The organism is Paraburkholderia caledonica NBRC 102488 (assembly GCF_000685095.1).
Taxonomy (GTDB): Bacteria; Pseudomonadota; Gammaproteobacteria; order Burkholderiales; family Burkholderiaceae; genus Paraburkholderia; species Paraburkholderia caledonica.
Genome location: NZ_BAYE01000004.1, coordinates 172,075 through 229,561 on the forward strand (window position 1 = coordinate 172,075; position 57,487 = coordinate 229,561).

At 59.7% G+C, this 57,487-nt stretch carries 50 protein-coding genes, 1 tRNA gene and 1 pseudogene (1 of these 52 cut by a window edge); 23 read left to right on the forward strand and 29 right to left on the reverse strand.

Annotation, left to right across the window (positions count from 1 at the left end):
• From dprA to BCA01S_RS10305, 3 genes are all read left to right on the forward strand, one after another.
• Window positions 1–945, forward strand: partial view of a DNA-processing protein DprA gene (gene dprA, locus BCA01S_RS10295; RefSeq protein WP_042318445.1) — the 3' portion only. The gene continues 318 nt to the left of window position 1, outside the view; 945 of the gene's 1,263 nt are visible here — the last part of the coding sequence; the start codon falls outside the window, past its left edge; the stop codon is at window positions 943–945.
• 67 nt (window positions 946–1,012) lie between these two features.
• Window positions 1,013–1,390, forward strand: a complete 378-nt coding sequence (locus BCA01S_RS10300) for a thioredoxin family protein (RefSeq protein ID WP_020067279.1) — start codon at window positions 1,013–1,015, stop codon at window positions 1,388–1,390.
• Between the two features lie 248 nt (window positions 1,391–1,638).
• Window positions 1,639–4,308 carry a DNA topoisomerase III gene (locus tag BCA01S_RS10305; RefSeq protein ID WP_027776822.1) on the forward strand — a complete coding sequence of 890 codons (2,670 nt, stop codon included), beginning with the start codon at window positions 1,639–1,641 and terminating at the stop codon, window positions 4,306–4,308.
• 154 nt (window positions 4,309–4,462) lie between these two features.
• Here BCA01S_RS10305 and BCA01S_RS10310 read toward each other — a convergent pair whose 3' ends face one another.
• Together BCA01S_RS10310 and BCA01S_RS10315 are read right to left on the reverse strand one after the other, a co-directional pair.
• A complete protein-coding gene (locus BCA01S_RS10310; RefSeq protein ID WP_027776823.1) occupies window positions 4,463–5,566 on the reverse strand; it encodes a LysR family transcriptional regulator in 1,104 nt (367 codons plus the stop codon).
• A 344-nt stretch (window positions 5,567–5,910) separates the two neighbouring features.
• A complete protein-coding gene (locus BCA01S_RS10315) occupies window positions 5,911–7,779 on the reverse strand; it encodes a phosphoenolpyruvate carboxykinase (GTP) (protein ID WP_027776824.1) in 1,869 nt (622 codons plus the stop codon).
• Window positions 7,780–8,152: 373 nt separating this feature from the next.
• On the opposite strand from BCA01S_RS10315, the gene BCA01S_RS10320 reads away from it, so the two are divergent.
• Window positions 8,153–9,166, forward strand: coding sequence for a D-2-hydroxyacid dehydrogenase family protein (locus BCA01S_RS10320; protein WP_027776825.1), 1,014 nt, complete (start codon window positions 8,153–8,155; stop codon window positions 9,164–9,166).
• Here BCA01S_RS10320 and BCA01S_RS10325 read toward each other — a convergent pair.
• Both BCA01S_RS10325 and BCA01S_RS10330 read right to left on the reverse strand, forming a co-directional pair.
• The gene (locus BCA01S_RS10325) at window positions 9,163–10,026 is read right to left on the reverse strand and encodes a patatin-like phospholipase family protein (RefSeq protein ID WP_027776826.1); all 864 of its coding nucleotides are present in this window, start codon (window positions 10,024–10,026) and stop codon (window positions 9,163–9,165) included. The two genes, BCA01S_RS10320 and BCA01S_RS10325, sit on opposite strands and share 4 nt — an antisense overlap.
• A 33-nt stretch (window positions 10,027–10,059) precedes the next feature.
• Window positions 10,060–10,464, reverse strand: a complete 405-nt coding sequence (locus BCA01S_RS10330; RefSeq protein ID WP_020067285.1) for a PaaI family thioesterase — start codon at window positions 10,462–10,464, stop codon at window positions 10,060–10,062.
• Between the two features lie 200 nt (window positions 10,465–10,664).
• Here BCA01S_RS10330 and BCA01S_RS10335 point away from each other — a divergent pair.
• The 6 genes from BCA01S_RS10335 (at window position 10,665) to BCA01S_RS10360 (ending at window position 16,899) form a co-directional block, all read left to right on the forward strand.
• Window positions 10,665–10,740, forward strand: a tRNA-Lys gene (locus tag BCA01S_RS10335).
• A gap of 362 nt (window positions 10,741–11,102) precedes the next feature.
• Entirely contained in the window at window positions 11,103–13,316 is a 2,214-nt protein-coding gene (locus BCA01S_RS10340) for a TonB-dependent receptor (protein WP_027776827.1), read from the forward strand.
• Window positions 13,317–13,410: 94 nt separating this feature from the next.
• The gene (locus tag BCA01S_RS10345; RefSeq protein ID WP_027776828.1) at window positions 13,411–14,097 is read left to right on the forward strand and encodes a Fe2+-dependent dioxygenase; all 687 of its coding nucleotides are present in this window, start codon (window positions 13,411–13,413) and stop codon (window positions 14,095–14,097) included.
• Between the two features lie 286 nt (window positions 14,098–14,383).
• Window positions 14,384–15,037 carry a peroxiredoxin gene (locus tag BCA01S_RS10350; protein ID WP_027776829.1) on the forward strand — a complete coding sequence of 218 codons (654 nt, stop codon included), beginning with the start codon at window positions 14,384–14,386 and terminating at the stop codon, window positions 15,035–15,037.
• A gap of 77 nt (window positions 15,038–15,114) precedes the next feature.
• Window positions 15,115–16,185, forward strand: coding sequence for an MBL fold metallo-hydrolase (locus tag BCA01S_RS10355; RefSeq protein ID WP_027776830.1), 1,071 nt, complete (start codon window positions 15,115–15,117; stop codon window positions 16,183–16,185).
• Window positions 16,186–16,311: 126 nt separating this feature from the next.
• On the forward strand, window positions 16,312–16,899 hold the full coding sequence (locus BCA01S_RS10360; protein ID WP_027776831.1) for a LysE family translocator: 588 nt from the start codon (window positions 16,312–16,314) through the stop codon (window positions 16,897–16,899).
• 20 nt (window positions 16,900–16,919) lie between these two features.
• Here BCA01S_RS10360 and BCA01S_RS10365 read toward each other — a convergent pair whose 3' ends face one another.
• From BCA01S_RS10365 to cadR, 6 genes are all read right to left on the reverse strand, one after another.
• Window positions 16,920–17,765, reverse strand: a complete 846-nt coding sequence (locus BCA01S_RS10365) for an AraC family transcriptional regulator (RefSeq protein ID WP_042318395.1) — start codon at window positions 17,763–17,765, stop codon at window positions 16,920–16,922.
• A gap of 158 nt (window positions 17,766–17,923) precedes the next feature.
• Entirely contained in the window at window positions 17,924–18,718 is a 795-nt protein-coding gene (locus BCA01S_RS10370; protein WP_027776833.1) for an ABC transporter substrate-binding protein, read from the reverse strand.
• Window positions 18,719–18,838: 120 nt separating this feature from the next.
• On the reverse strand, window positions 18,839–19,993 hold the full coding sequence (locus BCA01S_RS10375; RefSeq protein ID WP_027776834.1) for a pyridoxal phosphate-dependent aminotransferase: 1,155 nt from the start codon (window positions 19,991–19,993) through the stop codon (window positions 18,839–18,841).
• A gap of 400 nt (window positions 19,994–20,393) precedes the next feature.
• Complete coding sequence (dbpA, locus tag BCA01S_RS10380) at window positions 20,394–21,797, reverse strand: ATP-dependent RNA helicase DbpA (RefSeq protein ID WP_027776835.1); 1,404 nt, start codon at window positions 21,795–21,797, stop codon at window positions 20,394–20,396.
• 35 nt (window positions 21,798–21,832) lie between these two features.
• Complete coding sequence (locus BCA01S_RS10385; protein WP_020067328.1) at window positions 21,833–22,033, reverse strand: hypothetical protein; 201 nt, start codon at window positions 22,031–22,033, stop codon at window positions 21,833–21,835.
• A 44-nt stretch (window positions 22,034–22,077) separates the two neighbouring features.
• Entirely contained in the window at window positions 22,078–22,509 is a 432-nt protein-coding gene (gene cadR / locus BCA01S_RS10390) for a Cd(II)/Pb(II)-responsive transcriptional regulator (RefSeq protein WP_027776836.1), read from the reverse strand.
• Here cadR and BCA01S_RS10395 point away from each other — a divergent pair.
• Complete coding sequence (locus BCA01S_RS10395) at window positions 22,508–24,889, forward strand: heavy metal translocating P-type ATPase (protein ID WP_408257460.1); 2,382 nt, start codon at window positions 22,508–22,510, stop codon at window positions 24,887–24,889. The genes cadR and BCA01S_RS10395 overlap by 2 nt on opposite strands.
• A gap of 30 nt (window positions 24,890–24,919) precedes the next feature.
• Here the strand turns inward: BCA01S_RS10395 and BCA01S_RS10400 are convergent, their stop codons facing one another.
• A complete protein-coding gene (locus BCA01S_RS10400; RefSeq protein WP_042318449.1) occupies window positions 24,920–25,981 on the reverse strand; it encodes a helix-turn-helix domain-containing protein in 1,062 nt (353 codons plus the stop codon).
• Between the two features lie 344 nt (window positions 25,982–26,325).
• Here BCA01S_RS10400 and adh point away from each other — a divergent pair, with 344 nt between their 5' ends.
• A complete protein-coding gene (gene adh / locus BCA01S_RS10405) occupies window positions 26,326–27,846 on the forward strand; it encodes an aldehyde dehydrogenase (protein WP_027776839.1) in 1,521 nt (506 codons plus the stop codon).
• A gap of 71 nt (window positions 27,847–27,917) precedes the next feature.
• Complete coding sequence (locus tag BCA01S_RS10410; protein WP_027776840.1) at window positions 27,918–28,313, forward strand: DUF779 domain-containing protein; 396 nt, start codon at window positions 27,918–27,920, stop codon at window positions 28,311–28,313.
• 1 nt (window position 28,314) lies between these two features.
• Here the strand turns inward: BCA01S_RS10410 and eutC are convergent, their stop codons facing one another.
• From eutC to BCA01S_RS34760, 8 genes are all read right to left on the reverse strand, one after another.
• On the reverse strand, window positions 28,315–29,136 hold the full coding sequence (gene eutC, locus BCA01S_RS10415; RefSeq protein ID WP_027776841.1) for an ethanolamine ammonia-lyase subunit EutC: 822 nt from the start codon (window positions 29,134–29,136) through the stop codon (window positions 28,315–28,317).
• Window positions 29,133–30,527, reverse strand: coding sequence for an ethanolamine ammonia-lyase subunit EutB (locus BCA01S_RS10420; RefSeq protein WP_027776842.1), 1,395 nt, complete (start codon window positions 30,525–30,527; stop codon window positions 29,133–29,135). The genes eutC and BCA01S_RS10420 overlap by 4 nt, the downstream gene beginning before the upstream one ends.
• 43 nt (window positions 30,528–30,570) lie before the next feature.
• Window positions 30,571–31,974 (reverse strand): ethanolamine permease, encoded by a 1,404-nt coding sequence (gene eat, locus BCA01S_RS10425; RefSeq protein ID WP_027776843.1) that lies wholly within the window; start codon window positions 31,972–31,974, stop codon window positions 30,571–30,573.
• 369 nt (window positions 31,975–32,343) lie between these two features.
• Window positions 32,344–32,652, reverse strand: a complete 309-nt coding sequence (locus tag BCA01S_RS10430) for a hypothetical protein (protein ID WP_244145981.1) — start codon at window positions 32,650–32,652, stop codon at window positions 32,344–32,346.
• A 59-nt stretch (window positions 32,653–32,711) separates the two neighbouring features.
• The gene (locus tag BCA01S_RS34750) at window positions 32,712–33,500 is read right to left on the reverse strand and encodes a polymorphic toxin type 44 domain-containing protein (RefSeq protein ID WP_052369450.1); all 789 of its coding nucleotides are present in this window, start codon (window positions 33,498–33,500) and stop codon (window positions 32,712–32,714) included.
• Between the two features lie 124 nt (window positions 33,501–33,624).
• Window positions 33,625–34,008: a PAAR domain-containing protein gene (locus tag BCA01S_RS39500; protein WP_052369452.1), complete on the reverse strand. Its 384-nt coding sequence runs from the start codon at window positions 34,006–34,008 to the stop codon at window positions 33,625–33,627.
• 109 nt (window positions 34,009–34,117) lie between these two features.
• On the reverse strand, window positions 34,118–34,687 hold the full coding sequence (locus BCA01S_RS10450) for a hypothetical protein (protein ID WP_027776845.1): 570 nt from the start codon (window positions 34,685–34,687) through the stop codon (window positions 34,118–34,120).
• Complete coding sequence (locus tag BCA01S_RS34760; protein ID WP_042318402.1) at window positions 34,674–34,895, reverse strand: hypothetical protein; 222 nt, start codon at window positions 34,893–34,895, stop codon at window positions 34,674–34,676. Before BCA01S_RS34760 ends, BCA01S_RS10450 begins: the two co-directional genes overlap by 14 nt.
• Between BCA01S_RS34760 and BCA01S_RS34765 the strand changes: the two are divergent.
• A pseudogene (locus tag BCA01S_RS34765) lies at window positions 34,895–35,269 on the forward strand (plasmid partitioning protein RepB C-terminal domain-containing protein); the annotation flags it as partial. The gene BCA01S_RS34760 and the pseudogene BCA01S_RS34765 sit on opposite strands and share 1 nt — an antisense overlap.
• A 67-nt stretch (window positions 35,270–35,336) precedes the next feature.
• Here the strand turns inward: BCA01S_RS34765 and BCA01S_RS10465 are convergent.
• The 3 genes from BCA01S_RS10465 to BCA01S_RS10475 all read right to left on the reverse strand — a co-directional run bounded on the left by BCA01S_RS10465 (window position 35,337) and on the right by BCA01S_RS10475 (window position 40,051).
• Window positions 35,337–35,813: a hypothetical protein gene (locus BCA01S_RS10465; protein ID WP_027776846.1), complete on the reverse strand. Its 477-nt coding sequence runs from the start codon at window positions 35,811–35,813 to the stop codon at window positions 35,337–35,339.
• Window positions 35,814–35,822: 9 nt separating this feature from the next.
• Entirely contained in the window at window positions 35,823–37,172 is a 1,350-nt protein-coding gene (locus tag BCA01S_RS10470) for a peptidoglycan-binding protein (RefSeq protein WP_408257471.1), read from the reverse strand.
• An 89-nt stretch (window positions 37,173–37,261) separates the two neighbouring features.
• Complete coding sequence (locus BCA01S_RS10475) at window positions 37,262–40,051, reverse strand: type VI secretion system Vgr family protein (protein ID WP_027776848.1); 2,790 nt, start codon at window positions 40,049–40,051, stop codon at window positions 37,262–37,264.
• A gap of 490 nt (window positions 40,052–40,541) precedes the next feature.
• Here BCA01S_RS10475 and BCA01S_RS39740 point away from each other — a divergent pair, with 490 nt between their 5' ends.
• Both BCA01S_RS39740 and BCA01S_RS10485 read left to right on the forward strand, forming a co-directional pair.
• Entirely contained in the window at window positions 40,542–40,931 is a 390-nt protein-coding gene (locus BCA01S_RS39740; protein ID WP_244145982.1) for a hypothetical protein, read from the forward strand.
• Between the two features lie 2 nt (window positions 40,932–40,933).
• Entirely contained in the window at window positions 40,934–41,704 is a 771-nt protein-coding gene (locus BCA01S_RS10485) for a peptidoglycan recognition protein family protein (RefSeq protein ID WP_027776849.1), read from the forward strand.
• On the opposite strand, the gene BCA01S_RS10490 is transcribed toward BCA01S_RS10485, so the two are convergent.
• A complete protein-coding gene (locus BCA01S_RS10490; RefSeq protein ID WP_027776850.1) occupies window positions 41,696–42,019 on the reverse strand; it encodes a hypothetical protein in 324 nt (107 codons plus the stop codon). The genes BCA01S_RS10485 and BCA01S_RS10490 overlap by 9 nt on opposite strands.
• Before the next feature lie 6 nt (window positions 42,020–42,025).
• Between BCA01S_RS10490 and BCA01S_RS37045 the strand changes: the two genes are divergently transcribed.
• Window positions 42,026–42,613, forward strand: coding sequence for a YdcF family protein (locus BCA01S_RS37045; RefSeq protein ID WP_084166851.1), 588 nt, complete (start codon window positions 42,026–42,028; stop codon window positions 42,611–42,613).
• On the opposite strand, the gene BCA01S_RS39015 is transcribed toward BCA01S_RS37045, so the two are convergent.
• Window positions 42,526–42,726 (reverse strand): hypothetical protein, encoded by a 201-nt coding sequence (locus tag BCA01S_RS39015; protein ID WP_244145987.1) that lies wholly within the window; start codon window positions 42,724–42,726, stop codon window positions 42,526–42,528. The two genes, BCA01S_RS37045 and BCA01S_RS39015, sit on opposite strands and share 88 nt — an antisense overlap.
• A 17-nt stretch (window positions 42,727–42,743) precedes the next feature.
• On the opposite strand from BCA01S_RS39015, the gene BCA01S_RS39020 reads away from it, so the two are divergent.
• Window positions 42,744–42,893 carry a transposase gene (locus BCA01S_RS39020; RefSeq protein ID WP_244145986.1) on the forward strand — a complete coding sequence of 50 codons (150 nt, stop codon included), beginning with the start codon at window positions 42,744–42,746 and terminating at the stop codon, window positions 42,891–42,893.
• 514 nt (window positions 42,894–43,407) lie between these two features.
• Here the strand turns inward: BCA01S_RS39020 and BCA01S_RS10510 are convergent.
• The gene (locus BCA01S_RS10510; protein ID WP_042318405.1) at window positions 43,408–47,457 is read right to left on the reverse strand and encodes a helix-turn-helix domain-containing protein; all 4,050 of its coding nucleotides are present in this window, start codon (window positions 47,455–47,457) and stop codon (window positions 43,408–43,410) included.
• Between the two features lie 102 nt (window positions 47,458–47,559).
• Between BCA01S_RS10510 and BCA01S_RS10515 the strand changes: the two genes are divergently transcribed.
• Window positions 47,560–47,784: a hypothetical protein gene (locus BCA01S_RS10515; RefSeq protein ID WP_027776854.1), complete on the forward strand. Its 225-nt coding sequence runs from the start codon at window positions 47,560–47,562 to the stop codon at window positions 47,782–47,784.
• Between the two features lie 260 nt (window positions 47,785–48,044).
• On the opposite strand, the gene gyrB is transcribed toward BCA01S_RS10515, so the two are convergent.
• From gyrB to dnaA, 3 genes are all read right to left on the reverse strand, one after another.
• On the reverse strand, window positions 48,045–50,516 hold the full coding sequence (gene gyrB, locus BCA01S_RS10520; RefSeq protein ID WP_027776855.1) for a DNA topoisomerase (ATP-hydrolyzing) subunit B: 2,472 nt from the start codon (window positions 50,514–50,516) through the stop codon (window positions 48,045–48,047).
• 113 nt (window positions 50,517–50,629) lie between these two features.
• Window positions 50,630–51,733, reverse strand: coding sequence for a DNA polymerase III subunit beta (gene dnaN / locus BCA01S_RS10525; protein WP_020067348.1), 1,104 nt, complete (start codon window positions 51,731–51,733; stop codon window positions 50,630–50,632).
• A 227-nt stretch (window positions 51,734–51,960) separates the two neighbouring features.
• Window positions 51,961–53,589 carry a chromosomal replication initiator protein DnaA gene (gene dnaA / locus BCA01S_RS10530; protein ID WP_027776856.1) on the reverse strand — a complete coding sequence of 543 codons (1,629 nt, stop codon included), beginning with the start codon at window positions 53,587–53,589 and terminating at the stop codon, window positions 51,961–51,963.
• Window positions 53,590–53,972: 383 nt separating this feature from the next.
• On the opposite strand from dnaA, the gene rpmH reads away from it, so the two are divergent.
• The 4 genes from rpmH (at window position 53,973) to yidC (ending at window position 56,651) form a co-directional block, all read left to right on the forward strand.
• Window positions 53,973–54,107, forward strand: a complete 135-nt coding sequence (gene rpmH / locus BCA01S_RS10535) for a 50S ribosomal protein L34 (RefSeq protein WP_004198824.1) — start codon at window positions 53,973–53,975, stop codon at window positions 54,105–54,107.
• 14 nt (window positions 54,108–54,121) lie between these two features.
• Window positions 54,122–54,619: a ribonuclease P protein component gene (locus tag BCA01S_RS10540; RefSeq protein WP_027776857.1), complete on the forward strand. Its 498-nt coding sequence runs from the start codon at window positions 54,122–54,124 to the stop codon at window positions 54,617–54,619.
• A 112-nt stretch (window positions 54,620–54,731) separates the two neighbouring features.
• The gene (yidD, locus tag BCA01S_RS37055) at window positions 54,732–54,962 is read left to right on the forward strand and encodes a membrane protein insertion efficiency factor YidD (protein ID WP_006050604.1); all 231 of its coding nucleotides are present in this window, start codon (window positions 54,732–54,734) and stop codon (window positions 54,960–54,962) included.
• Window positions 54,963–54,992: 30 nt separating this feature from the next.
• Entirely contained in the window at window positions 54,993–56,651 is a 1,659-nt protein-coding gene (gene yidC / locus BCA01S_RS10545) for a membrane protein insertase YidC (protein WP_027776858.1), read from the forward strand.
• Between the two features lie 114 nt (window positions 56,652–56,765).
• Here the strand turns inward: yidC and BCA01S_RS10550 are convergent, their stop codons facing one another.
• Entirely contained in the window at window positions 56,766–57,173 is a 408-nt protein-coding gene (locus BCA01S_RS10550) for a transcriptional regulator (RefSeq protein ID WP_027776859.1), read from the reverse strand.
• Between the last annotated feature and the right edge of the window lie 314 nt (window positions 57,174–57,487).

Sequence of the window (57,487 nt, forward strand, 5' to 3'; positions counted from 1 at the left end):
CCGTTGCTATATATAAAGGGCCGGCTGGACCTGTTGCATACACGAGCCGTCGCGCTGGTGGGCAGCCGCAGCGCCACGCCGCAAGGCATGGTAGACGCCGAACGGTTCGCGCGGACGTTTGCGGCGGCGGGCGTCACTGTCGTGTCGGGCCTCGCCCAGGGCATCGACGGTGCGGCTCATCGGGGCGCGCTCGAAGGCGTCGGCAGCACGGTCGCCGTAATCGGCACCGGCGCCGATCTCGTCTATCCGGCTGCGCACCACGCTCTCGCCCGGCAAATCGCGATGCAAGGCGCCATTCTGTCGGAATGGCCGCTCGGCACGCCCGCACGCGCCGCCAACTTTCCGCAGCGCAACCGGCTGATCGCGGGGCTTGTCAGCGGAGTGCTGATCGTGGAGGCGGCCATGCGTTCAGGCTCGCTCATCACGGCGCGCCTCGCGAACGAAATGGGCCGCGATATCTTCGCGCTGCCGGGCTCGATCCACGCGCCGCTGTCGCGCGGATGCCATCGCATGATCAAGCAGGGGGCGAAGCTCGTGGAGACGCCAGACGAGGTTCTGGAGGAATTGGGCTTCGTGATAACCGCGCCAATTCGGGCAAGCGCCCGGCGGGAAAGGGCGGCGACGCAGGCGGCCTGCTCCGCTGCGGCCGACAGTGAGGCAACCGCCCGTGCGCTTAGTGAAGAGTCGACGCCGACGGTGGCACGAGCGCGGGCATCGGACATGACCGGCTGTCGGGACCCGGACGCACAGCGACTGCTCGCCGCCCTCGGCTACGCCCCAACGCCCCTTGAAATACTGGCCACGCGCACCGAAATGGATTACGCCCTTCTACAAACGACGCTGCTGCAGCTGGAACTGGCCGGCGAGGTCAGCGCGCTGCCCGGCGGGCGTTACACCCGCGCGAGCCAAGGCCGGGCCGCCGCGAGCTGCTTTGACCCAGCTTGACCACTCTCCGGGATCGGCCATGCTACATTCGCGCCAAAGCATCCGACAAAGCACCTGAGGAACCACCATGCCCGCGCTGAATCTCGACACCGACCAAGACCGGATCGCCGAGCGCGTCAACGAGCCCGACACGCTGTTCGTTGCCTGCCTGTGTGCGCAATGGTGCGGGACCTGTCGCGAGTATCAGGAGGCGTTCGACAAGCTGGCCGAGCGGCATCCGGAAATCTGTTTCGCATGGATCGACATCGAAACCCATGCTGATCGCTTCGACGATCTCGATGTCGAGAATTTTCCCACCATCCTGATCGAAGACTCAGTAACGACACGATTCTTCGGCACCGTTTTGCCGCAGGCAGCGATCGTGGAGCGGATGTTGTCGGACTTGACCGCTTTGCCGGGCGTGAGCGGCGCGCCGAAATTGCGGCCCGCGCTGACGGTCGCCTGAGAGCGATCGGCGGCCTGTACGCGCCGTTACGGCGTTGGCATTGCGGCCGGCGCGGTGCATGTTGACGCGGCCTGGTCAGTTGCCAGGCGCGCAATTTTGACGGCGCGCTTTTATGGCAGTTGACACGCCGCGTTCGCGCCGTGTGCTATAAAGCGGTCGTTAATGGGTCGCAAGGTCGCAAACGAGGGTCGCGCCAGAAGGGCGCGCTCAAGGCCACCAACCCGGATATACCAACCTCACATCGAGTCATGTCCAAAGCACTGATCATCGCCGAAAAGCCTTCCGTCGCGAACGACATCGCGCGCGCTTTGGGCGGTTTTACCAAGCATGACGAATACTACGAGAGCGACGAGTACGTGCTCTCTTCGGCAGTGGGTCACCTGCTGGAAATCGCCGCGCCTGACGAGTACGAAGTCAAACGCGGCAAGTGGAGCTTCGCCAACCTGCCCGTCATTCCGCCGCATTTCGATCTGAATCCGATCGCCAAGAGCGAGTCGCGCCTGAAGGTGCTGACCAAGCTGCTCAAGCGCAAGGATATCGACCGCCTCATCAACGCATGCGACGCGGGGCGCGAGGGCGAACTGATTTTCCGCCTCATCGCGCAACACGCGAAAGCGAAACAGCCGGTTCAGCGTCTGTGGCTGCAATCCATGACGCCGGCCGCCATCCGCGACGGCTTCGCACGTCTGCGCAGCGACGAAGAAATGCAACCGCTCGCCGACGCCGCACGCTGCCGCTCGGAAGCGGACTGGCTCGTCGGCATCAACGGCACCCGTGCGATGACCGCGTTCAACAGCAAGGGCGGCGGCTTCTTCCTGACCACGGTCGGACGTGTACAAACGCCAACGTTGTCTATCGTCGTCGAACGCGAAGAAAAAATTCGCCGCTTCGTGCCGCGAGACTACTGGGAAGTGAAAGCGGAGTTCGTCTGCGCGGCCGGTTTCTACGAGGGCCGCTGGTTCGACCCGAAGTTCAAGCGCGACGAGTTCGATCCGGAAAAGCGCGACTCGCGTCTGTGGGCGCTGCCCGCGGCCGAGACGATCGTCGCCGCATGTCGCGGCCAGGTCGGTACGGTGAGCGAGGAATCGAAGCCGTCCACGCAGCTGTCGCCGGCGCTCTTCGACCTGACCAGCTTGCAGCGCGAAGCGAACGGCCGCTTTGGCTTCTCGGCCAAGAACACGTTGGGCCTCGCGCAGGCGCTGTACGAAAAGCACAAGGTGCTGACCTATCCGCGAACCGACGCGCGCGCGCTGCCTGAAGACTATATGGATACGGTCAAGCAGACGCTCGGCATGCTCAAGGAGAGCAACAACTATCTGCCGTTTGCCAAGCAGGTGCTCGATAAGGGCTGGGTAAAGCCGAACAAGCGCATCTTCGATAACTCGAAGATCAGCGACCACTTCGCAATCATCCCCACGCTGCAGGCGCCGAAGAATCTGTCAGAGCCGGAACAGAAGCTCTACGATCTGGTGGTGAAGCGCTTCCTGTCGGTGTTCTTCCCGGCAGCGGAATTCAAGGTGACCACCCGCATTACCGAAGTGGTCGGTCATCACTTCAAGACCGAAGGCAAAGTGCTGGTCGAGCCGGGCTGGTTGCAGGTGTACGGTCGCGAAATCAGCGGTGAAGATGCCAACCTCGTGCCGGTGCAGAAGGACGAGAAGGTCAAGACCGACAAGATCGCCGCCCAGCAACTCGTGACGAAACCGCCTGCGCGCTACAACGAAGCCACGTTGCTGTCCGCAATGGAAGGCGCGGGCAAGCTTGTGGAAGACGACGAGTTGCGCGAGGCGATGGCCGCAAAGGGGCTCGGCACGCCGGCCACGCGCGCCGCCATCATTGAAGGTCTGCTTGGTGAGAAGTATCTGATTCGCGAAGGCCGCGATCTGATCCCGACCGCGAAGGCATTCCAGTTGATGACGCTGCTGCGCGGGCTCGGTGTGAAGGAATTGACCGCGCCGGAGCTCACTGGCGAGTGGGAATACAAGCTGTCGCAAATGGAACGCGGCAACCTGCCGCGCGACGCGTTCATGCAGGAAATTGCCCGCATGACGCAGACCATCGTCAAGCGCGCAAAAGAATACGATTCGGACACGATCCCCGGCGATTACGCGACGTTGCAAACGCCGTGTCCGCACTGCGGCGGCCAGGTGAAGGAGAATTACCGTCGCTTCGCGTGCTCGAAGTGCGAATTCTCAATTTCGAAAATCCCCGGCGGCCGCCAGTTCGAGATCGAGGAAGTCGAGGAACTGCTGAAGAACAAGACGATTGGTCCGCTGTCGGGTTTCCGCAGCAAGATGGGCCGTCCGTTCTCGGCGATTCTCAAACTCTCACTCGACGACGAAATCAAGAACTACAAGCTCGAGTTCGACTTTGGTCAGGACGCGGGCGGCGAAGACGGCGAACCGCCAGACTTCTCCGACCAGGAATCGGTAGGCGCATGTCCTAAGTGCAAGGGCCGCGTGTTCGAACACGGCATGAGCTACGTCTGCGAGAACTCGGTCGCGAGCCCGAAAACTTGCGACTTCCGCTCCGGCAAGGTGATCCTGCAGCAGGAGATCGCCCGTGAGCAGATGGCAAAGCTGCTCGAAGAAGGCCGCACCGACCTGCTGACCAACTTCAAGTCGTCGCGCACCGGCCGTAACTTCAAGGCGTTCCTCGTCAAGCAGAACGACGGCAAAATCGGTTTCGAATTCGAGAAGAAAGAGCCTTCGGCCAAGACGGCGGCGAAGACCGCCGCAGCAAAGTCAGCCGCAAAGGCTGGAACAGAGATCGAATCGGACGAAGGCGACGCGACGGTCGCGGTGAAGGCAGCGCCGGCGGCGAAAAAGGCCGCGGCAAAAAAAGCGCCGGCAACCAAAACCGCCGCCGCGAAGAAGGCGCCACCCAAAAAGACGGCGGCTCGAAAGACGGGCTCCTGATCGAGCGGAGCGGCGGGCGTGCACGGCCTCTGCGCCGCTGCCGCCCGATTCAAGTTGATGATAAAAAAAGCGCGATCACCACAGGTGACCGCGCTTTTTTTACGCCCTGCCCAACGCGCTTGTACTGCGCGGCCTGGACTCTCGAACGACACCTTTACAGGGGAGTCAACGCCGAGAGCCGCGTGCGGTTCGAAGTCGTCGCCAACGTCTTGGGCACCGGTGACAATTCGCTGTCCAGCAGCCGCGACAGCGGCTCGGCGCCGTCAAAAGCTTCAGGCGGCATGGACGAATCCGCCGCTTCGAATGACGCCTGCGACGCCGGCCGCCCGACGCCGTCTTTGATCCACTGTTCGCCGAGCAAGCTGTTCGGCGTCTGGCTGAAATGCTCGACCAGGTGATCGATGAACGTGCGCACCTTCGCGGGCAAGTGACGGCGGCTCGGATAGGCGATATTGATCTCGACTTGCGGCAGACGGTAATCGCCGAGCAAGCGCACCAGCCTGCCGCGCGTCATGTCGCGGCCGATCAGATAACTCGGCAGAATCGCGATGCCCATGCCGAGCAGCGCAAACTGACGCAGCATCTCCGTATTGTTTGCCACGATCACGTTCGACGGACGCACCCGTACTTCACCTTCCGGGCCCGTAAACACGCGCTCGTCGCCCCAATATTCTGACGGCAGGCTCAGGCACGGATGCTCCAGTAAGTGCTCGGGGCGCGTGGGCGTGCCGTGTTTTTCCAGATACGCAGGCGTTGCGCACACGGTCATGCAGCCCGTGGTCAGACGCCGCGTGACAATGCTCGCGCTGCGCATTTGCCGGGCAATGACGACACCTACGTCAAAGCCTTCTTCCACCAGATCGACCTGACGGTCCACCAGCGTCACGTCGGGAATGACCTTCGGATAGCGTTCCGCGTACGTCTGCAGCACTGGAGCCAGATTGTGCAAGCCGAACACGACCGGCGCGACGATCCTCAAGGTGCCGACGGGTTCGTGATTTCGCGCGACCACCATCTGCTCGACGTCTTCAAGTTCGTCGAGAATCTGGCGCGCGCGCTCGAGATAAACCTGACCGGACTCGGTCAGGGACAAGCTGCGAGTTGTTCTGTTGAGCAGCCGCGTGCCGAGACGCCCCTCCAGGTCGGCAACGTGACGGGTGGCAACTGCGTTGGAAATATCCATCGCGCTCGCGGCGCGGGCAAAACTGCCGAGATCCGCCACCTTGACGAAAACTCGCATCGACTGCAAATGGTCCATATGACAACTCCTGCCGTGTTACGGCTTCCTGACAATTGGTGATAACCAGTGGAAGCGAACTAGGGATTCTCCTACGACTCGCGCAATCGTGCAGAAGTTGCCCGCAAAAGCGGAAATTTTGTCGATTTTCGTGCGACTGTGCGCCCTAATGTGGGGCGTGGATGCCGATTGTTCCGCAAATAGAAACAAACGTGCTGCGGCGCAGCTTGGGACAGGCCGTTGTGCGAATAGACACGACTTGGCTGCGGTCGGGGTGTACGTACCGGCGATTCGCGCGCAACGCGGCCAAGAAACTAAAAAGCCGCCCGAAGGCGGCTTCTAATCGGTAGTGACCACTCACATGGCTAGGCGGCCAGCTTGCTTTCCAACTGGCTCTTAGCTTGCGTCAGCGCGGACGGCAAGCCTTGCTGCAACGTGTCGAAGAGTTCGGCATGGAGCGCGAGTTCAGCGCGCCAAGCTGCGTCGTCGACGGAGATCACCTGCTCGAACTGCTCGCGGCTAAAGTCCAGACCGCTCCAGTCGACGTCCTCGTACCGCGGCGACGTGCCAAACGCATGCTCTTCGCCCTGCGAGGTGCCCTCGATGCGGCCGACCATCCAGCCAAGCACGCGCATGTTTTCGCCGAAGCCCGGCCACACGAACTTGCCGTCGGCACCCTTGCGGAACCAGTTGACGCAGAAGATTTTCGGCAGCTTCGCGTTCATCTGCTGCAAGCGCTCGCCTGTCTTCAGCCAATGGCCGAAGTACTCGCTCATGTTATAGCCGCAGAACGGCAGCATCGCGAACGGATCGCGCCGCACGACGCCCTGCTGCCCGGCGGCTGCGGCGGTGGTCTCAGAGCCCATGGTCGCCGCCATGTAGACACCCTCGACCCAGTTGCGCGCCTCCGTGACGAGCGGCACTGTGGTCGACCGGCGGCCACCGAAGATGAACGCGTCGATCGGCACGCCCGCCGGGTTTTCCCAGTCCGCGTCGATCGAGGGACATTGCGAGGCCGGCGCTGTGAAACGCGCATTGGGATGCGCCGCCTTGCGCCCGCTCTCCTGCGCGCTCGCCGGCGTCCAGTCTTTGCCTTGCCAGTCGATCAGGTGCGCGGGCGGTTCGTCGGTCATGCCTTCCCACCAGACGTCGCCGTCGTCGGTGAGCGCCACGTTGGTGAAAATCACGTTTTCCTTCAACGTGGCCATTGCGTTGAAGTTGGTCTTCTCACTCGTGCCGGGGGCCACGCCGAAGTAGCCTGCCTCCGGATTGATTGCGTACAGGCGGCCGTCCTTGCCCGGCTTGATCCACGCGATATCGTCGCCGATGGTGGAAATCCTCCAGCCGTTCAGCCCTTCTGGCGGAATCAGCATCGCGAAGTTGGTCTTGCCGCACGCCGACGGAAACGCCGCCGCCACGTGATGTTTGCGTCCCTCGGGTGAAGTCACGCCGAGAATCAGCATATGCTCGGCAAGCCAGCCTTCGTCGCGGCCCATTGTCGATGCAATGCGCAGCGCAAAGCACTTCTTGCCCAGCAACGCGTTGCCGCCGTAGCCGGAGCCATAGCTCCAGATTTCGCGCGTCTCGGGAAAATGGACGATGTACTTGGTCGGGTTGCACGGCCAGGGCACGTCTTTCGCGCCTGCCTCGAGCGGCGCCCCCACCGAATGCACGCACGGCACGAACTCGCCGTCTTCGCCAAGCACGTCGTACACCTTGCGGCCCATGCGCGTCATGATGCGCATGTTGGTGACAACATACGGGCTGTCGCTCAATTCGACGCCGATATGCGCGATCGGCGAACCCAGCGGGCCCATGGAGAACGGAACCACGTACATGGTGCGGCCACGCATCGCGCCGTCGAACAGGCCGTCGAGCGTTTCGCGCATTTCTTGCGGCGCGACCCAGTTGTTAGTCGGTCCCGCGTCTTCCGGACGTTGCGCGCAAATAAACGTGCGATCTTCGACACGCGCGACGTCGGAGGGATCGGACCATGCGAGATATGAGTTGGGACGTTTGGCGGGATTGAGCTTTCTGAGCGTGCCGGCATCGACCATCTGTGCGCACAGCCGGTCATACTCTTCCTGCGATCCGTCGCACCAGACGATGTTGTCCGGCTTGGTCATAGCGGCAACGCGCTGGACCCAGTCGATCAGTTTTCGATGTTTGACCCACGCAGGCACTTCTACTGACGCTTTGACTGTGGGTTGTCCTTCGAATGATGGATGATTCATCGACTTGTCTCCGTTTGTAGTGAATAGGAAAACGGTACAAGCCCGACGATGCTGCATGCGAGAGGCATTTAATTGGTTGCGCCAGTTCTACGAACCGACGCGCAATTGCGCAGGTCATCACGGGCTTCAACACAGTCTGTTGCGCCGATACGCGCTGGACAGGCGTTGCAACCGTCTGTAAAGCGGCTTGCCTCAACACGCAACAAACTGTTAAAAACGATGTCAATCGGCCTTGCCGTCACGCTGTCGTTCTATGCGGCAGCTTCTACGGTAAGGCAATCAGCCAGACCGCCATGTGACCTGGGTCACATGATGGGACAGTCAGCATAACATTCCGTTCCGCACCAACCTGGTGCGACGCAAGACACATACCATGAAGATTGCCATCCTCGACGATTATCAGGACGCCGTTCGCAAGCTCGACTGCTTTCAATTGCTGGCCGACCATGAGGTCAAAGTTTTCAATAACACCGTCCGCGGACTCGGCCAACTGGCGAGCCGTCTCTCGGAGGTCGACGCGCTTGTCCTGATTCGGGAACGCACTCGCATCAGCTCACAACTCCTCGATAAATTGCCTCGTTTGCGCATGATCAGCCAGACGGGCAAGGTGTCCAATCACATCGATCTCGGCGCTTGTACGGAGCGCGGTATTGCCGTGCTGGAAGGCAGCGGCTCACCGATTGCGCCCGCGGAACTCACGTGGGCTCTCATCATGGCGGCGCAGCGGCGCATTCCGCAATACGTGGCAAACCTTAAGCAAGGAGCCTGGCAGCAGTCGGGGCTCAAGACCTCGGCACTGCCGCCGAATTTTGGATTGGGTCAGGTGTTGCGCGGTCAGACGCTCGGCATATGGGGCTACGGCAAGATCGGGCGGCTCGTTGCCGGCTACGGCAAGGCGTTCGGCATGAACGTGTTGATCTGGGGCCGCGAGCATTCGCGCGAAGCCGCTCGCGAGGATGGTTATGGCGTGGCCGAGAGCCGCGAAGCGCTGTTCGAGCAGAGCGACGTGCTGTCGCTGCATCTTCGTTTGCACGATGACACGCGCGGCATCGTCAAGCAGGAAGATCTGATGCGCATGAAGCCGACCGCGTTGCTCGTGAATACGAGCCGCGCCGAACTGCTCGACGAGAGCGCGCTGGTCAATGCGCTTTCGCACAACCGTCCGGGCATGGTCGCAATCGACGTGTATGAAAGCGAGCCGATTTTGCAAGGCTACAGCCTGCTGCGCATGGAGAACGTGATTTGCACGCCGCACATCGGCTATGTCGAGCGCGAGAGCTACGAGCTTTACTTCAGCGCGGCGTTCCGGAACATCCTGGCTTTCGACGCCGGCGACACCGCCAGCGTGGCAAATCCCGAAGCATTGCAGGGCGGACGCCGGCGTTAAGCGGCGATTTCCAGCAGATCGGGCATGCGCTGGAGAAACGTCTCGCCGTCAGCGCGGCCGAGGTTGTATGCATGCACCATCTGCGAAGGACTCGTGTAGTCCCAACTCGAAATGGGCACTTTGCGCGAGGGCTGCACGTAAAGCCGTTGTTGCGGGCCGTAAGGCACGACGAACATCTGCGGCCGCGGATAGAGACGCGTGACCATTACGAGTACGTTGCCGGGCGCGTCGGCGTCGAGCGCACCGACGGGCACGTTGTCGACCATTCCGCCGTCGAGCACCGGGCGGCCATTGCGCCGCAAGACCGGTGTGAAAGGCGGCGTGCTCGACGACTGGAGGATCAGGTCCGCAAGATCTTCGACGGTCGCGCAATCTTGCGCTCGCACGAATTCTGGATGAAAACCAAGCGTCTGACCCAGCGTAGGGTGCAGCGTCTTGCGCACGTATTTTTCGATGTTGTACGCGATCAGGCCGGCCGCCACCGCGCTGCGCGCACCCAACCAGCGCGGCAGATGCGAAACACCGATGCGAATTTCCGGCGCTTGCGCGAGTGATGAAAACTTCTCACCGTAAATGTCGAGCAGCGCCTGACGGTAGATGCGGTAATGCGGAAACACCGACTCGCCGCGCAGCAGGTTGCCCCAATAGGCATTGCGTGAATTGTGACGTAGCGCGTCTTCGTAGTAGCGCATGACCCACTGTGAGTCGCGCGTGTAGAGCATGCACGCGGTCGCGGCGCCAGCCGAAATGCCGGCGATCACGCGTGGACGGATGCGCAACTCCGGTTGCACGACGTCCCAGAAACCCGCCTGCCACCAGCAACGATTGCCGCCGCCCGCGAACACAACCTGGTCGAACATCCAGATTTCCTCTAATGCTGTCTGGCGCGCGGTTTATGCGAGCAACGCGTAAGTCGTGGTTGCGTGAACGGCCATGTTGCCGGTCTCGTCCAGCAGCTCGACTTCGCCGAACACGAGATTGCGGCCGAGACGCAGCACGCGGGCGGTGATCAGCACGTCCCCGTTGCGCACAGCACGCATGAAGCTGATGTTGAGCGACACGGTTGTCATCGGTTTGAAGCCGCCGAGCGCGGCCGAAATGGCGACGATCATCGCCGTGTCGGCCGCCGCCATGAACACCTGCCCGCAGATGACGCCACCTGAATGACGCAACTCGCCTGAAAAAGGCAGACGAAGTGTTGCGCTGTCCGCGTCGACCTTCACAGGAGTCAGCGTCAGCGAACGGACCCAGGGCGCGAGGACGCGGTCGAGCAATTCGGTGATCTCTTTGTCATCCATGGCAATTCCCCGTTGAAAGCCGCGCTGCGCAGAAGCGGCGAGCGTCCGCGACATGATACCGGGACGCCGGAGGTGGCGCGTTCTCGCGGGCGCCCGTTTTTGTGAGCGCCTACTCTACTGGAACGAAGCGGTATTTTTAAGAAATCTGCTAAAGGGGGCTTGGCAATGGATGGAACATGCTGCATAATTTCGCTTCTGTTGGGGCGTTAGCTCAGTTGGTAGAGCAGCGGACTCTTAATCCGTAGGTCGAGTGTTCGAGTCACTCACGCCCCACCAAAGAATTTGAAAGGCCGGTTTAGCGAAAGCTAAACCGGCCTTTTTCGTTTGCTGAAGCGCGCCGGAGAGATCGCGGTAGCACCTTGCACCTCTCTGTCCAAAGCTCGGAAAGCAGGACCTTTCCCGGCCAGCGCCGCCACCGCATCGTCGCTCCCAACGCCGCAACCCAATTGGCTCGCACAAAAATTCCACATGCATAACGAATTATTGCGAACAATTATCATCCGTGTAATGATACTGATTCTCATTTGAGAATAAGACGATGGGTCCATCACGTTCTGGGGCAGGCAGCCGCCTGGCGGTGCCGCACGGGCGCTGGCATCCGTCGAGTCAGAAAAATAGCGACAACGACAGGGTTATCGATGTTCCGAAACACGCCTCTCGCGGCGGCCGTTCTGGTCGCGTTCGCGACGCCGCTCTACGCTCAATCGACCGCAACGCCCGCGAGCGGCGCCCAACCCGGGTCGCCCGCCTCCGCGTCGAGCGCAAGCGCGGAAAGCGCCACATTGCCCACCGTCAAAGTAACGGGCCAAAACAATGGGTCCGCGGACTTCGCGGCTGACGTCTCCAGCGTCGGCGCAAAAGTGCCGACCGCGCTGCGCGACATTCCGCAAGCCGTGGTAGTGGTGCCGAAGGCCGTGCTGCAATCGCAGGCAGCTAGTTCGTTCACCGACGCGCTACGCAACGTGCCGGGCATCACGATCGGTGCCGCTGAAGGCGGGCAGATCGGCAACAACATCAACCTGCGCGGCTTTTCGGCTCGCACCGACATCTACCTCGACGGCTTCCGCGATCGTGGCCAGTACTATCGCGACACGTTCAACCTCGAATCGATCGACGTGCTGTACGGCCCGTCGTCCTTGTACTTCGGGCGAGGCTCCACGGGCGGCGTCATCAATCAGGTCAGCAAGCAACCGACGCTCAAACCCCGCGCCGATGTGTCCCTGCAGGCCGGCACACACGACCGCTACCGCACGACGGTCGACCTGGACACGCCGATCACCTCGACGTCCGCTTTCCGGATCAACGCGTTCGGCCAAAGCCTGGGCTCGTCGCGCGACGTGATGAAGAGCAAGGACTACGGCGTCGCACCCGAAGTGAAATTCGGCATCGGCACGCCGACGGAAATCACGCTGTCCGCGCTGATCCAGCACAACCGGGATCAGCCCGACTACGGCATCCCGGCGCTCAACGGTCATCCCGCGCCGGTGAATCGCGGCACCTTCTACGGCTTCACCGACGATCGCACGATCCAGGACGTGCAGACGCTGAACGCCCGCATCGAACACCGCTTCAACGACAACCTCAAGCTGCGCAACCAGACACAGTTCAGTCACTACAGCACGGAAGCGCGCGCGACGAACGCGGCGTCGGTGCTGACAGGTCCGCTGCCCACCTCGACGGCGTTGACCAACGGCAACTACACGACGATCGATCCGTCGCGGCTGTTCGTGAAGCTGCAGGGCAAGGACCGCAACATCAACGACCACTCGGTCTACAACTCGACCGACGTCGAGGCCAAGTTCAACACCGGCTTCATCAAGCACGATGTCGTCGCGGGCGTCGATCTGAGCCACGAGACGTACAGTAACCAGAGTTTCGCCACCACCGCGCCGGGCCTGCCGTCGAACACGATCGCTATCGTGCCGCTCGTCGATCCGACTTATACGACGCGCCCGTCGAACGCAAAAACCGTCGCGACAAACCTCGCGGAGTCGAGCGCGAACAGCGTCGGCATCTACGCGAACGACACGGTGTCCATCGGCGAACATTGGAAGATCGTGGGCGGCCTTCGCTGGGACCGCTACGAAGCGTCGATTCACAACTCGATCAATGCGCCTTCGTACGCCACGCAAACAAACTACTTCACGAGCGTTCGCGGCGGCGTGATCTGGCAGCCGGCCGACTGGCAGTCCTACTACGTGTCGTACGGTACGTCGTTTAATCCGTCGCTCGAAGCGCTCACACTCACGAACAACACGCAGAGCCTGCCGCCCGAGCACAACAAGTCGTATGAGGTCGGCGCGAAGTGGGATCTGCTGGGCGGCGGCCTGTCCGTCACCCAATCGCTCTTCAACATCGAGAAGACGAACGCGCGCACGCTGAATGCCGACGGCAGTTACACGCTCGACGGCGACGTCCGAGTGCGTGGCTATCAGCTTGGCCTCGCGGGCCACATCACCGACAAGTGGCAAGTGTTCGGCGGTTACACGTACATGGACGCGACGATCCTGAAGGCGCTAGACGGCACGACCGGCAACACGCCAGCGAACACGCCGCGCAACATGCTGACGTTGTGGACGACGTATGCATTCACTCCGCATTGGGAAATCGGCGGCGGCCCGATCTACACATCGTCGCGTTATGCCGCGAACAACAACTTCGTGAAGGTCGGCGGCTACACGCGTTGGGATGCAATGGCCGCGTATCACGCGAAAAAGTACGACGTCCAGTTCAACGTGCTGAATCTCACGGACAAGAACTACTACGACGCGCTGATTCCGTCGGACGGCGGACGCGCGGTGCCAGGCAACGGCCGCACGTTCCTCGCGACGTTAAACTACCGGTTCTTCTGATCGCCGGAACGAGCGACCAACGTCACTCACGCCGCGCGCTGTCCCGCTCCGTCAGGCAGCGGGACAGCGCGCGGTTTCGCAGGAAAGTCCAACCATGATTGTCTCGATACCTGACGTATTCAGCCCCGCCGACGCCGCCGCGATGCGCGCGCATCTCGAAGCGTCGACGGACGCGTGGGTGGACGGCCGCGCGACGGCCGGCTATCAGGGCGCGCCAGTCAAGCGTAACCAGCAGATCGCGGAATGCTCGCCGATTGCGCTGGAAATGGGCGACCGGATCATCGCGGCGCTCGAGCGGCATCCGCTCTTCATCAGCGCGGTGCTGCCGAACAAGGTCTATCCGCCGCTGTTCAACCGCTATGAAGGCGGTATGCATTTCGGCAGCCATGTGGACGGCGCCATTCGTCTCGTGCCCGGCAGCGGCGCGCGCGTACGCACGGACGTCTCGGTCACGCTCTTCCTCACGCCTCCGGACGAATACGACGGCGGCGAACTGCTGATCGAAGACACCTTTGGCGTACAGGAAGTGAAGTTGCCCGCCGGTCATGCGATCGTCTATCCCGGCACCAGTCTGCACCAGGTGCGGCCCGTCACGCGCGGCGCGCGCGTGTCGAGCTTCTTCTGGGCGCAAAGCCTCGTGCGCGACGATACGCAGCGCGCGATGCTGTTCGACATGGACGGCGCGATCCAGCGTCTGAACGCGTCGAACGCGGATGATGCCGCGCGTCGCACGCTAGTCGGGTGTTATCACAACCTGCTGCGCATGTGGAGCGATACGTAAATTCGGGTTAAACGGCGTATTTGCCCTGCAAGCTGGCTAGAGCGGCGCGCATTTTTGTCCTACGCTTTAAGCGCGACGCGTAGCGCATCGGTTATTTCGGCTTCGCAGCATCCAGCGAAAAATTCTGCATTCGCTGCGCTCGCATGGTCCTCCCGCGCAAATAGAGTCCAACCGGCAGGAGGCAGATGTGAGACAAGCAATTGCCTGATGGAACGGTCAGGCAGCCCGGGGACCGCCTCCTCGACGAGCGGCATCGGTGCCCGGCGCACCCTCATGGAGGATGACGATGTCGATTCGACTTGGAGAAGAAGCCCCCGATTTCACTGCCGAAACCACCGAAGGCACGATTCATTTCCACGAATGGATCGGCGACCATTGGGTGATTCTGTTTTCGCATCCCAAGGATTTCACGCCGGTATGCACCACTGAGCTTGGCTATATGGCCGGCCTCAAACCCGAATTCGACAAGCGCAATACGAAGATCATCGGTCTGAGCGTCGACCCGGTCAGCGATCACCAGAACTGGGTGAAGGACATCGAAGAGACGCAGGGCCACGCGGTCAACTACCCGCTGATCGGCGATGCGGACCTGAACGTCGCGAAGCTCTACGACATGATCCACCCGAACGCGAGCGGCGGCACGCGCACCGCAGCCGACAACGCAACGGTACGCTCGGTGTTCATCATCGGACCGGACAAGAAGGTCAAGGCGATGCTGGTGTATCCAATGAGCGCAGGGCGCAACTTCGACGAAGTGCTGCGTCTGCTCGATTCGCTGCAGCTGAACGCAAAGCATACGGTGGCGACGCCCGTGAACTGGAAACCCGGAGACGATGTGATCATTCCGACATCCGTCTCGAACGATGACGCAATGAAGAAGTACCCCGAAGGATTCAAGACCGTGAAGCCTTATCTGCGGTTCGTCACACAGCCGCAGTAATTTTGCCGTGCAATGAACCGGGCGCATTGCATGCGCCCGGTCTTTTTCGAAGATGCGGGCCACGGAGCAAAATCGTGTTGATCTTCCGGCAGCTATTCGACCAGCAATCGTCGACGTACACCTATCTTCTTGCCGACAGCGCAACGCGCGAGGCCATCCTCATCGATCCGGTTTTCGAGCAGGTGCGCCGCGATGCCGCGCTTATCGAGGAACTCGGGTTGCGTCTGCTGTACACGATCGACACGCACGTGCATGCCGATCACGTGACGGGCGCGTGGCTGCTCAAACGGCGCGCAGGTAGCCAGATTGCGATATCGGCTGCGAGCGGCGCGCAAGGCGCCGACCGCTATCTGAACCATGGCGAGCAATGCATGTTCGGCTCGCGCCATCTGGAAGTTCGCGCAACGCCCGGTCACACAAATGGCTGCATCAGCCTCGCGCTCGACGACGGCAGCATGATGTTCACTGGCGATTGCCTTTTGATAAGGGGCACGGGCCGCACCGATTTCCAGCACGGCGACGCACACTCAATGTTCCGCTCAGTCCAGAACCAGATATTCATTCAGCCGGACACGTGCCTGCTTTACCCTGCCCACGACTATCGCGGCTTAACGGTCACGAGTGTCGGCGAAGAGCGGCGATTCAATCCGCGCCTCGGCGGTGAGCTATGCGAAGACGATTTTGTCGGGTACGTGACGAACCTGCGTCTGCCGCATCCGAAGCAGATCGACATCGCGGTACCCGCAAACCTCAAATGCGGCGTCGCTACGAACGACCCGACGCAGACCGCCGAACCGGAGTGGGCGCCGCTCGCCTACACCTTTGCGGGCATCTGGGAAATCAGTCCGCAATGGCTCGAGGACAACCTCCGCTCTGTGCAGATCGTCGACGTGCGCGAGCCGGATGAATTCAACGGGCCACTCGGCCGCATTCCCGCGGCCCAGCTCATTTCCCTTGGCGACCTGGCCGCGCGTGCGAGTGAGCTCAAGAAAGAGCGTCCGATCGTTGCGGTCTGCCGTGCCGGCGGCCGTTCTGCGCAAGCCACGGTGATACTGCGGCAAGCAGGATTCAACGACGTTGCCAATCTCGCCGGCGGCATGCTGCGTTGGCGCGCGGAAGGCCGCGTCGTCGAAAACGCCGCGATGTAGCGTTAGAAAGGCCACGAACCAGCGCACCGAGCGCCGCGCGAAAGCAATTTCCTTCAATACACCTTGCCTCGCCGCCGATACCGTGAAGCCGCGTCAATCCCGCGCATTCACGTATCGAGGCACCCAATGTCCGCTTTGCTGTCCATGGCCGCGTTCGCGCTGGCTTCGTCCATTTCGCCTGGGCCCGTCAATGTCGTCGCGCTGAGCGCCGGCGCACAGCACGGATTCGCCGCGAGCCTGCGCCACGTCAGCGGCGCGACCGTCGGCTTCACGTTGCTGCTTCTGCTCATCGGCTTGGGACTGCATGAACTGCTCGTGCATTTCCCCGATCTCATCAGCATCGTCAAATGGGCCGGGGTCGCGTTTCTGCTCTACATGGCCTGCAAACTGGCACTCGACGACGGCCAGCTCGGCGCCGACAAGCTCTCACGCGGCCCCTCGTTCGCGTATGGCGCGGCGCTGCAATGGCTCAATCCAAAAGCATGGCTCGCTTCGCTGGCCGGCATGGGCGCGTATGCAGCCCAAGGCGACGGTGCACTCGTCTGGCAATTCACCGCGATCTATTTCGTGATCTGCTATGTATCCATAGCAAGCTGGGCTTATGCGGGTACTTGCTTGCGCAGATACTTGCAGGCACCGAAGCGTGTCAGGCTATTCAACCGGATCCTCGCCGCGTTGCTCGCCGCGAGCGCGCTTTACCTGCTTACGACATAACGCGCCTGGCACCGGCGGCCTTAGCTGCGATATTGCCCCGGCGTCGCCGCGACCAGCCGCTTGAAGGTGCGCTGCAAATGCGCCTGATCGGCGAAGCCCGCATCGAGCGCGACGTCTGCGATCAGACGGCCACGCCTCAGTTGCGAGCGGCTGTATTGAATCCGGCGATTGATCAGATATGCGTGCGGCGTCATGCCGTAGCGCTGTTTGAATGCGCGAATCAGATGCGATGCCGACAAGCCTGCCGCATTACAAATGTCCGCGAGTTTCAGCGCACTTCTGCAGTTTTCAGCAATGAATTCCGCCGCTCGCGCAAGCTGCCGGCCCGCATCGTCGTCGGAAAGAGGTGCGGGATTTAAGCGGTGTTGTACTTCGGAGAAAAACGCAATCGCCGCGCTTTGCTTGCGCAGCAGATCCGTCTCGGTGTCGACGAGAATCGCATGCAGCCCGTTCAGTGCATTGAACAGCGCCGTATCTGTCGTCATGATTTGCGAGAACGCACGAAACGCGTGGTTTTCGCTGAAGCCCAGTTCGTGCTGCAGCCCAGTGAGCCAGGCAACGTCGACGTGAAGCATGCGATACGACCAGCACTCGTCTGCAACGGGATTGCACGCGTGAACGTCGTCGGGATTCATCAGGACAACCGCACCCGCCCCGGTCCATTCGCGCGCGTGGCGATTCACGTACAGGCTGCGTCCGCCTGTGACCGCGCCGATGGAGAACGTTTCATGAGAGTGCCTGGCGTAGCAGATCTCGCGGCCGTCCTCGATGGAACGTGCCTCGATGTACGGCAACGCCTCGCTACGCCAGAAACGCGGCTCGCTGGCGCGCCTCGCGTGACTGATCGCCTCTGTCGTTCCGCTCATTCGTGCGCCTCCGGCTTTTACGTGGACCTCGCAGAAGCGGCAGCCGCAGCGAGGCCACTTATCCTAGCCGTCAAACGCTCAGTCAACAAGCGGACTCAGGCGGGACTCGAAACGCCAGCCGCTAGCCAGGAAGTTGAGCCGTGAGCCGTCGTGAACCGTTACTTCGCCGAGATGTCGATATCGCCCAGGTATTTCGCCGCGAGCGTTTTGACGGTGCCGTCGGCCTGCACCTTTGCAATCGCCGAGTTCAGCCGCTCGCGCAGCGCCGTGTCGCCTTTTCGGACGCCGTATGCAATACCGCTACCCAGAATCTTGTCGTCGCGCACCGGCTGACCGACGAACGCATAGTCCTTGCCATTGGGCTTCGACAGAAAGCCCGTATGGCCCGCGGGCGCCAGCACGAGCGTTGCGTCGAGACGTCCCGCAACGAGGTCCGTGTACACCTGGTTCTGATCCTGATACGGGACGACGGTAACGCCAGCCGGTTCCCAATGCGCCTTCGCGAACGTCTCCTGAATCGACGCCTGCAACACCCCCACGCGTTTGCCTTTCAACGATTCGGGCGTGGGCAGCAGGCCGCTGTCGCGCTTTGCGATCAGTTGCGTCGGCACGCGATAGACAACCGTAGTGAAATCGATCGTCTGACGGCGCTGGTCCGTCGCGTTCATCGCCGAATTGATCGCATCGAATTTGCGGCCTTGCAGCGCCGGAATCAGACCGTCGAACGACGTCTCGACCCACTTGCACGTCATATGCGCAGCGACGCACACAGCATTGCCGACGTCGATATCGAGACCTTGCAGTTCGCCGTTAGGACCTTTGGATTCGAACGGCGGATACTGCGCTTCGAGCCCGAAACGCAGCGTCGATGTATCGGCGGCAACGGCAGCAGACGAGGCCGCCACCGATGCGAATGCGCAGGCCAGCGCCAAAAGAGGCTTGAGCAGTTTCATAGCAGGTCCCTTCTCTTCAGTTTCGTTGTAGTGCAAGCACGCTTCGTGTGGATGTAATACGGCGCGAAGATCATACTGCGCTCAAAATACACCGCCGACGCGGCCGATGTGCAGGCAGTTTCAGATCTCGCACAAACGGCGCGCGCCTTCAATCAGCGTAGCGTCGTCTTTCGAAAAGCTCAGGCGAATCAGGCCCGAATCGGTGCCGTCGCTGTAGAACGCGGACAGCGGAATCGTCGCGACGCGCGCATCGCGAATCAGGCGTAACACGAAATCGCTATCGCTTTCATCGGAGAATCCGCGAAAACGCGCGAGCATAAAGAAGCTACCCTCGCTCGGCAACAACTCGAAGCGCGATTCGGAAAGCGCATGCGCGAGCAGATCGCGCTTTTGCTGATAGAACGCGGACAAGCCGAGGTAACTCTCGCGGTTGGACAACGCGTCGACAAAAGCGTACTGCATCGGTGTATCGGCGGAAAACACCATGAACTGATGCACTTTGCGGATCTCGTTCATCAGCTCGGCGGGGGCGAGGCAATAACCTACGCGCCAGCCGGTGACGTGATACGACTTGCCAAACGATGACACGATGACGCTGCGTTCCGCCAATTCACTATGGCACGCCATGCTCTGATGTTTAGCGCCGTCGAAAACTACGTGTTCGTAGACCTCGTCGGCGAGAATCACAATGTCCGTGTTGCGCGTAATAGCCTTCAATCGCGCGACGTCGGCTTCGCTGAACACGGTCGCGGTTGGATTGTGCGGCGTGTTGATGATGATCATGCGAGTCTTCGGCGTGATCGCGGCAGCGACCTCGTCCCAGTTCACACGAAAATCGCTCTGCGACAGTTTGATCGGCACGGGCGTCGCGCCTTGCAGCCGAACGATCGGACCATAGCTGTCGAACGAAGGCTCGAAGTAAATCACCTCGTCGCCTGGGTGCACCAACGCACTGATCGTCGAATAAAGGCCTTCGCTCGCGCTCGCGATCACCGTCACCTCGCTCGCCGGGTCGTAGCGCACGCCGTAGAGCGTTTGCACTTTGTCGGCGAGCGCTTCGCGTAACGCCGCGATGCCGGCCATCGGCGCATATTGGTTATGGCCGTCGCGCATCGCCTGCGCGACGCCGTCTACCAGCTTCGCGTCCGGCGCGAAGTTCGGCGCGCCCTGCGACAGGTTCAGCGCATCGTGTTGTGCGGCCAGTTGACCGATTACTGTGAAGATTGTCGTGCCAACGTCTGGCAATTTCGAGCGGGCTTGCGTAGCGCTCTGCATAAGGCTTCTCCCTGTCTCCATCCGGCGGCGGACTGGCGGGCGAGGATCGCGCGGCCGAACAATCCAGTCGAGTGCCGGTTGAGTGATTAGGCATCAGCCAAAGAACCGTCACAATCGAAACTTTGTCATGCGCGGCATGCGTTTATGTCATGGCATGCGCGAGGGCGCGCGAGCCCTCGGAAACGGCCGCACAGGATGTTCGACGGGAGAAAGACACACCTACCGCCGAAGACGAACGTCCGGGAGGTATGACCGGAGGTGATGCACTAGCAGGCGCGAGCGCAGCGTAGAAAGCGGCCAGCGCGACAAGGGGTTCGGCCGATGCGCCGCAGCAATGGTCGCGGCGAGAGCGGTCAGCATAGCTATGCCGACGCGCCGCCCTCGCCGCTTCGCCGCCGAATCAGGCGTCGTCCATCAAGCGGACCTTGACCTTCTTGCCCTTCACCTTGCCCGCGCTCAGCTTGCGCACGGCGTCTCGCGCAACGCTGCGTTCGACCGCTACATACGTCGACATCTCGGTCACGTTGATCTTGCCGATCTGCGAGCCGGCGAAACCCGCCTCGCCGGTCAGCGCGCCGAGAACGTCGCCGGGGCGGATTTTTTCCTTACGGCCGCCGAGAATCTGCAGCGTTTCCATCGGCGGCAATAGCGGCTCGTTGCTGGCCGCGGTCAGTTCAGACAGCTTATGCCATTCGACTTCGCGCTTTTGCGCCTGCTCGAGACTGCCGACGCGCCCCATCTCGTTCATGCTCGCGAGGCTCAACGCCCAGCCCTCCTGATCGGCGCGCCCGGTGCGGCCAATACGATGCACATGCACCTCCGGATCGGGCGTTACGTCTACGTTGATTACTGCCTCCAGTTGCGCGATGTCGAGGCCACGCGCAGCGACGTCGGTCGCGACCAGCACCGAGCAGCTGCGGTTCGCGAACTGGATCAGCACCTGATCGCGTTCGCGCTGATCGAGTTCGCCATGCAGCGCGAGCGCATGAAAACCCTGGGCGCGCAGAACGTCCAGCAGATCGCGGCATTGCTGCTTGGTATTACAGAAAGCCAGTGTGCTCACCGGACGATAGTGGTTCAGCAACAGGCCGACGGCATGCAGACGTTCGTCTTCGGTCACTTCATAGAAGCGTTGACGGATCTTCGTATTGTCGTGCCGCTCGGCGAGCTTCACTTCCTTCGGATTTCGCAGGAATTGCTGACTGAGCTTGACGATGCCTTCAGGGTAGGTCGCCGAGAACAGTAGCGTCTGCCGCTCTTTCGGGCATTGCTTGACGACTGTTGCGATGTCGTCGAAGAAACCCATGTCGAGCATGCGGTCCGCTTCGTCCAGCACGAGGGTGTTTAGCGACTGCAAAGGCAGGCTGCCGCGCTCGAGGTGATCCATGATGCGGCCCGGCGTGCCGACGACGATATGCGCGCCGTGTTCGAGGCTTGCGGTTTGCGGACGCATTGGCGTGCCGCCGCACAAGGTCAGCACCTTGATGTTTTCTTCCGCGCGCGCGAGACGGCGAATTTCCTGCGTGACCTGATCGGCGAGTTCGCGCGTCGGACATAGCACCATGGCCTGCACGGCGAAGTTGCGCACATCCAGACGCGCGAGCAGCGCCAGTGAAAACGCCGCGGTCTTGCCGCTGCCGGTTTTCGCCTGCGCGATCAGATCGTGGCCGGCGAGCGCGATCGGCAAGCTCGCGGCCTGAATCGGCGTCATCTCGACGTAGCCGAGTTGCGTGAGATTCACGAGCGCGGCGGGCGGCAGTGGCAACTGACTGAACGGAGCGCCGGCGGTGGTGGGACTATTCATAAGATGGTGACTCGTTATCGGCTTGAGGCCTGGGACTATTCGGCGACAGGGCCGGGAAAGGGGCGGCCTTCCATCTGCTCGTACAGCACCGAGCCGTCGTCCCCTTCGAAGCGCTCGACATAATTACGCGCGCCGCACATCGGGCAACGGAACAGCAGACCTTGTCCCTCGTTCTTGATGACGACGTCTGACTGATCCCACTGTGCGCCGCAGGACTGATTTCTACATGTGAACACGTTGCTTCTCCAACTGGATTCGATTATTGATTCGACTGGACGCATCAACCGAGATGGGTGTGCCGCGCCCGTGGCGCGCTCACGTCCATGTCGGTGAGACCTTGAACAATGCCGCAGTCTTCGACGGCCTGTTCGCCGTGGCATTGCTCACGCAGCGTGCGCAGTTGCGCCTTGAGTTGCTGCAGTTCGTCGATGCGCGTATCGACGTGGGCAATATGCTCGTCGATCAGATCATTGATGCCGCCGCAGCCGTGACCCGGCGCGTCGGTGAGACGCAGCAGCGCGCGGATTTCGTCGTGGGTCATGTCGAGCGCGCGGCAGTTGCGAATGAAGCGCAGCCGCTCGACATGCCTCGCGGTATAGCTTCGGTAATTGGCCTCCGTGCGCTCCGCTTCGGGCAACAGCCCTTCCTTCTCGTAGAAACGGATGGTTTCGGTCGTGCAATGGGCGATTTTCGCCAATTCGCCGATTTTCATGGACCCTCCCGAGACCGGCCTTGACCTTGTAGTGGCTTCAAGGTGTTTACTAGACCACAAATCGAACGAGGAAGCCACCATGCCGCACGCTCACGAGGCGCATGCCGGAACTGCCACACAGCGCGACGCCTGCGCCCACAACCACGAAGTGCATCGACATGACCATGCGGATGCAGGCTGTTGCGGCGCGTCGGCTCATGCGCCCGCGCAGTTGGAGGGACAGTTGCGGCCGTCCGAAGCGATTGGCGACGACGTGCGCACCGCGATCCGCATCATGCAAATGGATTGCCCGACCGAAGAAGCGCTGATCCGCAAGAAATTCAGTCGCATGCCGGACGTGCGCAGCATCGAGTTCAATCTCATGCAGCGCGTACTGACCGTCGTGCACGCGCACGGCGCGCTCGACTCGATTCTCGCCGCGCTTCGTTCGCTCGACTTCACGCCAGAAATCGCGGGCCCGGATTCACCGTCTTCGCAGCAAGGCGCTAAACAGCTCACTCAACCGGCCGCGCCTCGACAGCCGAAGCCTTGGTGGCCGCTTGCTTTCGCGGGTGTCGCTGCGGCAGCTTCAGAGGCCGCAGGCTGGCTCGGCGCGCCCGCATGGATGGCAGCAAGCCTTGCGATCATCGCGATCGCTTCCTGCGGCCTGACGACGTACCGCAAGGGCTGGCTCGCCATTCGCCACGGCAACCTGAACATCAACGCGCTGATGAGCATTGCGGTGACCGGCGCGTTGATCCTGCGCCAATGGCCTGAAGCGGCGATGGTGATGGTGCTCTTCACCGTCGCCGAACTGATCGAAGCGAAGTCGCTCGACCGCGCCCGCAATGCAATCCAGGGGCTGATGCAACTCACGCCGGAACAGGCGAGCGTGCAGCAACCGGACGGCACGTGGCGCCTCATCGATCTCAACGCGATCGCGCCCGGCGCGCTGGTTCGCGTGAGGCCGGGCGAGCGGATTGCGCTCGACGGAGAGATCGTTGCAGGGCGTTCTAGCGTGGATCAGGCGCCCATCACGGGAGAAAGTCTGCCAGTGGACAAGGCCGCCGGAGATGCCGTGTTCGCAGGCACCGTCAACCAGACCGGCTCGTTCGACTACCGCGTGACGGCGGCGGCCAGCAACTCGACGCTTGCGCGCATCATTCACGCGGTTGAAGCAGCGCAAGGCACCAAAGCGCCCACACAACGTTTTGTCGATCAGTTCGCGCGCGTCTACACGCCATGTGTGTTCGCCGTTGCTCTATTGGTGGCGCTCGTGCCGCCGCTCTTTTTCGACGGATCGTGGCATGCGTGGATCTACAAGGCGCTGGTGATGCTGGTGATCGCGTGTCCGTGCGCGCTCGTGATTTCTACGCCGGTGACGATCGTCAGCGGCCTTGCAGCAGCCGCTCGCAAGGGCATTCTCATCAAGGGCGGCACTTTTCTGGAACAAGGGCGCAAGCTGACCCGCATGGCGTTCGACAAAACCGGCACGATCACGCACGGCAAACCGGTGCAAACCGATTTCGCGATGCTCGCCGATGCCGACGCCGACGCCGCACGTTGCCGTACGCTTGCCGCGAGTCTTGCGGCGCGCTCGGATCATCCTGTGTCGATGGCAATCGCTGCGGCGGCAAAGAACGACGGCGTGGGCAACGTCACTGTCGATTCGTTCGAAGCACTTCCGGGGCGCGGCGTGCGCGGCGAGATGAACGGCCTGACGTACTGGCTGGGCAATCATCGGCTTGCTGAAGAACTCGGGCGGTGCTCGCCTTCACTTGAAGCGCGGCTCGGCGCGCTCGAACGTCAAGGCAAAACGGTGGTGTTGTTAAGCGACGCCAGACGCGTCCTCGCGCTGTTCGCCGTAGCGGATACGGTGAAGGAGACCAGTTCCGCCGCTATTGCCGAGTTGCACCGCGTGGGCGTCGCCACGGCCATGCTCACCGGCGACAACCCGCATACCGCTGCTGCAATCGCTGAGCAAGTGGGTATCGACGAAGTGCGCGGCAATCAGTTGCCGCAAGACAAACTGGACGCAATCGCGCAGTGGTCGGCCGACGGCGCGAAAATAGGCATGGTAGGCGACGGCATCAACGACGCGCCCGCGCTTGCACGCGCCGACATTGGCTTTGCGATGGGCGCGATGGGAACCGGTACGGCCATCGAAACCGCCGATGTCGCGTTGATGGACGACGACCTGCGCAAGATCCCGCTCTTCATCCGCCTGTCCAAAGCGACGCACGGCGTGCTGGTGCAGAACATCGCGCTCGCGCTCGGCATCAAGAGCGTGTTCCTCGTGTTGACCGTGATGGGTCTCGGCACCATGTGGATGGCAGTCTTCGCCGATGTTGGCGCGAGTCTGCTTGTAGTGGCCAACGGCCTGCGCTTGCTGCGCAAATAGCAATGCGCAACGCGTCACGCTGTGAGTCAACTAGTGCGCAGACGAACGGCTGCTCGCGACGGATTTAACGCCAATCGCAGCCTTCAACGTATCCGAGGGCCGCATGCCGAAGAGCTTGCGGTAATCGGTTGCAAACTGGCTCATGTGCCAGAAGCCCCAAGCGGCCGCCACGTCCTGCACCGAGCGGCAGTCCCGCGACGCATTGCACAGATCGCGGCGCGCGCCGTTCAGGCGGATTGCTCGCACATACGTTGCCGGCGCCATACCGAGCACATCCTGAAAGCAGTATTGCAGCGTGCGCCGGCTCACATGCAGACGTTCGCAAAGCTCCGGCACACCGACCGCGCGATCGCGATTGGCGAGCACATAATCGCGCGCGTCAGAGACGATCGACTGACGGCGCGCACGCGCCGGCATTGCCGTCGGTTCACAAGAAGCCGGCAATGCGCCAGCGTCGAACAGCTCCGCCAGCACCGACGCCTGCAAGTTCTCCCGCGCGGCCGACGGCAACGGCGCAGCGCTCGCCGCACCATGCGCGAGAAGCTCGCGCAGCAAAGCGCACATACGCTCCTTGCGGGCCATGCCGATCGTCACGACCTCGGTATCCGGCAATGGCTCGACAAGACTCACGCGCTCCACGTCCGCCGCGTAGCGACGCAACATCTCTCCCTTCACGACCACACCGAAAATCTCGTAGCCTGCCGACGTCAGTAGTTCGAACTCGACGCCACCCGGACGAAAGGCGAGCGCGTCGCCGCCGATGATTTGCGCGTCGATGCGACCCGAGCCTGCGCGGCACGTCGGAATACCAAACCAGTACGCGTCTTTCTGCACTTCGCAGGTTTGCCTCAAGGTGTGGCTCGTCGTTTCGACAAATACCTGCATGTGATCGAGGCACAACTCCGTCAAGCCACCAACAAAGCTTCCCGCCGTCAACTGGTCGTACGTCTGGTGCCAGCCGTGAAGATTGCGCGCCTGTTCGTCCGCGTCGTGGGCGACACGGGTCTGAACGCAAAAGCTTGGCTGCGGCACGAGCGTGGAGCTTGTGGACACGGCGCTCGCCGGGTTGCTGCTGAGGGTTCCGATCGTCATGGCGAATCCGCGCAATGGAGTATCGAAGAGAAAAAACAAGGCAAGTCCCATGCCGATCGCACGCGCCTGCTTACTGCAGTGACCAGCTCGGCACGCGCCGCGCCGCTGTTCAATTCGTGAACAGCAACAACCGCGTTGATCAGAAACGACGCGCCACCCTCCGTCGATTCGAGGCAAAAACACGCACCCCGGTGCGCCGGTGCCTGCTGCGCGTGCACGGCTCACCAGCCGGGTGCATTGGCATAGATCTGGCTCTACGGTGACGCGGCCGACTTCAACGGATTGCAACCGAGCGCAACGTCGCGCCGGCTATTGCCCATTCAGACAATGTGAGGAGCACACAGATGAATCACGCGGAGATGCAGTTTCTGACGACCGAATTCCCCTTCAAGAAGCAATATGCGAACTTTATCGGCGGCGAATGGGTGAAGCCCGCGGGGGGCGAATACTTCGACAACGTCTCGCCGATAACAGGCGAGCCATTCACCTCGATCCCACGTTCGCGCGAGGCGGATATCGAACTCGCGCTCGACGCAGCGCACCGCGCTAAAGCGGCTTGGGGCAAAACCTCGACGACCGATCGCGCGAACATTCTGAACCGCATTGCGGACCGGATGGAAGCGAACTTGCAGCGTCTCGCCGTTGCTGAAACGATCGACAACGGCAAGCCGCTGCGCGAAACAATGGCCGCCGATATTCCGCTTGCCATCGACCATTTCCGCTATTTCGCCGGCGCGGTGCGTGCTCAGGAAGGTTCGATCTCCGAGATCGACGACGACACCGTTGCATATCATTTCCACGAACCGCTCGGCGTGGTAGGCCAGATCATCCCGTGGAATTTCCCGATCCTCATGGCCGTGTGGAAACTTGCGCCCGCGCTCGCGGCCGGCAACTGTGTCGTGCTCAAGCCGGCAGAGCAAACACCTGCGTCGATTCTTGTGCTGGTGGAGCTGATTCAGGATCTGCTGCCCGCCGGCGTGCTGAATGTGGTGAACGGCTTCGGTCTGGAAGCGGGCAAGCCACTGGCATCGAGCAAGCGCATCGCGAAGATCGCCTTTACCGGTGAGACCACGACCGGCCGCCTCATCATGCAATACGCGAGTCAGAACATCATTCCTGTCACGCTAGAACTCGGCGGCAAGAGCCCCAATATTTTCTTCGCCGACGTGATGAATCAGGACGACAGCTACTTCGACAAGGCACTCGAAGGCTTCGCGATGTTTGCGCTGAATCAGGGCGAAGTATGTACCTGTCCGTCGCGCGTGCTGATCGACGAAAAGATCTACGACAGTTTCATGGAGCGAGCATTGAAGCGCGTCGCGGCCATTACGCAAGGTCACCCGCTCGACACGCGGACGATGATTGGTGCGCAGGCTTCGCAGGAACAGTTGGAGAAGATTCTGTCTTATGTCGATCTCGGCAAGCAGGAGGGCGCCGAGTGTCTGATTGGCGGCGAGCGCAACACGTTGAGCGGTGAGTTGAGCAAAGGCTATTACGTGAAGCCGACCGTGTTTCGCGGTCACAACAAAATGCGCATCTTCCAGGAAGAGATCTTTGGGCCGGTTGTTTCAGTGACCACGTTCAAGACCGAAGATGAAGCACTCGAGATCGCCAACGATACGCTCTACGGTTTGGGCGCCGGTGTATGGACTCGCGACGGCACGCGCGCTTATCGCTTTGGCCGGCAGATCCAGGCGGGCCGGGTGTGGACCAATTGCTATCACGCGTATCCGGCGCACGCGGCGTTTGGCGGCTACAAGCAATCGGGCATCGGCCGGGAAAATCACAAGATGATGCTCGACCACTATCAGCAAACCAAGAACCTCCTCGTCAGCTATAGCGAGAAGCCGCTCGGTTTCTTCTAAGCGTTCGCGGCGAAGTGTTAATTACAGAGCGAGCCGCATTGTGCGGCTCGCTGTGTTTAAGCGAGGGTACGATGACCGAGGGAAAAGAAGTAGCGCGCGTAATTGCGACTCCTGCCGCTATCCAGTTGATCGACTCGTTGCGCGCGGAACATGGCGAGGTGCTGTTTCATCAATCCGGCGGATGCTGCGACGGCAGCGCACCGATGCTGTTTCCGCAGAGCGAATTCATGGTTGGCTCGTCCGACGTGAAACTCGGCACTTTGGCAGGCGTGCCGTTTTACATGAGCGATTCACAGTTCGAGTACTGGCAGCACACGCAGTTGATTATCGACGTGGTGCCGGGCAACGGTGGCATGTTCTCGCTGGAACGGCCAAGCGGTCTGCGCTTTCTGACGCGTTCCCGCTTGTTCGACGACGACGAGAATGCGTGGCTCGAAGCGCATCCCGTACAGCGTGTCGATGCGTGAGTCAGCCCGCAGCTGAGTTCGGGTTCGGGTTTGCGCTTGGTGCCACCTCTGCGCTGATTGCGGCTGTTGCCGGCGCGCCGGGCAGCGATGCGTCGCTATCGTCTTTCAGGCCCACGCCGGTGACGCCCAGGCGCCGTGCATGGGTAAGCAGATAAAGTAGTTTGTGCGCGGCAAGCGGATAATCGAGTCCTTCAGGGCGCACGTTTGAGATGCAATTGCGTTGTGCGTCGCTGCAGCCCACTTTCGGCGCGTATGTAATGTAGACGCCGAGACTATCCGGCGAGCTGAGACCCGGCCGCTCCCCGATCAGCATCACGACGATCTTTGCATTCAGCAACTCGCCGATCTCGTCACCGAGTGCAACGCGTGCCTGCCGCGCGACTACAACTGGACCGATCGCCCAATCCACGAGCTGCGGAGTGACGGCTTGCAACAACGGAACGGCTTGTTTCGACGCGGCAAACGCAGACAAGCCGTCGCCAATCACGAACGCTACATCGGGCGACTCGTCGGGTAATTGCGCGAGCGCTGCGCGACTCTCTTCGGATAAGCGCCGGCCAAGGTCGGGACGCCGCAAGTAGTGCTCGCGGTCGGGCGCAGCGCTGTGCACATCCAGCGTTCTGAAGTTCTGCGCACGCAGTTGCGCGTGCAATGCGTCTGTATCGAGCGGATGATGCACGGCGTCGCGCGCTTGCGCATGCGAAAGATTGAACGCGAGTAAAGGCGCAGTCGGCAGGCTGTTGCCTGCTCGACCCAATGCAATGCGCGCGTTGGTGAATTGGCGCAGTGCATTCCAGGGATTCTTGTCGACAGAGTCGCTCATTCGATACCCATCCAGTCGCGCACGCCTTCCAGCAACGGTTGTTGTGCCGACGCGCTCAACAAGGCGCCGCGCGCGTCGGCGATGTGCATCGACTCAAGCCATTCTTCAAACTCCGGTGCGCGGCGCAAGCCGAGAACATCGCGCACATAGAGTGCATCGTGGAAAGAAGTGCTCTGATAATTGAGCATCACATCGTCTGCGCCCGGAATGCCCATGATGAAATTGATGCCGGCCACGCCGAGCAACGTGAGCAGGTTGTCCATGTCGTCCTGGTCGGCTTCCGCATGATTCGTGTAGCAGATGTCGCAACCCATCGGCACGCCCAGCAGCTTGCCGCAAAAATGATCTTCGAGACCCGCGCGCGTAATCTGCTTGCCGTCGTACAGATATTCCGGGCCGATAAAACCGACCACGGTATTCACGAGAAACGGATTGAACTTGCGTGCAACCGCATAGGCGCGCACTTCACAAGTTTGTTGATCGACGCCGAAATGCGCGTCCGCCGACAACGCACTGCCCTGCCCCGTTTCGAAGTACATCAGGTTGTTGCCTACGGTACCGCGCTTTAGCGACAGCCCCGCTTCATACGCTTCCTGGAGCAGCGAAAGTGAGATTCCGAAACCGGCGTTCGCTTTTTCGGTGCCTGCAATCGACTGAAACACGAGGTCGACGGGTGCGCCTTTTTCGATGGCGGCGATCGTGTTGGTGACGTGCGTCAGCACGCACGATTGTGTCGGCACCTGATAGCGCTGCCGGAATTCATCGACCATCACCAGCAGTCTGGTGATCGCTGCAAGATTGTCGCTGGCCGGGTTGATGCCGATCATCGCATCGCCACAACCGTACATGAGGCCGTCGAGCATCGAGGCTGCGATGCCCTTCACGTCATCTGTCGGATGATTCGGTTGCAAACGCACCGACATGTGCCCCGGCAAGCCGACCGTGTTGCGAAAGCGCGTGATTACCGGACGCTTGCGCGCCGCTGCGATCAGGTCCTGATTGCGCATGAGCTTTGACACGGCCGCGACCATTTCAGGCGTGAGGCCGGCGGCGATGCGCGTGAGCGCATTGGCATTCGTCGTTGTGCTCAGGAGCCAGTTGCGAAAGTCGCCCACCGTCAGGTGCGAAATTTCGGCGAACGCCTGCGGCGAATGATCGTCGATGACGAGGCGCGTGACTTCGTCGCTTTCATACGGAATCAGCGCTTCGTTGAGGAACGTGCGTAGCGGCACTTCGGCGAGTGCCATCTTCGCGGCCACGCGCTCCTCTTCGCTCGCCGCCGCGACGCCTGCGAGTTGATCGCCGGAGCGTTGCGGGCTCGCCTTCGCCATGAGTGTCTTCAGATCGGCGAAGCGATAGGTACGGCTGCCGATTGTCTCCGTATAGCTCATTTTTACGACTCCAGCGCCGCTGCGCGCGCAGCGGCTTCATCCGTCATTCTTCGAGCAATGCGTCCGCCGGCGCGGCCTCGCGTTGATGGCGCGTCAACAGAAAATAGACGTAGCCTAGCGCGAGGAAGATTGCGAACACCACTGCCACCAGAAAGTTGAAGTACACCATGGTCGCCAGACAGATCACCGCGGCAACCAGCGCGAACGCCGGGAACAGCGGAAACAGCGGCGCGCGGAACGGACGCTCCATGTTCGGCTCCGTGCGGCGCAGCTTGAAAAGCGACAACATACTGATGATATACATCACGATAGCGCCAAACACGGACATCGTCACGATGTTCGCCGTGAGTGTCTGGCCGCCGAACTGGATCAGCTCGTCACTGTAGATCGCTGCGATGCCGATCACGCCGCCGGCCAGAATCGCGCGATGCGGCGTCTTGAAGCGCGGATGTACTTTGGAGAGCCACTCAGGCAGATAGCCCGCGCGTGCCAGCGCGAAGATCTGCCGCGAATAGCCGAGGATGATCCCGTGAAACGACGCGACCAGACCGAACAGGCCGAGCCAGACGAGCATGTGCATCCAGCCGCTGTGTTCGCCGACGATGAACTTCATCGCCTGAGGCAACGGATCGTTGATGTTCGACAGCTTGGTCCAGTCGCCGGCTGCGCCTGCGAACACCATCACACCGATGGCCAGCACAACGAGCGTCAGGATGCCGGCGACGTAGGCAATGGGAATCGAGCGCTTCGGGTTTTTCGCTTCTTCCGCGGCCATTGCAACGCCTTCGATCGCGAGGAAGAACCAGATCGCGAACGGGATGGCCGCGAACATGCCGTTGAACGAGCCCATGCTGAATGTATCCGCGCCGGCCCATCCGCCTTTCGTGAAGTTAGACCACTGGAAGCCCGGCGATACGACGCCCATGAAGACGAGCAGTTCGAAGATCGCGAGCAACGTCACGCACAACTCGAAAGCCGCCGCGATCTGCACGCCAACGATATTCAGCGCCATGAAGACGAGATACGCGCCCATTGCAGCGTGTTTCGGCTCGAGACCAGGAAACTGCACGTGCAGATAAGCGCCGATTGCAAGCGCAATGGCCGGTGGCGCGAACACGAATTCGACGAGCGTCGCCGCGCCGGCCAGATAACCGCCGGTCGGACCGAACGCGTGACGCGCGTAAGCGAACGGGCCGCCCGCGTGTGGAATCGACGTGGTGAGTTCGGTGAAACTGAAAATGAAGGTCGTGTACATCGCGGCAATAAAGATCGCCGTGACAACGAAGCCGAGCGTACCCGCGCTCGCCCATCCATAGCTCCAGCCAAAGTATTCGCCGGAGATCACGAGGCCAACCGCGATGCCCCATAGCTGCCACGTGCCGAGCGTCTGCTTCAACTCGTGATGCGTGACTTTACCGACGTGCTGACCGCTGGACTCTGATTTCATCGGGCGCTCCGTGAGTTTGCCGCTTGCTCGACGCCGCAAGGCTTTGCGGTGTGCGGGCAGGCAGGCTTTCGCCGATGGTAGTGAGCCATTATTCGAGGTGGTATCGAAATTCGGCAAAGTTGGGGGATGGTCGGTGGAGGGGTGAGTGGTTTGCTGGCGGTCTGTGTGCGCTCCCTTTGGTTCTTATAACCTTTGTATGTGTATATGTAGTAATAGTTAACAAGGCGAGTTGATGCTTGTGGATAAGATCATGGCTGTATCCGGCTGGATCCAAACGTCATCCTCAACGTCTACTTGGACACGCGCACCCGGCTGACATAGCTGTTAGAGGTCCAGCAGCTGCCACAGTACAACTCGCCGTCTTCGACATCAAAAGCGGGCAAAGAAACCATGCTTCGTGTCTGTTCGCTCGATCTTCGTCCCTGCATCGATATACACGTCGACACGGCTATATGGTGGCTTGATATCTGCACCGTCGCGGCTCGCAAAAGGCAGACTTACTTCAATCCACGCATCCCGCGATGCAAACATGGGCGTATAAAATTTTTCGGTCTGCCCGGGTGCCAGTTCACCGCGAGTGATTTGATCATTTTCGTTCAGGAAGTAGACCACCGGCTTCTGCGCGTCGGCGGAGTAGTGCAGCACGATCACCGGCCGGCAGAAGAACCATGCAGCCATCGCGATTGCGCACAGCAAGACAATCCATTTAAGTCGTCGAGAAAGCATTTGCTAGTCGGTCACTGGGAGCATTGATGCGGCCTCTTGGCCGCAGCGTCACCTGCGCCCCAAGGCATGGGAACGGCAGATATCTTGCGAAGCAGAAGGTCGGTCGTCAACTCGTTCGGCTTCGCGGACGCATAGAGGTCAATGCCGAGTTGGATCGAAATATGATCAGGCACATCGTCGGCGCTGCTCGGCCATGTGCCGTTTTGCGGATGATTCTGCATGGTCGGCCAGCGTCCGTGAGACACATCGCGACTAGCATCACTGGCAGCCTGCGCGAGACCAGCACCGCCAATCAGCTCACTCGCGCTGAAGCCGACCGCCACGCCGACATAGCCGTAGTGAATGTTCGACCAGATATCGTAAAAGTAGTCGTCCTGTCCGTATTTCTGCCAGCCGCGATTAAAATTTCCTTTTGCTTGCAGTGCATGGCGGATGATAGGTTTGTGGTCCCACGGACGATTCGGTGCGACCCGATCCGCCCACATCTGATATGCGGCAAGTTTTTGCCCTGCGGCCATGCCGTAAAAATCGGGCATTCCGCCAAGCTTTGCGTACCACGGCAGGGCGTTCCACTTTGCCGTTTCCGCGGTTGGATCAAAACGATTTGCCTCCGCAATCTTCCTCCCTTCGGCCGTGAACGGATTTTTCTTCATTTCGTTCACGATGAATTCCGCTACGGCAATGGCATCGTTCGGATCCGCACAAAGCCGGACTTCTTTTGGGTCGACGTCGGCGATCGGCGTCGTCTGAAACGCAGCGACAAAACGCATTGGTTTGCCGTCTTGCCCGACAATCGTCACTCCTGATCCTCCACATAAAAACGCACGTATTCCCTTTCGAGAGTTTGCGCTAGCAGGTGCGTCTTGCCGTTTGCGTCGGTAACGCCGTGCTCGACGGCGCCGGACTCCCGCACAATAGCGTACGCTACGTTCCTAAGCGGATTGCCACTGCCAGCTCGCGAAGCACGTAGTGGTCGGCGTACTTGCCTGGGTGCCAGCTGCCGTCCGATCCCTGAAAGAAGGCCGTCGGTACGGCGCCGCCGCCCGCCTCTATCCCGTGCGAGTCGTTAAGCGTTGAAAGCAGGGGACACCCCGCCGAGGTTGCATCACCATGGACGGCCTTGCGCCTTCCGCCCGGCAGCGTTGCGTTGCTGGCTCCTGCAACCACGTGGCAGCGCCTGGTGCACGACATAGCCGCGCCATCGAACGCAAGTTGCTGGCCGTGGCTGCTGAAAGTCGGATCACCTTCCGTGACCGTCGCTCCACATGCAGCGCGGTCGCCCTGACGAATCCAGCCGCGGATTTTCATAGCCCATTCGCTCCCGAAACCGCATCTTTTTCGATGCGCCGCGCCCCTCCCGTGCTCGAGGCAAACGACGTCAATGCGAGTGAAGGCACCGTTTGCATGGGCGACAAACTTATTTGGCTGTGCATGCGTTGAAGAACATTTCGACACTCTGCAGCGATAGGGGACGCTCGTCTTTCACAAAGGTGATCGAAAGTCTGGTCAGTTGCTGCGACATTACGCACGGGCCAGTGGGCACGTCATAGTTGACTTCCTGAACGCATTCGTCTTTCGGAAAGCGCTTGGATGTGCGCAGATTGTTGACTGACGGCTTGCCACCCCTGAGCTGCCCTTTCATATAGGTGAAGTCCGGCCTCTCAAATGCAAAGCCGGAAAATAGCTCGCTGTGATCGTTAAACGTGCGGATCAGCCAGTCGATCCTGTCGCCGGTCGGGCTCCCCCCTTGTTCCAGGCGGCGTCCCTCGGGCGCATTGGTCAGCAATTCAAATTTCGACTTGTCCACAGATCTGGCGAACGCATTGGCATCTGGAAAATGCGCAAAGAAATCCCGTTGCAGAGACTGCAGATCGGACGGTGTAATGCAACTTTCCTGAGGCTGAGCGAACGCCGAATTGCATGCCCAGAGGGCTGATATCACGAGTGCTGCCGCGAACGATCTTCGTACTGCCTTAACGTGTTCCATGACCTTTGGGATCTTTGATGTGATGCAGTTTGTTGAGTTCTTCCGCACTTGCTTCGGGCAACTGCGCTCCCTTCTTGATCTCTTCCTGTGCGAAAGGTAAGTAGGTCAGGGAGACGTAGAACCCGTGGATAGCCGATTTTGCAAAATCGGTGAAGTCGATGGTGCCGCCGAACGTGCCGTGGCCTCCCTGATTGCCGCCCAGCACCACACACACACAACAATCGCCTGAACAGGCTTCCCAAAATTCAGGATCACTACATGATCCGCAGAGTGATCGAACGGGGCGTTTGTCCAGAACGCCTCGCAAGAGCGTTTGCAGTGGACGTGACCTCCATTGTGAAAAAGCTATCGCTCCTCGACGGGATCTGTGCGGAGGCAGCTGAACTTCTTGGAGACCGACAGTTTTCGGCCAAGCTGTCGCGCGTACTTCGGAAAATGAAGCCGACTCGGCAGGTTGAATGTGTGGAATTGATGATTGCGGCGAACAGCGTAACCGTTCGGTACGCTGAGGCGCTTCTTGTTGCAAAGCTCGCCGCCGGCCTTGTCGCCGGTAAAAAGCCCAGGAAGCTGCTTGCGATCAATACTTGAACTTCCCATCGTAGAGTTCCATCCGTCGCCCCACATTCTGGAGACCGCCACACCGTCATACCTATTGCGCAGATTTCTTCGGAGGTTTTGAGCGCGCCAGCTTCTTGCCTGAAAACGAGTACCAAGTGCCGTTCGCACTCAGCAGTACAGCGCTGTCTGACCAACGAACGTCGTCCACGTCGAGCTTGTTACTGATTGGCAACGCAACGGGCGGCCTTTTTCGGAAGTCATATAACGACACAGAGGGGGTATCGGAGAACCCGCCAATGAAGTCCTCGACGACTACGCGCGTGGCGGGTTTGTCCGCCCCGATGGAGTCTGTGTAGTAGGTGTAGTGAGATCCATAAAGCTGGTCGAACTGCGCACCGTTCAACGAGGCAGTGAAAGTAACACCGTCTGTTTTTACGTGCTCCACCTTCACAATGGACAGCGTGCCAGCAACGGTCTGAATGGAGTCGCGGTCTCCACCATCCGTCTGTGCGTAAGAGCCTGCACAGCAAAGCGACAAAAAAAGCCCGATCAATGACAACTTGAACAAATTCATCTCCTAAAAAGGCGGATTCGTCCCGCCCACCGCAGTCACGAGATCCAGCAAGGGGCGTACGTCAGCAAGCTTGGTCGGGTCACAGGCGAAGTTCTTGAAGTTGACACCGTTGTCGATCAACTGACTCAGCCACAGTCGATGAGCCTTCACGTAATTTCCACCATTATCCTCTGCGCGTTTGGCGGCGGCAGAGGCACCGATCTGTGCGATCAAAAGAGTTTTTGCCCCTCGAGCGATCAACCTGGGCGGATGGCCCGGTGTCGCTTGCGAATACGTATCATCGGCAGCAATAGTCCCGGCAAGATATCTGTTTGCGTCGCCCGATCCGAGGTGATGGGACAAATATAGGATCTTCGCTCGCTCGCCGTCGTTCAGTCCGGAGAAATTGTATCCGTTTGACTGCAGTGCGCGGAAATTCGACATGCCATAGTCGACGGCTGCCATGATCGCGGCCTCGGCATTCGACCTGAAATCAAGCAGCTCGGCTTTATGGGCCGGTACGACATGATATTTTCCGTGCGCATCCTTCGTTACCCAGCCGTTCGCTTCAGCCTTTTCGTTAACGAAAGTTCCGGAGCGAACTGCCTCGCCAAGCCACGTGCCCGCCAGGAATTGCGTCAGTCCACGCGCGCTGGAGCCCGATGCAGCGGACGCGGGGTTCCATTCGCCTGTCGACACCTTGACGATCTTTGTTTTGATCTTGCCGTGGACTTTGACCTTTTTCTCCACCGAGACCACCAGTTTAGCCGCCTCAATATTGATGACCGAAGCAACGGCTTGCGGTTTAAATCCACTCCTGGCACCAGCAGAAATGATGTAGTCGCGAAACTTGGCATTTGGCCCCAATCGCAAGTTGTCGTTATTTGGGCATTCGACGCCAACATTTACGACCGGATTTCCGGCGGTGTCCCGGTTTTGCTGAGTCTCTCCTGGCGGCAAAGGCAACGGCGCCGCCTCATGATGATCGGCTCCGCCCTGATGTACTCGCAGCGCTGTGTCGAGCTTTACTTTTGGACTGCGAAGGGTTGCCTGATGCACGCCTGCAGGCGGAGCAATCTCTGCGACCTTCTTCGTCCCGCCGTCAATCTTTGCGACAAAGACGTGGACTTTCTCCGATGCTTTTTGCGTTTGGATAGGTGGAATGAGTCCCTGCTTATCCGTCACATGCTCTTGAGAGTCATCCCCGGCAACGACCTTGGTCTTGAGGTCAGAAATTGGCGCGCCATTGGCATCGGTTATGCGGATCCACAATTCGCTAAAATACGATTCGGCATCCTGCTCTGGCTGCTCGCGCAGGACAAGTTTCTGGCCAGGGTAGATGAGTCTGGGGTTGTCTATCTTGTTCAGTTTCACAAGATCGCTGACCGTAACTCCGTTTCTCTGAGCGATCGTGCTAAGACTATCGCCAGGTTGGACCGTGTATTGATTATCTTCCGCCATCGTTACGCAACCCCGTCTTCTTCGTCGAATGAACCACTGGAAGCCTCTGCTTCACGATCAATATCTGCATCGAATAAAGTGCCCCATTCGCCTTGCCCATAGAGCACCGTTACCGCCTCTGTGTTCTCGGGATTTATCTTGCGTTCCGATCCAGAGTCCGAGGACAGCCCCGCCAGTACACGTTGCGCCGTGGTTGAGCCGGCAGGAACAGCGAACATGCCGTAGCTCACATCGGCAGCAGATTTTCCGTCATCGATTGAACGAAACACAAATTTCTGACTGAACTGTGCTGGCCCAGATTGCGGTAGGTCCGGCAGCGAATAGTTCGTCCGTGCAGGACCTTCAAACGAATGCTGGATGCCTTTGATGTCGACCGTGCCCGGTGCATGGATCTGGATGTTGCCTCCTTCGATCTTGATATACGCACCGCCGGAGGTCAGGAGAATCCCATTGGCCGAAGCGACCTCGATCGTCTCGCTCGTCGAGAGTAACTTCAAGGTCTTCTGGGCAGTCACTTCCACGTTGTCCGAGTGTGCCCGGATCTCTACTTTGCCTTTCGCCGCAAAGAGCTTCATTCCCGAGTTTTGCACGAACAGGCTGATCTTCTCGGTCACGCTGGCAAGCAGCGATTTCCCTGATGCGATGTGCGTGCTCTGCCCGCTCACCAGATTGATGTGCTGATCCGCGGAAATCTGTGCAGACTTTTGCGTCGATGTCGCAATCCCTGCAGGGGTCGCAAACAACATGACCGGCTCCTTAAATACGTTCGCATTGCCAGTCCCGCCGCCCGCGGTGTTGCCGCCTGTCCCCGCCGCACCGGAAACGCTATTCTGGGTCGCATCCGTAAATGCTTTGAGCGATTCATACCCATCCTTAAGACTCCCGGCTTGATTAGTCTCACTCGACTGCGACAGCGATTCCATCACGCTTTCCGAATTGACCAATTGGGCGTTTGCGTTGCGAACGTCGAGCGGCTGGGTTGCGGCGCCGGTGGTGGGGTGGGTCGATATGTAAAGCCCCTGACCGGCCCTGACCGCGCCGTAGGCGTCCGACTTGAGATCGAACCCGCTCCCAAGATATGCGCCTCGGGTGTTGCCCGTTTGACTGACCAGATATCCAAGGTGCAACTGCGCATTGGTACTGCTGCTATACAACTGGACACGGTTCTGTCCGGTGGCATCGTCCATCACCATCTGGTTGAATCCGCTGCCCTGGTACTCCTTCGACTTGTATCCGGAGAGGATTCCGTTCGAATGCCAGTCCGGGGTCTTTGAGCCGTTGTAGAGGCGTCCCGTGACGATAGGTCGATCGCAGTCGCCATCGACAAACGACACAATGACTTCCTCGCCGATGCGCGGAACGTGGACTGCGCCGTAGCTACCGCCAGCATTTGAATGCGAAACGCGCATCCAGCACGACGCTGTTCCGTCGCCCGGGTTCAGCCGATCCCAGTGCATCCGAACCTTGATCCGGTTCAGTGTGTCTGTAAAGACTTCCTGGTTGGCAGGCCCAACCACGGTCGCTGTCTGCAGATGCATCGGCGGTTTCGCATGTTCCAGCGGGCTGCGGTAGGGCACTGTCCGGCGCTGTGCCTCCACACTCACCATAAAGAAGCCTTCACTTCCATTGCTTGATTTGATGATCAACGCCTGCATGCCATGCTGTGCTCGTGCGGCGGCTAGAGTGCTATTCAGGCTATGCGGGAAGTCGGTTGTACCGCTGGAGACGGGCAGGTTGTTCTCGATCGTCCATTCGACGCCAATCACCGCGAACTGCCGTTCCTGCTGACTCCCAAGGCTATGATCCGGGTGATCGGCGAGTTCGAACCATCGGCCGGCAGCGATGCGTCGGACCGCGCCCACGCCATGAAATCGCTTTGCCCGTGATTCCCACTCTTCCATGCGCACCTTGGAAAGCTGATCACCGCGCGCCTGCTCCGCATAGCTATACGCACCGGTGTATTCATACACCTCGGCTTGCGACGGCAGGTTGCCTTGCGTGGTCAGCGTGGGGATCGTCGTACCCTTCGGATTTGCGGCCGATGACGGCGCCTTGTAGTCGAACGTGCGCGTCGTGAGCGTTGTACTCTGGAGCGTGCGGGTACCGCTCCATTGCACGAACGCGTCGGTCTCACTGCTAGTGCCGGATCGGTAGAAGTCAACCGCTTGCGGCGACAGTGGCTTCAGCGCATCGAGATTATCGGTGATTACCAGCGTATGCGACTTCCCGTCTCCAGCCTGCTCAAAATAGCCGAATAGCCCTTCGGCCTCCATCAAGCGATGACAGAAATTCCAGTCGTCCTCGTATTGAACGCAGAAGGAGCGTTGCGGCAGCGGATTGCGCAACGCAAAACGAAATGCACCCTGAGCCTGCGGATGCATGTTGAAGACATCCGTCAGGATTTCTTCAACCGATTTATCCTGCCAGATGCGCGCATCTTTTCGGAACCGCAGAAAATGCATCCATGATGCGAATCCGATCTGATAACTGGTCAGGGCGCTGTCAGACCCCAGGCGCCGCGCAGTATGCACGTAACCATGGTGTGGAGCGTACGACTGATCGGATTGCTGCATCCATAGGGTTACAGGCTGAGCGATCAGTTTTTTGAGTTCAATTCCGTCGCTGGTCGAGACGACATCAAGCGTGAACTCGAAGTGACGGCCAATTCGAGAATTTCCCACAAGGCGTTGCGGCAGCAACACATTTTCACCAAGCGGGCTATCCAGTTTCAGTAGCCGGTCACTTTGTGCGAGTCCGCCGGTAATCGCCCCAATCAGGTCTTGCGCTCCCATACCGCCTCTTCTTATTGAACACGCGCCGCCGCGTCATCGCGCGATTCTACATAAAATAATATTAATATCGCAATCCAGTTCCGGAAAACAAATGTTAAATCGGTACAAAACTTCTGCCCGGGCCATCCGAGACGAGTATCGGAAAAATTTGCTCTATGCTTGCACTGGCGCTCTGCAGCTGACAATAGAGGGCATTTCAAAGGAGTTGCTAATCCGTCAAACCTGCAATTTTCTGGAAATAATTCGATTCCATCCCGTTGAGTTCCTGTTTATAGTCCTGCGCTTAAGCAAAGGTCGGGAGTGTTCCTTGATTCGATACAACATTGTTGACGGCGACAAGACGAACGCAGACGGAATTGCGATCGCATCATCTAACAGTTGCCTTAATATGGGAAAGGCATTGGTCATGCTAGGTGACTATGCTGAGTGCCCTAAGTGCAACTCAAAGGGCCGCATTGTAGGAGATGGGCCAAGGAGGCCGACCACGCTCATGGGCAAACAGCCGGCGCTGAACAACGATCTCTGCATGTGTTCATGCGAAGAGAAGCCGCGCCTGATCAATTCGCTCTCGAGCCTGTGGGAAGAGGTCGGCTCCGATGACGCCGGCAAGCCAAGTTCCTCTCCAAGTGCAGGCAACGCCGAGGCTGAGCCAAACCTGGACGGCGGACCGCAATTAGGACGGCGCTTCCAGTTCGTAGATAGTGACACGCAGGAGCCGTTGGCAAACCGTCAATACGTCGCCAACGTTGACGGGCAGACGAGCCATGGCATGACGGATGAAAGCGGTTTTGCCGATATCGATGGCAGGCCAGGCAGTGATATCCAGGTTCACCTCGTGTTCAAGGCGCCGACTGGCAATCTCAAGGTTCAGGAGGGTTGATCATGTCGGACTATCAGTACACACCTGAACACTGGTCGCAGGGCGATCCCGTTGCCAACTATAAGGCCGGCCAGATTGTGGCGGTGACGGTCAATGACCGGGCAGCGACCCGACAAGCCATCATCACCGTGTTGAAGAAGTCAGGCTACACACTCGTAGAGCGTTCATCCTGGGGCGCGAAGCCTCCAAGGGACGCCTTGACCCCTTCCCATTGGGATTACAGCGATGTGGTCATCCATCATGCCGGCCACAGTTATTCATGCGCCGTCAACGAGCAAGGGGCCATCGAGCAGATGAAAAAGGCTCAGGAATACGACATGCATGGCTTTTACGACATTGGGTATCACTATGCGGTCTCCTGCAACGGTGAGATTTTCGAAGCCAGAGATGTGCGCTTCGTTGGGTCACACGTGATGGGAGATAATACGGGAAAACTTGGTATCGTCCTTCTTGAGAATCTTGCTGAAGCCGGCGAGGCGTGGCAGCAGGAATACAGCCGGAAGTCGCTGTGGGAAAAACTTAAGGGGACGTTGGACATCGGGCGCGACGCCCTGGCGTTCGACCACGAAATGCCGACCAAGGCTCAGATGGATGCGCTGACCACGCTTATTAAAACGCTAAAAGAGTTTTTCAATCTGAAGGCCCTGGGTGGCCATCGTGAATATCAGCTACTTGCTCCAGGGCACGAAGGACGGGCATGCCCTGGAAAATATGGCATGCAAGTGGTTACGCAAATGAGGAGCGCATTCGGTTTAGCCGCTCCATCAAAGTGAAATGTCCAACCCAAGCGCGTTATTGATAATGAAGGTACGGCTCTCAAGCTGTTGCTGGATCCGTTCGCACCGCTCGACGTCAGGAAGATTTCCGCGAATGGGGAGCTTTGCCTTCCATTCCACTGAACCCAACCACTCGCTACTTCCTGGGTCGGGCCCGTGCCCTTGCCCATCGGAGATATCAAAATAGTGCTGGCTCACGTAGCTAAACCATTCTACGCTGCACACTTTTGACTTGGGCGGATTCGGGATGCTTGTGTTTATGGCAATCCAGGCAACGACTAGAAGCGCAACCAGACCGATGACTTTTTTCATGTTCGCATGTTAATTTCAATATTGAAGTGGATAGCCGGAGTCTGGTTAATTACCTCGCTGGTTGTAGCCTCAATAGGACTGCTCTTTAAACCTCAAAAATCTGACATTGCCATCGTTTTTGGTAACGAAGTTCATGCGGATGGTAGCCCATCGAACAGGTTATCGGCAAGACTGGATCGGGCGCGCCAATGTTATGAGAATGGGATGTGCCGTCGGATATTAGTGAGCGGTGGTATTGACAAACGAGGCACCGACGAAGCGCTGGCGATGGAAAATTACCTTGTCCGTCGAGGTATCCCCAAAGACCGGATAGTCATGGATAACGTGGGCCTTGACACGTGGGACACCGCCAGAAACGCTAGCGCCTATATGAAAACGCACCATCTGAAAAGTGCTCTCGTTGTCACGCAATATTTTCATGTCCCACGGGCTGTCATCACCTTAAAGAGATTTGGAATCAGTCATGTGGCCGGGAGCTACCCCCGTTTTTTTGAAATCCGCGATATTTACTCGGCTATCCGGGAGACTCCTGCGATCATCTGGTACTGCATCAGAGTGGATTTTAAGGTAAGCGGCTCGTCCCCACCGTCGTAGGCGGTTGCTGCGATACACAGCAAAGTAATGCCGATCATTTTCGATTTGATGGACATCACTTTGTCAGAATCTCCAGAAGCATGGTAGTCGAGCAGGCCGTCCGAATTACCCACGGCAGCTTCGCGACTGGCTGGCGGCAGCAGCGTGCGAGCCGGGCGTCTCGGTCGCGAGATTGGCCCCTGAGAATGGCATTCACGCGAACATGCTGTACACCTGGCGGCGGCGATATCTTGCCGAGCAGCATGCTTCGTCTACGAGCCTCCTCCCCTCCTGCTGCTGAGTGACGCGCCGACGCGGGTCGCGACCGGACAGCGGTATTTATGAGCTCGCGTACCCTTACACGCGCTCGCGCTCCTGCCTGGTTATCTGTTTGCGCTGCTCGTTCGTCAGATCAAGTGTCTCGGCGTCTTCGGCGATACTGCGAAACTCTACGTTGCCGTCTCTCGGTAAGCCGTCTTTCGCCTTTGCCATCACCGCCAAATAGATAACATCATCCAGAGTATCTAATTCGGAGCATGCTTTCTCCAATGTATCGTAGACATCAGCCGGTCGGTTATCCTCAGGATTTGCTACATCACGCGTTGTTCCTGCTCAACCAATGCAACCTGGTCGGTTGGGACAGTGCGGATGATACGTTCTGGATAACCGACGCGGGCGAAGCTAGGCTCGCCGCGTATATTCCGCATTCAGACTTGGAAGTCGCTGCACGATAGAACTACTACAGCGGACCTCTCCCAATCAGGTCGCTCATTCGGTCATTACCTACATCCGGCGTGTCTCGGTTCGGCTCTCGTCTAATCATCGTCCTCTTCAAGAGCTTCCCTTGACTTGCGCTGACGCGCTATTGCATAGCGAGCGTCCTTGAGCAGTCCGTCGTACAGGTCGAACGCTGGTTCGGCTCGGCTTAGTGACGCCAACATCTGTTCACAGTGCTGTTCCATCCTGAGGTCCTCAGGGAATGGCTCCCCGGGAGTTCCTCCACGGACACCAGAATATGTTGCCGCGGCGATTGCCGAGCGAATCTCATCCACAGCTCCCTCACCAATGAGTTCACTCGCGTTAATGATGTCGCGGATGAACTTTGAATGTTCATAGATGAGAGCTGGCTGGCTTTCTTGCAGCACTCTGGCGACCAGCCTGGCATGGGCCTCCGTGCCCGAGGACATCCAATCAAGCAGAAGGTCGAGTAGGGCTTGGTCGTACTCTCCGCAAAGGCCAGAGACTGCCTCGCCAATGCACCGTGCGGTCGGAATGTCGCCCGACTCTTCGAGGGCACAGTCGAGGAAGTCCCGAAGTAGCCGTGGTCCGGCCTCGACTTCCATCAGGCCCAAGCCCTCTCCGTTGTGCTCCTTTCTCAGTGGCTTATAAGACCAATCGTTTCGTCGTTTCGCTTCCACGAGTCGTGCCATGACCAGTGCGACGACCAAGACTGGGTCCTTCCTGATTGATGCTGTGAGGAACGCACGCACCCAGTAGTCGTCTAGCTCCTTCAGCACAACCAGCTTCCGCAGCATCTCGTTCCGCTTGGTCGCGACGTCAGCCTCCGGAATGGCATTGTCGCCAGAGAGCCACATGAACATGTCGTGAGTTGCGCGCGCGTTGACCTCAAAGTCCGCCAAACAAACGAGCTCGACGGCCAATGCTGGACTTCTGCTAGCCAGTTGGCGGGTGAGGTTCGACGCGACCATCAAAACTGTCGGGTCCTTTGACTCAAAGATGCGTTTGAACAGCTCCACTTCTTGGGGCGTGTAGGGACGAGAGGGTTCGAACCTCGTGTACGCCTCAGCAAGCTGCGCCAGCACCTTGGCGGACCCCTCAGAGCGGATGACGTATTCGTTCACGAGGCTGGAGTCGCCCGCCTCAACGACCGCGCTCAGTGCGGCGCCTACGTGCTGCTCCAGATGACCAGCTCGGCCCTCGTTGTTCCTCAAGAGAAGTTCGGTCGCAAGGCCCGGTACCGAAGCCAGTAGATGGCTCACGAGAAGGAACGGTGACCCATATTGGTCGTGTGCGACAGTGGTAATTTCCTCCAAGGAGGCATGCAGTTCATCAATTAGGCTGCTTGGCTCAGGGAGTGCAGCAATGAGGTCTGCTGTGAGAAGTTGACGGTTCTTCACGTGCTCTTCGCGTTCGAGAGCTTCACTTAGTTTCCATGTCTCCGTCCCCCAGCCATCTACCAGTGCGCGTGTGAGCCGAGTCCGAAGGTCTCTATTCAACATGGCCAAGATGGCTTGAGCTTCAACTGAGGTCTCCGGCCTGCCATGAAACGCATGCCAGGAGATGGACTGTGCGAGCCGAACCAAGACGACGGGCAACACATGAACTTCGTTCAGAACAGCCTTGATCTCTTGCAACAGCTCCACTTGCTGTTGCTTCCAAGCATGGTCGGACGTGTCACCGTACATCGGGCCCCGAAGGGCTTGGCCCATCGTCTGCGCCGAGAGAAACGCTCGCCGGGGAGGCCCCTCCCGCAGGTACTTTAGCAATGCACCAGTTACTTCGTCCCTGACTTTTCGGGCCCATTCCAACGGCAGTTGATAGCGGGTAATGGTTATGCTCAGGCGAGAGGAGATCCTTGCCTCCATCTCAGTGCACAGCGCTCCCTCCAGAATGGCGAAGGGAGTATAGGTCGTCTTGAGCGAGGCGGGCCTTTCCAGAAGTGCGAGCGCGAAGCGAACGACCTCGCGCACGTACTCGATGGGCTTATTCAACTGAAATTGGGCCAGCTGCTTGAGAATTCGGATGCCGTGGCTGGGCTGCTGGTGAAGCGCTCGGGCATCGTTGCGTCCAGCAGTCCACAGCAGCTGGCATGCTTCTTGGACGTTGTCGTAGGTGTACGCTGCGTTGCGCACCATGTTGCACACAGAAGAGTTGCCCCCATGCCCCTCGGCGATAAGCCGCTTGGCGAAGTCCAGCGCAAATCTTGGTTGGTAGTACGCAACGGCCTCGACCGCTTCAACGTGAGGATTGCTGTACCGCCCACCCCAACGCAGCTTGGGACCAAGACTGGTAAGTAGCGCGCTGTCGTCTGTCTTGCCCTCGCGCAGTCGCCAGTCCAGGCGGCCAAGATTGACGAACAAGGTTTTCAGGTGGTCCGTGCCGGCAAGCTCGAAGACTTGGGTGACGCGTTCGTTGGCTGTGCCATCCGCATTGAGGTAGTTCGAGCGAATGATTTCATCGGCCAACAGGTCGGGAGCAAGCCTCGAACGAAGCCCCCGCTTGAACAGCACGCCGGCCTCTCCAAGAAGTCGCATCAGGCGACTGGCGTCTGGCTGCTCTATTCCTTCGGTTTTCAACAGGATGTTGAGCAAGCCCGCGTCGTCTGGAATGATGGGTTGAAGAAGTGCGATTACGCGCAGGATTGCCCTAAGCCTTGGAACGTCCTGCCCCGTAACCAAGGCGACGGTGATTACGTCCTGAAGGCTTTTCAGTACATAGGTGCGGAACTCTTCTGCGTTGCCAAGAAGCGCGAGCGACACACCATCGCGTGCGACCAGCTGCGCTGCCAAGACAGTGGCGAGCGGCGTGGTGTACGTCGCGCGCGCAATCTCGACAGCCGCTGCTGGTGACACCTTGCATTCGGCCAGGACGGATTCGGCCAGTGCTTGAGCTTGCTCCCGAGTCTGCGGACGCATGTCAGCAAATCGGACCAGAGGCCCAGAGAGGCTTACGTCGGCAGCTTGTAGCCGTAGCGCCTCTTTCCCATAGGGGCGAAGTGATAGGAGCAATCGCGTGTGGTGCTCGGGAACGGCGGCGTACCTGAGGAGGATGCCGAGGTCTTCGCGTTCGTGAGCATCATCGACGACGAGGAGCGTCACGGCGCCTCTGCTGTCGCGCAGCCTGTCCAGATGGTGGGCCTTGACCTCTTCAGTTGGCGACAAAAACCGAACATGCAGGGGCGTGCTCTGCGCAAGCCGTTGGGTCACCTCGCGTAGAACGCGACTCTTGCCAGCCCCGGGAGCACCGACGAGGCACGTTAGAACGACGGAGTCGTCTTGGACGCAGTCAACCACCTGTGAGACTTCCTCGTTGCGACCGACGAGCGCCCAGGAATGGTTGAAGAAGCGGTCGGAGACCAGAAATGGCTTGAAGAAGTCCTCGGGACTCTGAATAGGGCCAGCCTCATCAATGCCAAGCAGGTCGAGGCGCTGGCCACTGAAGTAACGGTCGACCAGGTCCAGGCGGTCGACCAACGGCAGGTCGTGAAGCCGTCGGGTGATGTCCTCTCGGTCCCACAACTCCCAGCCAGCGTGCGTTGCCATCGCATCGCGGGAACTTGGGCTCGCAACGCTGGACAGCAGGAGCACCTTAAGGTCTGCGACGTAGGTCTGCTCGGCCACCGCAGTATGGACCTTCTGAGGGCCGAACTCATTGACGCGCTTGCACTGAAACGAGTGGGTGCCAAACGGACCGGTGGCGAAGATGTCGATGCCGTGCTGCTTGTGACCGGTGCCCCCATAGCGCTGCACTGTGCCTCCGCGGAGCTTGTACATCCGGTGCAAGAGGGCGGCGCAGAAGCTCTCAAACGTCTCCGGCGGCAGGGCGGAAAGCGGCAGAGGCCGGTCGTGCGAGGTGGCGGTCTCGGCACGAGTGTCCGGCGGTCCTGCTTGGTAGCCGGCGGCCACTAGGAGTTCGTTTTCCTTGGCGCGCACCAACCGTTCCAGTGCCGGGATGTCGTTCGACCGCGGGCGCGCGAGCCCCTTCTCCCAACGGCTCACCGACTGCTCGGTGACAGCAAGAGCGCTCGCCAGCTCTTGCTGCTTGGTGTATCCAGCGGCAACGCGAAGTCGAGCTAGTAGTTCGCCAAAGGCCGGATACAGAGCGGATGTGCGGGTCGCCTTAATTTAATTGTACCTTTTCACGTACACACAAATAAGTGTGCCATAGCGTCACGCATATCGGTCCGTGAAATTCAATATTGCAGGAGGCGCTATGGCGCACAACTCATGCTCGCACCGCAGAAGGAATGCTCCACGCCGCGCTTCGCCGACGACCCGTACTGCGAGTTCCAGGATGACCGCGAGCGCCGCAACGCGCTCGTGTCACGCGACCTTTGCATTGTCGGTTGCCGCTTGGTCACGGTGGCAGGCCTCGTCACGCTCGCGCTTTGCGCGCCCGCCGGCAGTATGGTCGGACTTGTCGCTCGAATGCTCGCGCGCATTCTCGTATAGCCACAAGGAAGGTTCTACGCAACGAACTTAATGTTCACCTCGCCTTACTCAAGAACGAGGGCCTGCTCGAAGTTCGGCATGACATTTCTTCGGCGTAAATGGCAACAGCTGGCCACCTCGATGAGGCGGCCGTTGTTCTTGCGGAGTTGGTGTTTGACTCGGCGGATGCCATCAACGTGAGCTATCGAAGTACACCCATCGATAAATGTCTCAATGGATGCTTCCCAAAATCTCAGGTTATGGTTCCCGCTACACCACCCTCAAACATCAATATTCCCCGCCCTAAGCGCATTAGACTCGATAAACGCCCGCCGCGGCTCCACATCATCCCCCATGAGCGTAGTAAAGATCCCATCAGCCGCAATAGCATCTTCGATCTGCACTCTCAGCAAACGACGCACAGCCGGATCCATAGTCGTCTCCCAGAGCTGGCCGGGATTCATCTCACCAAGCCCCTTATAGCGCTGCTTGGAAACGTTACGCTCAGCATCGGCCAACAACCACTTCATCGCAGACTTGAAGTCGCTAACAGCCATACTCCGCTCACCGCGCTTGATAACAGCACCAGCACCGATCAATCCCTTGAATGTATTAGCGGTATTGACCAGTTGCTGGTAATCAGCCGTCAGCTGAAACTCTTCGTCCAGCACCGAAACCTTCTGATTCCCGTGATGCGTCCTCGCCACGCGCAACGACCGCAACTCGCGCACCGGGTCATACATCGTCGTAACGGTGACTTCAGGCTTCAGCGCGTCGTCCCGCAGCTTAGCCTCGAGCGCTTTCGCCGAAACCTCAGCGGCATCTTCGCTAGAGAGATCGATGACAACGCCATCCATCACAGCCTCAAGCGCTCCAGCGTCATACAGCCTGCTCAACCGGTTGACCACCGCCTGCGCAAGCAGATAGGCACGTGCCAATTCGCCCAATGCATCGCCGGTAATTGCCGTGCCATTTTCAGAAGGCAACAATTCCGACCCTTGCAACGCGAGCTTCAGAATGTGAGCATTGACCTCGTTCTCGTCCTTCAAATACCGCTCGTCCTTACCCGCCTTGATTTTGTACAGCGGCGGCTGCGCGATATAGATATACCCGCGCTCGATCATCTCCGGCATTTGCCGATAGAAGAACGTCAGCAGCAGTGTCCGGATGTGCGCGCCGTCCACGTCCGCGTCCGTCATGATGATGATGCGGTGATAACGCAGCTTGTCGAGGTTGTAATCTTCTTTGCCGATACCGCAACCCAACGCGGTAATCAGCGTCACAATCTGCTCCGAAGAAAGCAGCTTGTCGTAACGCGCCTTCTCCACGTTGAGCACCTTGCCGCGCAGCGGCAAAATCGCCTGAAACTTCCGGTCGCGGCCCTGCTTAGCCGACCCACCTGCCGAATCACCCTCGACGATGTAAATCTCCGACTTCGCCGGATCCTTTTCCTGACAATCCGCGAGCTTGCCCGGCAAACCAACGCCATCGAGCACGCCCTTGCGACGCGTCATCTCACGCGCCTTGCGAGCCGCATCGCGTGCACGCGCTGCGTCGACGATCTTGCTACAGATAATCTTCGCGTCGTTCGGCGTCTCAAGCAGGAATTCTTCGAGCGCTTTCGCGACCACATCTTCCACCGGCGCGCGCACTTCGGACGACACCAGCTTGTCCTTCGTCTGCGCGCTGAACTTCGGCTCCGGCACCTTCACCGACAGCACGCATGAAAGCCCCTCGCGCATGTCGTCGCCCGACGTCTCGACCTTCGCTTTCTTCGCAACTTCGTGATCGGCAATGTACTTGTTCAACACGCGCGTCATCGCTGCGCGCAAGCCGGTCAAGTGCGTGCCACCGTCGCGCTGCGGAATGTTATTCGTGAAGCAGAGCACGTTTTCGTTGTAGCTGTCGTTCCACTGCATCGCCACTTCCACGCCCACGCCGTCCTTCTCGCCGCTCACGTGGAAAATGGTCGGATGCAGCACGCTCTTGGTTTTGTTGATGTACTCGACAAAACCCTTTACGCCGCCGACAAACGCGAAATCGTCTTCCTTGCCCGAACGCTGATCGGTCAGGCGAATCCGCACGCCGTTATTCAGAAACGACAGCTCGCGAATCCGCTTGGCCAGAATGTCGTAGTGATATTCGACGTTGCCGAAGATCGTCTCGTCGGCCATGAAATGCACTTCGGTGCCGCGATTTTCGGTCTCGCCCACCACCTGGATAGGCGACACCGCGATGCCGCCGATCTCTTCGATCACGCGATTCTGCGGCACGCCACGGTGGAATTCCATGAAGTGCTTCTTGCCGTCGCGGCGAACCGTCAAACGCAGCCATGCGGACAATGCGTTCACGCACGACACGCCCACGCCGTGCAGGCCGCCCGACACCTTGTAGCTGTTCTGGTCGAACTTGCCGCCGGCATGCAGTTCGGTCATCACGATTTCGGCGGCGCTGCGCTTCGGCTCGTGCTTGTCGTCCATCTTCAAGCCGGTCGGCACGCCGCGGCCGTTGTCGGTGATCGAGATGGAGTTGTCAGCGTGAATGATCACCTGAATGTCGTTGCAGTATCCGGCCAACGCTTCGTCGATCGAGTTGTCGAGCACTTCGAACACGAGGTGGTGCAAACCAGTGCCATCCGATGTATCCCCGATGTACATCCCCGGCCGCTTGCGCACCGCCTCCAGACCTTCGAGGATCTGGATGGACGAGGCGCCGTAGCTGTTGTCGGGTTGCGTATTGTTCGTTTCAGTCATGGATTTTTTCCGGTTCTGCATTACTGCTGGGTTGCTGCTCGGGACTTTTCAAAATGCCATAAAAACGCCAAAGGGGCGCTGCGCCCCTTGGTGTGTTCTGGTTTTTGGACGCGTTAGATGCGCATTGGCATCACGACGTATTTGAATTCGTCGTTCTCGGGAATCGTGATCAACGCGCTGGAGCTGGCGTCGCCAAGGCTCACTTGCAACATGTCGACCTTCAGGTTCGCCAGCACGTCGAGCAGATACGTGACGTTGAACCCGATATCGACGCTGTCGCCGTCGTACGCGATTTCCAGTTCTTCTTGCGCCTCTTCCTGATCGGCGTTGGTCGACATGATCTTCAACTGGCCCGGCTCGATAATGCAGCGCACGCCCTTGAATTTGTCCGACGTCAAAATCGCCGCGCGTTGCAGCGAACGCTGCAGTTCTTCGCGGCCGATCACGAACTGGTTTTTATGCGACTTCGGAATCACACGCTGGAAGTCGGGGAATTTTCCTTCCACCAGTTTCGACACCAGTTCGACCTGACCGAACGTGAATTTCACCTGCGTTTGCGCGATGTCGATGTTCAGCGTGTCGTCGATGTCTTCCAGGAGACGCTGCAACTCCAGAATCGTCTTTCGCGGAATGATCACTTCCTGGCGCGCGAACGCACCTTCGATCTTCATCGACGAAAACGCGAGGCGGTGGCCGTCGGTTGCGACCGCCATCAACTGGTCGCCGTCTACTACCAGCAGCATGCCGTTCAGGTAGTAGCGAATGTCCTGCTGGGCCATTGAAAAATGGACCATGCCGAGCAACTGGCGGAACGTCTTTTGCGGAACCACGAGGCTCGCGCCGTAGTCTTTAGCTTGCGCGACCGTTGGGAACTCGTCTGCAGCCAGCGTTTGCAGTGCGAAGCGGCTCTTGCCGGATTGCACCGTCAGACGCTTGTCATTCAGCGTAAGCGTGACCTGGCCGTCGGGCATGGCGCGCAGAATGTCGAGGAGCTTTCGCGCTGCCACCGTGGTCGCCACCGAATCGCCGCCCACGCCGAAATCGGCGCGCGTGGTGATCTGCAACTCCAGGTCGGTCGACAGGAACGACACGTCCGGGCCATTCTTGGTAATCAGCAAATTGGCGAGGATCGGCAACGTATGGCGGCGTTCGACGATGCCGCTCACGGTTTGCAGCGGCCTGAGGAGGTTATCGCGTTCGGTCTTGACCAGTTGCATAGAGTTCCTTCGTTGATATAACGGCCCACGCGCCTTTCAGCCCTTTTGGGCATTTTTCCGGCACGCAACCGCAGCTCCCCGCCGGCGCCACGCAGCGCCCGTCACGGCGTGAAATCCGCCCGCGGCCGCCGGGCGGTTAAACCTGTATTGTGCCTGAAAAAGGAACCGCCTCACTAAAATGGGGGCGAGTTACGAAATAAACAGGTCGATTTTTCCGTCGCCGCCGCTCAGCCCTTCAGCGTCTGCTCCAGCACGTGCAGCTCGTGGTTTAGTTGAGCGTCCTTGCTGCGCTCGTCGGCGATTTTTCGCACCGCGTGCAGCACCGTGGTGTGGTCGCGTCCGCCGAACAACTCGCCGATTTCCGGCAAGCTCTTCTGCGTGAGCTCTTTCGCGAGATACATGGCGATCTGCCGCGGCCGCGCGATGTTCGCCGGCCGCTTTTTCGAATACATGTCCGCGACCTTGATGCTGTAAAAGTCCGCCACGGTCTTCTGAATGTTTTCCACGGAGATCTGGCGGTTCTGCACCGTCAACAGATCTTTCAGCGCTTCTTTCGTCAGTTCGATAGTGATTTCGCGGCCGTGGAACTTCGAGTACGCCAGAATTTTGCGCAGCGCGCCTTCGAGTTCACGCACGTTGGAGCGCAGATGCTTGGCAACGAAAAACGCGACGTCTTCATTGAGGCTCACGAATTCCGATTGCGCCTTGCGCATTAGAATCGCGACGCGCATCTCGAGCTCAGGTGGCTCGATCGCCACCGTCAAGCCGGAATCGAAGCGCGAAATGAGACGGTCGTCGATACCCGAAATTTCCTTCGGATACGTGTCGCTGGTGATAATGACCTGCGCCTTGTTCGCGACCAGCGCCTCAAACGCGTAGAAGAACTCCTCCTGCGTGCGCGACTTGCCCGAAAAGAACTGAATATCGTCGATCAGCAGCAGGTCCAGCGAGTGGTAGTAGCGCTTGAAGTCGTCGAACGCCTTTCGCTGATACGCCTTTACGACGTCCGACACGTACTGTTCCGCGTGAATGTAGCGGATCCGCGCGCCGGCCTTGTCCATCAGAAGCTGGTTGCCGATTGCGTGGATCAGGTGGGTCTTGCCGAGGCCCACCCCGCCGTACAGGAACAGCGGGTTGTACGAGATGCCGGGATTGTCCGCGACCTGAATCGCCGCCGCACGCGCCAGCTGGTTGGCCTTACCGGTCACGAAGTTGTCGAAAGTCAGGACCGGGTTCAGCTTGGAGCGCTCGTACATCGAGTCGTTGTCGCCGTTGCCATTGGAGCTCGCGCTCTGGCCCGGACGCCATGTGCGGCGCGCGGCCGCGGCTTCGTTCGCGTCGAGGCTCGGCAGGTCGAGGTCGGCGGAATCTTCGGCTGTGGCGCGAGCGTTTGCATTGTGCTCAGCTGCCGCGCGGGCGTTCGCGTTGAGGTTCGCCATCGCGCTGTTGGCGCTGTCGGCGCCGTTCGCGCGCGCGGCGTGCGCCGCTTGTACCGCGCCAACGGCCGCGTCCACGGCGGCGCCATTGCTCGCGCTCCCTCCCATGGAATGAGGCGCCGAAGCTGGACGCGGCGCAGCCGGCGCGGCTGCCGCAGGGGCGCGCATGCCGGCTTTCGGGTCCAGTACGAATTGCACGTCGACCGGGGTTTGCCAGAAATCGCGGGCCATATCCGCGATGCGGCCGGAGAACTGGCTCTTGACCCAGTCGAGCTTGAAGCGGTTCGGCGCAGCAATGCTGAGCGTGTTCGCAGCGGCGTCGAAGGCGACCGGGGCCAACGGTTTGATCCACGTCACGTACTGCTGGGGCGTGAGTTCACGCTCCAGCAATGCGGAACAGTGTTGCCAGAATTCGTTCATCGAGTTGCTGTCGTTATGGTGTGCACGAGGTTCGCCGGTGCCCCCGTCGCGCGCACGCAACAAGGCCCGAAGCAGCCAGGCGTAACAGCCCCAGGCGCCTGTGCCACAAAGGATTTGCGGGCAAGCGAGCCGGAGCGGCGTGCATCATTTTTGGGAAGTAAGGCGAGATTCTAACGCCAAACGGGAGCCGGAAGTGAGTTATCCACAGGGACGGATCAACTCTGCAAACGCACCGCGCGCCCGGACGGCACCGGCTAAAGTATTGACGGTCAACGAAAAACGGGTTTAAATAGCGGGTTCCGCGAAAACCAATTCAGCAAACCTCCGGCCATTGCGCTTTCAGCGATGATCGCGCGGTTTTTTTTCGATCAAGTGAGAGCAACATGAAACGTACTTACCAACCTTCCGTTACCCGTCGCAAGCGTACCCACGGCTTCCGCGTTCGCATGAAGACCGCTGGCGGCCGCAAGGTCATCAACGCACGTCGCGCGAAGGGCCGCAAGCGCCTCGCCATCTAAGGCAGGCGAGCGGATTGCGCGCTCTGTCCGTACCGGGCAAGACCGGTGGCGAAGCGGGACCGGCAGAGGCGCCGCAGCAGGGCTCGGTACCGTTGCGAGCGCAAGCCGCCTTCCCCAAAGCCGCAAGGCTACTGAAAACGGATGAATTTTCATCCGTTTTTCGTTTGCGCCCGTGGCGCCGCACTGCGCACTTCGTGGTGTACGGCCGGCCTACCGGCAACGAGGCTCGCCTCGGCCTCGTGATCGGCAAGAAGTATGCGCCGCGCGCGGCCACGCGTAATCTGGTACGTCGAGTCGCGCGCGAAGCCTTTCGGGTGCGTCGCGCGGAATTCGGCGGTTGGGACGTGCTGCTGCGTTTGCACACGCGCTTCGACAAAAAGGCTTTGCCGAGCGCCGCGTCGTCGCCGTTAAAGGCGTTGTGTCGCGGTGAAATCGAGTCGTTGCTCGACAAGGCAGCACGCGAAATTGCCCGTCGTCAGGCGCCGCCCGCGGACGCGCCCAAGACGGAATGACGCTCAGGTGACCGCCCGCTTTTTCCCTCAGGCTGCAGTAGCACCGGCAGCCTTGAACAGCGGGTGTCGTCCGGTACTTCACGTTGCGCGGCGCTGTCCGGCCGCACCAGACATGCAAACGGTACTCATCGCTTTACTGCGTTTTTACAAGCTTGCCGTGAGTCCAATGCTCGGCAATCGGTGCCGTTTTTACCCTTCCTGTTCTGATTACGCGCGCGAAGCAATCCAGTATCATGGCGCCGCGCGCGGGACTTATCTCGCCGCCAGGCGTATTTGCCGTTGCCACCCGTTTTCCGCGGGAGGCATCGATCTCGTCCCGCCTCCCACTTCTGAAAAGCGCTGACGCGCCGTTCCATCGACACTGAGACAACGCATGGATATCAAACGCACCGTCCTATGGGTCATCTTCTTCATGTCAGCGGTCATGCTGTTCGACAACTGGCAACGCGACCACGGACGCCCGTCGATGTTCTTCCCGAGCGCCACGCCGACCAGGACGGTCGGTAGCGCAGCACCGGGAACCACGACGCCGGGAACCCAGCCCGCCGATTTGCCGGCCACCAACGCAGCAGCGCCGGCCAACACGCCGGCCGCCACGCAATCGCAACTCGTCAAGTTCAGCACCGACGTCTATAGCGGCGAGATCGACACTCGCGGCGGCACGCTGTCGAAGCTGTCGCTCGTCAAGCAAGGCGATGGCAAGCAGCCGGATCTCGTCATCACGCTGTTCGACCGCACCGCGAATCACACGTATCTGGCGCGTACGGGTCTGCTCGGCGGCGATTTCCCGAATCACAACGACATCTTCACGCCGCTGCCCAACCAGCCGCACGACCTGACGGGCGACGCCAAATCGTTCCGGATCAGCTTCGAGTCGCCGGTTAAGGGCGGGCTGAAGGTCATCAAGACCTACACGTTCACCCGCGGCAGCTATGTGATCGGCGTCGATACGAAGATCCAGAACGTCGGCACCGCGCCGGTGAGCCCGTCGGTCTATATGGAACTGGTGCGTGACGATCAGCCGGTGGAAACGCCGCGCTTCTCGCACACGTTCATCGGCCCGGCTGTCTACACCGACCAGCACCACTTCCAGAAGATGACGTTCGGCGACATCGACAAGAACAAGGAAGACTTCACGAAGCAAGCCGACAACGGCTGGATCGCGATGGTGCAGCATTACTTCGCGTCGGCGTGGATTCCGCAGCAGGGCGTGAAGCGCGACATCTACGTCGAGAAGATCGATCCGACGCTGTATCGCGTTGGTGTCAAGCAGCCGGTTGCGGCCATCGCGCCGGGCCAGACGGTCGACGTGTCCGCGCGCCTCTTCGCCGGTCCGGAAGAAGAGCGCATGCTCGAAGGCATCGCGCCGGGTCTCGAACTGGTGAAGGACTACGGCTGGGTGACGATCATCGCGAAGCCGCTTTTCTGGCTGCTCGAAAAGATCCACAGCTATGTCGGCAACTGGGGCTGGGCGATCGTGCTGCTCACGCTGTTGATCAAGGCAGTGTTCTTCCCGCTGTCGGCCGCAAGCTATAAGTCCATGGCGCGTATGAAGGCGATCACCCCGCGCATGCAGGCGCTGCGCGAACGCTTCAAGGGCGATCCGCAAAAGATGAACGCCGCGCTCATGGAGCTCTACAAAACCGAGAAGGTGAACCCGTTCGGCGGCTGTCTGCCGGTCGTGGTCCAGATTCCGGTGTTCATCTCGCTGTACTGGGTGCTGCTGTCGTCGGTCGAAATGCGCGGCGCGCCTTGGATTCTGTGGATTCACGACTTGTCGCAGCAGGACCCGTTCTTCATCCTGCCCGTACTGATGGCTGTTTCCATGTTCCTGCAGACGAAGCTCAACCCGACGCCGCCGGACCCCGTTCAGGCGAAGATGATGATGTTCATGCCGATTGCGTTCTCGGTTATGTTCTTCTTCTTCCCGGCCGGTCTGGTGCTGTACTACGTCGTGAACAACGTGCTGTCGATCGCGCAGCAGTACTACATCACGCGCATGATGGGTCAGTCGAAGGCGAAGCCGGCCTGATACCTGCATGAAGCGCTGAGGGTAACTCGACTCACCTGCAAAAATGAAGCCGCCCGGTTCAAACGAACCGGGCGGCTTTTTTCATGCGATCTGCGTGGGCAAACGGCGCACGCGCTACTCTTCTTCGGTATCCTCGCCGTAGAAGCGCACAATCATTTCTTCGACGAGAAAACGGTCTTTCGGCGTCAACGACTCGATCTTCGAAGCCAGTTCAATCGTTTCCTGCGACGGCGGATATTTCTCGCCCCGGGCCATCGGTCTGGCGCTTGCACCGGGCGAAGGCCCGTAGTGCAGCCAATGCTCCTTCACGTTCAACCACTCGGCGAGCGTGCGCAACTTATCGGGCTTTGGGATCGTCGTACCCGTGAGCCACTTGTGCGCGGTTTGTGGAGTAACCGGACGGTCACCGCGATAGCGAAGGTTGAACTGTTCGGCGAGCTTGGTCCCGCCGCGAATCTTCAGCGGCTCCAATGTTTCCTTTAGCCTCTTCGAGAAGGCAGCTTTTTCTTTCGGGGTTGGCATGGGCCAGATTGTGCAATTCAGCGTCCTCCCAGTTGACAACTGATCAGGCTCATGTTGAACGTATTTGAGATAATTTTAGCTTGCGTACCGCAGCGCGACGGCGATTCAGCGAAATGTCAATTTTTGCGACTTTTCCATGTGGGACGTGCGTGTGCACGGCACCGTGTTCCCGTTGAGTCTGGATCCGTCCTATACATCAAGTAAAAATCCTAGCTTGTTTAGGATCAATCTCAACGTCGACCTGGAAAGCACGTTCTGACGGTCAGGCGACGCGCAGACCGGCCGGCACATAGCCCGCGTTACAATGCCCGGCG

Coding starts and splice junctions, on each gene's coding strand:
- BCA01S_RS10300 (WP_020067279.1), top strand. CDS start 1,013: ATGCCCGCGCTGAATCTCGACACCGACCAAGACCGGATCGCCGAGCGC.
- BCA01S_RS10305 (WP_027776822.1), top strand. CDS start 1,639: ATGTCCAAAGCACTGATCATCGCCGAAAAGCCTTCCGTCGCGAACGAC.
- BCA01S_RS10310 (WP_027776823.1), bottom strand. CDS start 5,566: ATGGACCATTTGCAGTCGATGCGAGTTTTCGTCAAGGTGGCGGATCTC.
- BCA01S_RS10315 (WP_027776824.1), bottom strand. CDS start 7,779: ATGAATCATCCATCATTCGAAGGACAACCCACAGTCAAAGCGTCAGTA.
- BCA01S_RS10320 (WP_027776825.1), top strand. CDS start 8,153: ATGAAGATTGCCATCCTCGACGATTATCAGGACGCCGTTCGCAAGCTC.
- BCA01S_RS10325 (WP_027776826.1), bottom strand. CDS start 10,026: ATGTTCGACCAGGTTGTGTTCGCGGGCGGCGGCAATCGTTGCTGGTGG.
- BCA01S_RS10330 (WP_020067285.1), bottom strand. CDS start 10,464: ATGGATGACAAAGAGATCACCGAATTGCTCGACCGCGTCCTCGCGCCC.
- BCA01S_RS10340 (WP_027776827.1), top strand. CDS start 11,103: ATGTTCCGAAACACGCCTCTCGCGGCGGCCGTTCTGGTCGCGTTCGCG.
- BCA01S_RS10345 (WP_027776828.1), top strand. CDS start 13,411: ATGATTGTCTCGATACCTGACGTATTCAGCCCCGCCGACGCCGCCGCG.
- BCA01S_RS10350 (WP_027776829.1), top strand. CDS start 14,384: ATGTCGATTCGACTTGGAGAAGAAGCCCCCGATTTCACTGCCGAAACC.
- BCA01S_RS10360 (WP_027776831.1), top strand. CDS start 16,312: ATGTCCGCTTTGCTGTCCATGGCCGCGTTCGCGCTGGCTTCGTCCATT.
- BCA01S_RS10365 (WP_042318395.1), bottom strand. CDS start 17,765: ATGAGCGGAACGACAGAGGCGATCAGTCACGCGAGGCGCGCCAGCGAG.
- BCA01S_RS10370 (WP_027776833.1), bottom strand. CDS start 18,718: ATGAAACTGCTCAAGCCTCTTTTGGCGCTGGCCTGCGCATTCGCATCG.
- BCA01S_RS10375 (WP_027776834.1), bottom strand. CDS start 19,993: ATGCAGAGCGCTACGCAAGCCCGCTCGAAATTGCCAGACGTTGGCACG.
- dbpA (WP_027776835.1), bottom strand. CDS start 21,797: ATGAATAGTCCCACCACCGCCGGCGCTCCGTTCAGTCAGTTGCCACTG.
- BCA01S_RS10395 (WP_408257460.1), top strand. CDS start 22,508: ATGGACCCTCCCGAGACCGGCCTTGACCTTGTAGTGGCTTCAAGGTGT.
- cadR (WP_027776836.1), bottom strand. CDS start 22,509: ATGAAAATCGGCGAATTGGCGAAAATCGCCCATTGCACGACCGAAACC.
- BCA01S_RS10400 (WP_042318449.1), bottom strand. CDS start 25,981: ATGACGATCGGAACCCTCAGCAGCAACCCGGCGAGCGCCGTGTCCACA.
- adh (WP_027776839.1), top strand. CDS start 26,326: ATGAATCACGCGGAGATGCAGTTTCTGACGACCGAATTCCCCTTCAAG.
- BCA01S_RS10410 (WP_027776840.1), top strand. CDS start 27,918: ATGACCGAGGGAAAAGAAGTAGCGCGCGTAATTGCGACTCCTGCCGCT.
- eutC (WP_027776841.1), bottom strand. CDS start 29,136: ATGAGCGACTCTGTCGACAAGAATCCCTGGAATGCACTGCGCCAATTC.
- BCA01S_RS10420 (WP_027776842.1), bottom strand. CDS start 30,527: ATGAGCTATACGGAGACAATCGGCAGCCGTACCTATCGCTTCGCCGAT.
- eat (WP_027776843.1), bottom strand. CDS start 31,974: ATGAAATCAGAGTCCAGCGGTCAGCACGTCGGTAAAGTCACGCATCAC.
- BCA01S_RS10430 (WP_244145981.1), bottom strand. CDS start 32,652: ATGGCTGCATGGTTCTTCTGCCGGCCGGTGATCGTGCTGCACTACTCC.
- BCA01S_RS39500 (WP_052369452.1), bottom strand. CDS start 34,008: ATGAAAATCCGCGGCTGGATTCGTCAGGGCGACCGCGCTGCATGTGGA.
- BCA01S_RS10450 (WP_027776845.1), bottom strand. CDS start 34,687: ATGGAACACGTTAAGGCAGTACGAAGATCGTTCGCGGCAGCACTCGTG.
- BCA01S_RS10475 (WP_027776848.1), bottom strand. CDS start 40,051: ATGGGAGCGCAAGACCTGATTGGGGCGATTACCGGCGGACTCGCACAA.
- BCA01S_RS39740 (WP_244145982.1), top strand. CDS start 40,542: ATGGGCAAACAGCCGGCGCTGAACAACGATCTCTGCATGTGTTCATGC.
- BCA01S_RS10485 (WP_027776849.1), top strand. CDS start 40,934: ATGTCGGACTATCAGTACACACCTGAACACTGGTCGCAGGGCGATCCC.
- BCA01S_RS10490 (WP_027776850.1), bottom strand. CDS start 42,019: ATGAAAAAAGTCATCGGTCTGGTTGCGCTTCTAGTCGTTGCCTGGATT.
- BCA01S_RS37045 (WP_084166851.1), top strand. CDS start 42,026: ATGTTAATTTCAATATTGAAGTGGATAGCCGGAGTCTGGTTAATTACC.
- BCA01S_RS10515 (WP_027776854.1), top strand. CDS start 47,560: ATGCTCGCACCGCAGAAGGAATGCTCCACGCCGCGCTTCGCCGACGAC.
- gyrB (WP_027776855.1), bottom strand. CDS start 50,516: ATGACTGAAACGAACAATACGCAACCCGACAACAGCTACGGCGCCTCG.
- dnaN (WP_020067348.1), bottom strand. CDS start 51,733: ATGCAACTGGTCAAGACCGAACGCGATAACCTCCTCAGGCCGCTGCAA.
- dnaA (WP_027776856.1), bottom strand. CDS start 53,589: ATGAACGAATTCTGGCAACACTGTTCCGCATTGCTGGAGCGTGAACTC.
- rpmH (WP_004198824.1), top strand. CDS start 53,973: ATGAAACGTACTTACCAACCTTCCGTTACCCGTCGCAAGCGTACCCAC.
- yidD (WP_006050604.1), top strand. CDS start 54,732: ATGCAAACGGTACTCATCGCTTTACTGCGTTTTTACAAGCTTGCCGTG.
- yidC (WP_027776858.1), top strand. CDS start 54,993: ATGGATATCAAACGCACCGTCCTATGGGTCATCTTCTTCATGTCAGCG.
- BCA01S_RS10550 (WP_027776859.1), bottom strand. CDS start 57,173: ATGCCAACCCCGAAAGAAAAAGCTGCCTTCTCGAAGAGGCTAAAGGAA.